Origin of the sequence: Vibrio sp. D54 (assembly GCF_021728075.1) — a bacterium.
Lineage (GTDB): Bacteria > Pseudomonadota > Gammaproteobacteria > Enterobacterales > Vibrionaceae > Vibrio > Vibrio alginolyticus.
The window spans coordinates 1-57,671 of sequence record NZ_JAKKCS010000007.1 but is presented as its reverse complement, the minus strand read 5'-3'; the positions used below and the strand labels follow the sequence as shown (position 1 = coordinate 57,671).

The 57,671-nt window shown below is 44.2% G+C and carries 52 protein-coding genes (1 of these 52 running past the window's edge); 15 read left to right on the top strand and 37 right to left on the bottom strand.

Annotation, left to right across the window (positions count from 1 at the left end; genetic code table 11):
* On the top strand, positions 1–377 hold the 3' end of the coding sequence (locus L3V37_RS11490) for a sodium-dependent transporter (protein WP_237306344.1). The gene continues 1,090 nt to the left of window position 1, outside the view; only the last 377 of its 1,467 coding nucleotides appear in the window; its start codon lies off the left edge, out of view; its stop codon occupies positions 375–377.
* Positions 374–469: a MetS family NSS transporter small subunit gene (locus tag L3V37_RS11485; protein WP_005372963.1), complete on the top strand. Its 96-nt coding sequence runs from the start codon at positions 374–376 to the stop codon at positions 467–469. Before L3V37_RS11490 ends, L3V37_RS11485 begins: the two co-directional genes overlap by 4 nt.
* 68 nt (positions 470–537) lie before the next feature.
* On the opposite strand, the gene L3V37_RS11480 is transcribed toward L3V37_RS11485, so the two are convergent.
* The 15 genes from L3V37_RS11480 to yceD all read right to left on the bottom strand — a co-directional run bounded on the left by L3V37_RS11480 (position 538) and on the right by yceD (position 13,686).
* Complete coding sequence (locus L3V37_RS11480) at positions 538–939, bottom strand: hypothetical protein (protein ID WP_005372960.1); 402 nt, start codon at positions 937–939, stop codon at positions 538–540.
* A gap of 212 nt (positions 940–1,151) precedes the next feature.
* Positions 1,152–2,582, bottom strand: coding sequence for a PTS glucose transporter subunit IIBC (ptsG, locus tag L3V37_RS11475; protein WP_005372959.1), 1,431 nt, complete (start codon positions 2,580–2,582; stop codon positions 1,152–1,154).
* Positions 2,583–3,029: 447 nt separating this feature from the next.
* A complete protein-coding gene (locus L3V37_RS11470) occupies positions 3,030–3,794 on the bottom strand; it encodes a TatD family hydrolase (RefSeq protein WP_054577648.1) in 765 nt (254 codons plus the stop codon).
* A complete protein-coding gene (locus L3V37_RS11465) occupies positions 3,785–4,747 on the bottom strand; it encodes a DNA polymerase III subunit delta' (RefSeq protein WP_054729226.1) in 963 nt (320 codons plus the stop codon). The genes L3V37_RS11470 and L3V37_RS11465 overlap by 10 nt, the downstream gene beginning before the upstream one ends.
* A 24-nt stretch (positions 4,748–4,771) precedes the next feature.
* A complete protein-coding gene (gene tmk / locus L3V37_RS11460; protein ID WP_005387350.1) occupies positions 4,772–5,404 on the bottom strand; it encodes a dTMP kinase in 633 nt (210 codons plus the stop codon).
* Positions 5,401–6,417: an endolytic transglycosylase MltG gene (mltG, locus tag L3V37_RS11455; RefSeq protein WP_005372950.1), complete on the bottom strand. Its 1,017-nt coding sequence runs from the start codon at positions 6,415–6,417 to the stop codon at positions 5,401–5,403. Before mltG ends, tmk begins: the two co-directional genes overlap by 4 nt.
* The gene (gene pabC, locus L3V37_RS11450) at positions 6,414–7,229 is read right to left on the bottom strand and encodes an aminodeoxychorismate lyase (RefSeq protein WP_237306343.1); all 816 of its coding nucleotides are present in this window, start codon (positions 7,227–7,229) and stop codon (positions 6,414–6,416) included. The genes mltG and pabC overlap by 4 nt, the downstream gene beginning before the upstream one ends.
* Before the next feature lie 107 nt (positions 7,230–7,336).
* Positions 7,337–8,587 (bottom strand): beta-ketoacyl-ACP synthase II, encoded by a 1,251-nt coding sequence (gene fabF / locus L3V37_RS11445; protein WP_005372948.1) that lies wholly within the window; start codon positions 8,585–8,587, stop codon positions 7,337–7,339.
* Between the two features lie 93 nt (positions 8,588–8,680).
* Positions 8,681–8,914, bottom strand: a complete 234-nt coding sequence (gene acpP, locus L3V37_RS11440; RefSeq protein WP_004406112.1) for an acyl carrier protein — start codon at positions 8,912–8,914, stop codon at positions 8,681–8,683.
* A 246-nt stretch (positions 8,915–9,160) separates the two neighbouring features.
* Positions 9,161–9,895, bottom strand: coding sequence for a 3-oxoacyl-ACP reductase FabG (gene fabG, locus L3V37_RS11435; RefSeq protein ID WP_031781117.1), 735 nt, complete (start codon positions 9,893–9,895; stop codon positions 9,161–9,163).
* Positions 9,896–9,940: 45 nt separating this feature from the next.
* Complete coding sequence (fabD, locus tag L3V37_RS11430; RefSeq protein WP_237306342.1) at positions 9,941–10,864, bottom strand: ACP S-malonyltransferase; 924 nt, start codon at positions 10,862–10,864, stop codon at positions 9,941–9,943.
* Positions 10,865–10,939: 75 nt separating this feature from the next.
* Positions 10,940–11,890: a beta-ketoacyl-ACP synthase III gene (locus L3V37_RS11425; protein ID WP_017821385.1), complete on the bottom strand. Its 951-nt coding sequence runs from the start codon at positions 11,888–11,890 to the stop codon at positions 10,940–10,942.
* A 5-nt stretch (positions 11,891–11,895) separates the two neighbouring features.
* Positions 11,896–12,921 carry a phosphate acyltransferase PlsX gene (plsX, locus tag L3V37_RS11420; protein ID WP_237306341.1) on the bottom strand — a complete coding sequence of 342 codons (1,026 nt, stop codon included), beginning with the start codon at positions 12,919–12,921 and terminating at the stop codon, positions 11,896–11,898.
* Between the two features lie 10 nt (positions 12,922–12,931).
* Positions 12,932–13,102, bottom strand: a complete 171-nt coding sequence (gene rpmF, locus L3V37_RS11415; RefSeq protein ID WP_005396978.1) for a 50S ribosomal protein L32 — start codon at positions 13,100–13,102, stop codon at positions 12,932–12,934.
* Positions 13,103–13,161: 59 nt separating this feature from the next.
* The gene (gene yceD, locus L3V37_RS11410) at positions 13,162–13,686 is read right to left on the bottom strand and encodes a 23S rRNA accumulation protein YceD (protein ID WP_005387307.1); all 525 of its coding nucleotides are present in this window, start codon (positions 13,684–13,686) and stop codon (positions 13,162–13,164) included.
* A gap of 149 nt (positions 13,687–13,835) precedes the next feature.
* Here yceD and L3V37_RS11405 point away from each other — a divergent pair, with 149 nt between their 5' ends.
* Positions 13,836–14,417 carry a nucleoside triphosphate pyrophosphatase gene (locus L3V37_RS11405; RefSeq protein ID WP_053349621.1) on the top strand — a complete coding sequence of 194 codons (582 nt, stop codon included), beginning with the start codon at positions 13,836–13,838 and terminating at the stop codon, positions 14,415–14,417.
* A 58-nt stretch (positions 14,418–14,475) separates the two neighbouring features.
* On the opposite strand, the gene rluC is transcribed toward L3V37_RS11405, so the two are convergent.
* Positions 14,476–15,420: a 23S rRNA pseudouridine(955/2504/2580) synthase RluC gene (rluC, locus tag L3V37_RS11400; RefSeq protein WP_021033985.1), complete on the bottom strand. Its 945-nt coding sequence runs from the start codon at positions 15,418–15,420 to the stop codon at positions 14,476–14,478.
* Positions 15,421–16,059: 639 nt separating this feature from the next.
* Between rluC and rne the strand changes: the two genes are divergently transcribed.
* Positions 16,060–19,134 (top strand): ribonuclease E, encoded by a 3,075-nt coding sequence (gene rne / locus L3V37_RS11395; protein WP_237306340.1) that lies wholly within the window; start codon positions 16,060–16,062, stop codon positions 19,132–19,134.
* A gap of 332 nt (positions 19,135–19,466) precedes the next feature.
* Positions 19,467–21,026 (top strand): SulP family inorganic anion transporter, encoded by a 1,560-nt coding sequence (locus L3V37_RS11390; protein ID WP_237306339.1) that lies wholly within the window; start codon positions 19,467–19,469, stop codon positions 21,024–21,026.
* A gap of 60 nt (positions 21,027–21,086) precedes the next feature.
* Here the strand turns inward: L3V37_RS11390 and L3V37_RS11385 are convergent, their stop codons facing one another.
* The gene (locus tag L3V37_RS11385; protein ID WP_031781115.1) at positions 21,087–21,536 is read right to left on the bottom strand and encodes a low molecular weight protein-tyrosine-phosphatase; all 450 of its coding nucleotides are present in this window, start codon (positions 21,534–21,536) and stop codon (positions 21,087–21,089) included.
* Positions 21,537–21,653: 117 nt separating this feature from the next.
* Between L3V37_RS11385 and cobO the strand changes: the two genes are divergently transcribed.
* Positions 21,654–22,259, top strand: a complete 606-nt coding sequence (cobO, locus tag L3V37_RS11380) for a cob(I)yrinic acid a,c-diamide adenosyltransferase (protein ID WP_005380837.1) — start codon at positions 21,654–21,656, stop codon at positions 22,257–22,259.
* Positions 22,260–22,321: 62 nt separating this feature from the next.
* On the opposite strand, the gene L3V37_RS11375 is transcribed toward cobO, so the two are convergent.
* The 3 genes from L3V37_RS11375 to apbC all read right to left on the bottom strand — a co-directional run bounded on the left by L3V37_RS11375 (position 22,322) and on the right by apbC (position 26,496).
* Positions 22,322–24,409: an AsmA family protein gene (locus L3V37_RS11375; protein ID WP_130545875.1), complete on the bottom strand. Its 2,088-nt coding sequence runs from the start codon at positions 24,407–24,409 to the stop codon at positions 22,322–22,324.
* Between the two features lie 188 nt (positions 24,410–24,597).
* Positions 24,598–25,239 carry a uridine kinase gene (gene udk, locus L3V37_RS11370; RefSeq protein WP_005380833.1) on the bottom strand — a complete coding sequence of 214 codons (642 nt, stop codon included), beginning with the start codon at positions 25,237–25,239 and terminating at the stop codon, positions 24,598–24,600.
* Positions 25,240–25,419: 180 nt separating this feature from the next.
* Positions 25,420–26,496 (bottom strand): iron-sulfur cluster carrier protein ApbC, encoded by a 1,077-nt coding sequence (apbC, locus tag L3V37_RS11365; RefSeq protein WP_130545876.1) that lies wholly within the window; start codon positions 26,494–26,496, stop codon positions 25,420–25,422.
* Between the two features lie 162 nt (positions 26,497–26,658).
* Here apbC and metG point away from each other — a divergent pair, with 162 nt between their 5' ends.
* Positions 26,659–28,734, top strand: coding sequence for a methionine--tRNA ligase (gene metG, locus L3V37_RS11360; protein WP_005387290.1), 2,076 nt, complete (start codon positions 26,659–26,661; stop codon positions 28,732–28,734).
* 78 nt (positions 28,735–28,812) lie between these two features.
* Here metG and L3V37_RS11355 read toward each other — a convergent pair whose 3' ends face one another.
* Entirely contained in the window at positions 28,813–29,058 is a 246-nt protein-coding gene (locus L3V37_RS11355) for a hypothetical protein (RefSeq protein ID WP_226975267.1), read from the bottom strand.
* 109 nt (positions 29,059–29,167) lie between these two features.
* On the bottom strand, positions 29,168–30,241 hold the full coding sequence (locus tag L3V37_RS11350; protein WP_237306338.1) for a hypothetical protein: 1,074 nt from the start codon (positions 30,239–30,241) through the stop codon (positions 29,168–29,170).
* A gap of 310 nt (positions 30,242–30,551) precedes the next feature.
* On the opposite strand from L3V37_RS11350, the gene L3V37_RS11345 reads away from it, so the two are divergent.
* Positions 30,552–31,361: a hypothetical protein gene (locus L3V37_RS11345; protein ID WP_130545878.1), complete on the top strand. Its 810-nt coding sequence runs from the start codon at positions 30,552–30,554 to the stop codon at positions 31,359–31,361.
* A gap of 110 nt (positions 31,362–31,471) precedes the next feature.
* Here the strand turns inward: L3V37_RS11345 and fadR are convergent, their stop codons facing one another.
* The gene (fadR, locus tag L3V37_RS11340) at positions 31,472–32,311 is read right to left on the bottom strand and encodes a fatty acid metabolism transcriptional regulator FadR (RefSeq protein ID WP_005380824.1); all 840 of its coding nucleotides are present in this window, start codon (positions 32,309–32,311) and stop codon (positions 31,472–31,474) included.
* Positions 32,312–32,950: 639 nt separating this feature from the next.
* Between fadR and nhaB the strand changes: the two genes are divergently transcribed.
* Positions 32,951–34,537 carry a Na(+)/H(+) antiporter NhaB gene (gene nhaB / locus L3V37_RS11335; protein ID WP_005380822.1) on the top strand — a complete coding sequence of 529 codons (1,587 nt, stop codon included), beginning with the start codon at positions 32,951–32,953 and terminating at the stop codon, positions 34,535–34,537.
* Between the two features lie 83 nt (positions 34,538–34,620).
* Complete coding sequence (gene dsbB, locus L3V37_RS11330; RefSeq protein ID WP_130545879.1) at positions 34,621–35,157, top strand: disulfide bond formation protein DsbB; 537 nt, start codon at positions 34,621–34,623, stop codon at positions 35,155–35,157.
* A 79-nt stretch (positions 35,158–35,236) separates the two neighbouring features.
* Here the strand turns inward: dsbB and L3V37_RS11325 are convergent, their stop codons facing one another.
* Positions 35,237–35,854: a YecA family protein gene (locus L3V37_RS11325; protein ID WP_005380818.1), complete on the bottom strand. Its 618-nt coding sequence runs from the start codon at positions 35,852–35,854 to the stop codon at positions 35,237–35,239.
* Between the two features lie 169 nt (positions 35,855–36,023).
* On the opposite strand from L3V37_RS11325, the gene dusC reads away from it, so the two are divergent.
* On the top strand, positions 36,024–36,983 hold the full coding sequence (gene dusC, locus L3V37_RS11320; protein WP_017633856.1) for a tRNA dihydrouridine(16) synthase DusC: 960 nt from the start codon (positions 36,024–36,026) through the stop codon (positions 36,981–36,983).
* A 51-nt stretch (positions 36,984–37,034) separates the two neighbouring features.
* On the opposite strand, the gene L3V37_RS11315 is transcribed toward dusC, so the two are convergent.
* From L3V37_RS11315 to yfbV, 6 genes are all read right to left on the bottom strand, one after another.
* Positions 37,035–38,495 carry a sensor domain-containing diguanylate cyclase gene (locus L3V37_RS11315; RefSeq protein WP_005380815.1) on the bottom strand — a complete coding sequence of 487 codons (1,461 nt, stop codon included), beginning with the start codon at positions 38,493–38,495 and terminating at the stop codon, positions 37,035–37,037.
* Between the two features lie 174 nt (positions 38,496–38,669).
* A complete protein-coding gene (gene malZ / locus L3V37_RS11310) occupies positions 38,670–40,496 on the bottom strand; it encodes a maltodextrin glucosidase (protein WP_237306337.1) in 1,827 nt (608 codons plus the stop codon).
* Positions 40,497–40,637: 141 nt separating this feature from the next.
* Positions 40,638–41,432, bottom strand: a complete 795-nt coding sequence (locus L3V37_RS11305; RefSeq protein ID WP_005387275.1) for an ABC transporter ATP-binding protein — start codon at positions 41,430–41,432, stop codon at positions 40,638–40,640.
* The gene (locus L3V37_RS11300) at positions 41,429–42,364 is read right to left on the bottom strand and encodes an ABC transporter permease (RefSeq protein WP_237306336.1); all 936 of its coding nucleotides are present in this window, start codon (positions 42,362–42,364) and stop codon (positions 41,429–41,431) included. Before L3V37_RS11300 ends, L3V37_RS11305 begins: the two co-directional genes overlap by 4 nt.
* 174 nt (positions 42,365–42,538) lie before the next feature.
* Positions 42,539–43,504 (bottom strand): ABC transporter substrate-binding protein, encoded by a 966-nt coding sequence (locus tag L3V37_RS11295; protein WP_237306335.1) that lies wholly within the window; start codon positions 43,502–43,504, stop codon positions 42,539–42,541.
* A gap of 330 nt (positions 43,505–43,834) precedes the next feature.
* Positions 43,835–44,287 carry a terminus macrodomain insulation protein YfbV gene (yfbV, locus tag L3V37_RS11290; protein ID WP_237306334.1) on the bottom strand — a complete coding sequence of 151 codons (453 nt, stop codon included), beginning with the start codon at positions 44,285–44,287 and terminating at the stop codon, positions 43,835–43,837.
* A 346-nt stretch (positions 44,288–44,633) separates the two neighbouring features.
* Here yfbV and L3V37_RS11285 point away from each other — a divergent pair, with 346 nt between their 5' ends.
* The 4 genes from L3V37_RS11285 to L3V37_RS11270 all read left to right on the top strand — a co-directional run bounded on the left by L3V37_RS11285 (position 44,634) and on the right by L3V37_RS11270 (position 50,138).
* Positions 44,634–45,830 carry an acetate kinase gene (locus L3V37_RS11285; RefSeq protein ID WP_005380807.1) on the top strand — a complete coding sequence of 399 codons (1,197 nt, stop codon included), beginning with the start codon at positions 44,634–44,636 and terminating at the stop codon, positions 45,828–45,830.
* 136 nt (positions 45,831–45,966) lie between these two features.
* On the top strand, positions 45,967–48,111 hold the full coding sequence (gene pta, locus L3V37_RS11280) for a phosphate acetyltransferase (RefSeq protein ID WP_005380805.1): 2,145 nt from the start codon (positions 45,967–45,969) through the stop codon (positions 48,109–48,111).
* Positions 48,112–48,367: 256 nt separating this feature from the next.
* Positions 48,368–49,545, top strand: a protein-coding gene (locus tag L3V37_RS11275; protein WP_237306333.1) for an IS3 family transposase whose coding sequence is annotated in 2 segments (ribosomal slippage) — positions 48,368–48,626 and positions 48,626–49,545 — 1,179 coding nt in all. Because the reading frame shifts where the segments join, the coding sequence is not laid out codon by codon here.
* Between the two features lie 170 nt (positions 49,546–49,715).
* A complete protein-coding gene (locus L3V37_RS11270) occupies positions 49,716–50,138 on the top strand; it encodes a hypothetical protein (RefSeq protein WP_130545882.1) in 423 nt (140 codons plus the stop codon).
* 114 nt (positions 50,139–50,252) lie between these two features.
* Here L3V37_RS11270 and L3V37_RS11265 read toward each other — a convergent pair whose 3' ends face one another.
* The 7 genes from L3V37_RS11265 to L3V37_RS11235 all read right to left on the bottom strand — a co-directional run.
* Complete coding sequence (locus L3V37_RS11265; RefSeq protein ID WP_042523110.1) at positions 50,253–51,200, bottom strand: glutathione S-transferase family protein; 948 nt, start codon at positions 51,198–51,200, stop codon at positions 50,253–50,255.
* A 167-nt stretch (positions 51,201–51,367) separates the two neighbouring features.
* Positions 51,368–52,381, bottom strand: coding sequence for a murein tripeptide/oligopeptide ABC transporter ATP binding protein OppF (oppF, locus tag L3V37_RS11260; protein ID WP_005387265.1), 1,014 nt, complete (start codon positions 52,379–52,381; stop codon positions 51,368–51,370).
* Positions 52,360–53,331, bottom strand: a complete 972-nt coding sequence (locus L3V37_RS11255) for an ABC transporter ATP-binding protein (RefSeq protein ID WP_005380792.1) — start codon at positions 53,329–53,331, stop codon at positions 52,360–52,362. Before L3V37_RS11255 ends, oppF begins: the two co-directional genes overlap by 22 nt.
* A 27-nt stretch (positions 53,332–53,358) precedes the next feature.
* Positions 53,359–54,261 (bottom strand): oligopeptide ABC transporter permease OppC, encoded by a 903-nt coding sequence (oppC, locus tag L3V37_RS11250; RefSeq protein WP_017633861.1) that lies wholly within the window; start codon positions 54,259–54,261, stop codon positions 53,359–53,361.
* A gap of 15 nt (positions 54,262–54,276) precedes the next feature.
* On the bottom strand, positions 54,277–55,197 hold the full coding sequence (oppB, locus tag L3V37_RS11245) for an oligopeptide ABC transporter permease OppB (RefSeq protein ID WP_005380786.1): 921 nt from the start codon (positions 55,195–55,197) through the stop codon (positions 54,277–54,279).
* Positions 55,198–55,325: 128 nt separating this feature from the next.
* Positions 55,326–57,002, bottom strand: a complete 1,677-nt coding sequence (locus L3V37_RS11240; protein ID WP_017633862.1) for an ABC transporter substrate-binding protein — start codon at positions 57,000–57,002, stop codon at positions 55,326–55,328.
* Positions 57,003–57,505: 503 nt separating this feature from the next.
* The coding region (locus L3V37_RS11235) for an integrase core domain-containing protein (protein ID WP_237306404.1) at positions 57,506–57,671 on the bottom strand (166 nt) is incomplete at its 5' end.

The window sequence follows — 57,671 nt, the reverse complement described above, 5'->3', positions numbered from 1 at the left end:
TCGTTGTCTCTATGGCGTTTGCTACCAATGGCGGTCTGCTGCTACTCGATCTAGTAGACCACTTTGCAAACAACGTTGGCATCATGGTTGGTGGTCTGATTGAGATTGTCTTGATGGCGTGGCTATTGAAGCGCGTGCCAGAAGTACGTAATTACGTTAACGAGCGCTCTGATTTCTCTGTTGGTCAATGGTTCGAGATCTGCTTACGCTTCGTTACACCAATCATGCTCGCCATTATCTTAGCGACCAAGCTATACGCCCTAATTACTGAAGGCTACGGTGGCTATGATCTAACTTTAGGCTGGGCACTTATCGCCGCACTCTTTATCTTTGGTCTAGTGATCAACGCAGTGAACCGCAAGGAGACAGCAAAATGACAATCAGCGCAATTATTATGATGGTTATTGGTTTAGGTATCACTTGGGGCGGCGCTGCCGTTTGCATCAAGCGAGCCATGGATAAACAATAGAACGTTAAGTTCCACATAAAAAACGCCGGTAGTTACCGGCGTTTTTTTATACATACATTAGTTCAATTCTAGAAACTGTACTTGATGCCAACGGCGCCGCCAAGTTGCAAGTCAGCACCTTTGTAAAGATCTAGCTCTGGGTGTATTTGACCATAAAGGTCCCAGCCGCGTGATAAATCCCAGTTCACACCAAGTGGTACTCTCACACCAAACTCGTCATCCCATTCATACCAGCCACCAACGCCGACATACCAAGTCACAGGCATGTTTTGATCGAATGTTCCACGCTTAGCGATGTAATCAAACGCCATACCATCGTTTCCGATAATGCCACGATATTTGTTATCTAACTCTACAACAACACTTAATTGTTGATCGACAGCCATACCAACTGATAGATCCGTTGGCTCGCTTGCCGCCATTGCCGTACTAGAAACTAGTCCCAAAACTAAAATGAATTTGTTCTTCATACACGTTATCAATTATTCAAAAAAACATTATTCGCTATTCAAACATAATGGCATATCAATATGTCAACGATGGGTAAGCTCGATGTATGAAAAAGCTGACAAAAGTAAAGATGAGTTTAGGATCACACTAAAAAGGAACTGTCAGTTAATAAAATAGGAACTAAAAAAGGAGGCCGAAGCCTCCTTTTATGCATTACTATGAATGACTGCGATTAACCGTGGTTACGAATCCACTCATCCATTTCAGTTTTTAGGTTATCAGACTTAGTACCGAAGATAGCCTGTACACCACCAGCTACAACTACAACACCAGCAGCGCCTAGTTGTTTTAGCTTGTCTTGGTCAACAGCTGCTGTATCTGCAACTGCTACACGTAGACGTGTGATACATGCATCTAGACCAGTAATGTTAGCTTTACCGCCAAACGCTGCAACCAGTTCACCGCCCATATCAGAGCCAGAAGTTACAGCTGCACTTTCCGTTTCATCTTCACGGCCAGGTGTTTTTAGGTCAAGCGCTGTGATTACACCACGGAACACTACGTAGTAAATTACTGCGTAAACTAGACCAACGGCAATCATTAGCACCATCTTCTGAGCGTTACCAGATAGAACTAGGAAGTCGATCAGACCGTGAGAGAAAGAAGTACCGTGTACAAAGCCTAGAGTGTTCGAAACGATGTATGCAGAACCAGCTAGTAGAGCGTGGATACCGTATAGTAGTGGAGCAACGAATAGGAATGAGAATTCGATTGGCTCAGTAATACCAGTTAGGAATGAAGTCAGTGCAGCTGACGCCATGATACCCATTACTTTTGCACGGTTTTCTGGTTTAGCACAATGAGCAATTGCGATTGCTGCAGCTGGTAGACCGAACATCTTGAACATGTAACCACCCGCTAGCTGACCGAAGCCATTACCAGCAGCACGAGATGCTTCATCAGCAACTAGGTAACAAGTTAGTACACCATTTTGAGCTTCACCGGCAGCGTTAACACAAGAACCTGCTTCGAAGAAGAACGGTACGTTCCATACGTGGTGTAGACCGAATGGGATTAGAGAACGCTCAACAACACCGTAGATACCGAATGCTAGCTGTGGGTTTTGGTGTGCAGCCCAATCAGAGAATGCAGAAATTGCACCGCCAATTGGTGGCCAGATAACAGAAAGGATAACACCTAGGATGATCGCAGCAAAACCAGTGATGATTGGCACTGCGCGCTTACCAGCGAAGAAGCCAAGGTACTCTGGAAGTTGGATTTTGAAGAAACGGTTGAATGCCCAAGCAGCCACACCACCGACAAGGATACCACCTAGTACACCTGTATCGATTTTCTCAACACCCATAACGCCCGCCATTACACCTAGCGTTGCCGTCATGATGCCGTAACCAACGATAGCTGCAAGACCTGCAACACCGTCGTTGTTAGTGAAGCCTAGAGCTACACCTACTGCAAATAGAAGTGCCATTTGGCCGAATACTGAACCACCAGCTTGTTCCATAAGATTAGAAACGATCTCTGGAATAAAGCTTAGATGGGCAGCACCCACACCTAATAAAATACCTGCAACTGGTAAAACTGATACTGGAAGCATCAGAGCCTTACCAACTTTTTGCAGGTTAGCAAAAAGGTTCTTAAACATGTTTATGCTCCTGATAAATTTATAAGTATTATTTGGGCACTAACGGCACACCCCCGTAGCCTAAAGGTTAGCACCCAATGAAAATGTAACCACAACTGCATTATATTTTCCGGCTCTAAATATATATTGATGACCCTCAAACTTTCCACACAGTTACGAAATTTAGTTTCAAAACAAGTCTTGGATCACACCCAAAAACAGCCGATGAAAAGGTTTGCATTGCACTTATATTACTGTTTTATAAAGAATTAATTATTTATATAATTAATTTTAAGGCGTAAATAAAATACGCCTCAATGTTATTTTTAGTAACAAAATTACATTTGTGATTTTTGAATGTTATTAAATCAACATTTTTAGTAAACATTAAACTCGTGAGCGTATCTGTTGTTTTTATCAACAAAAAAGGAGCCTAAGCTCCTTTTTTATGCTCTTATTATTTTTTCATCACAAAAAAAGATTTCGGAAGTTTTCGGTGGTTTTTTGTGCCACCTCAGAAAGAGAGCACGATTTGAGTTGCGCAATATAAGAAGCGACTTCGACAACATAAGCGGGTTGATTCTCTTTGCCACGATGAGGGACAGGAGCCAAGTAAGGAGAATCTGTCTCAATAAGAAGCTTCTCTAAAGGTAGAGTCTTCACCACTTCTTTTAACTCTGTAGCTTGACGGAAAGTAACAATCCCCGAGATAGAAATATAAAACCCTAGCTCCAGTGCAGCTTCAGCAAATGGAAGATCTTCTGTAAAACAGTGGATAACACCACCACATTTCTCTGCCCCACCCTTACGCAAAATATCAAGAGTATCCGCACGTGCGTTTCTGGTATGGATAATTAAAGGTTTGTTGAGCTCCACTGCAAGATCAACGTGTTGCTCAAAGCGCTCTTTCTGTAACGCGGCCGTTTCGGGCTTGTAATGATAATCTAAACCCGTTTCGCCAATAGCGACGACTTTTGCATTCGACGCATGGTGGCGCAATACGTCCATCGAAAAGTCGCTTTCAACATCAAGTGGATGCACACCGCACGAAGCATAAACATTGTCATAAGGCTCGATCATTTCCATCATTTTCGGGAAAGAATCCAGCGTTACTCCAACAGAAAGTAGCTCAGTTACGTTTGCTTGTTTAGCTTTGTTAATAACGTCTTCCACATTGATGTGGAGATCGTCGTAATTCAATTTGTCTAAATGACAATGAGAATCTACGAACATAATGCCTCTCGTGATTCAATTAACCAATTCATTGATAGTAGCTCAAGGTTCAGGCCAGGAAAGGCTTGCACCTGAGCTTTCAGGTTCATCAGCGCCTTCGCTGATGAGTACAAACCGTTATAGTTGTCCGGTTGAAACTTTGTCGCGCCCGGAAGCATTTGAGCTTCTGATACACCAAACTGCGCTTTCTGAGCATCTGTCAGTAAATACCATGCCCAGTCTAGTGATTGCTCTGAGTGTTTAGCGATTAAAGAAGCACACTCAGAAACGTCTGAAACAGGCGAAGACATTGCCTTAATAAAACTGCGTTCAAAAGCCAAGTAAGCTTCGAGCTCACCATTATTTAACGCATCCAATGTTTTTATTGGAGAGCCCATATTCAGTTTTAAGGCATAAGCAGGAACTTGCTTCGCCCCTTGTTCGTGCATCCATTGCATCGCTTGTTCCGCTGACGGAGGCGCAACAACCCAGTGTTGGCAACGGCTACGAATCGTTGGGAGCAGACGCTCCTGATTGTGGGTAACGAGCAAAAACAAGCACTTTGCCCCAGGCTCTTCTAGCGTCTTTAACAGCGCATTCGATGCCGACTCGTTCATAGAGTCCGCCGGTTCTATTACAAATAGGCGGTAACCATTAAGCTGAGATGATTCCTGAGCAAGACGGTTACAAGCGCGAATTTGGTCCACCGTTATCGCCTTTCCTTCTTTCTCTGGCTTGATCCAGTGTAAATCAGGGTGGTTTTGAGATTGATTTAGCTGGCAGCTATGACAAAAACCGCATGCTTCACTCGCGTAATTTTGGCAAAGAAGTGCTTGGCTAAAAAACTCGATAAGTTTTTCGATGCCCAAGCCCTGCTCGCTTTGTAATAAAAGCGCACCTGGTATTCTGTCCGACTCTAACCCTACTTTGAGGTTATCCCATATTGGCTGTAGCCATGGATAATCATTTAACATGAGTCACCTAAATTTACGTTTCACTTATTGACGAGCTAGCCACTCGTTTAGAGCGTCCCGAATATCACGCGACACGCCTTCAATCGTCTGTTCTGCGTTAATGATAACGATGGAAGGATCGGCATGAGCAATCTCCAAATAACGCTCACGTGTACGCTCGAAGAAACTAATATCCATCTTCTCTATACGATCTAACTCACCACGCCCACGTGCACGCTCAAGCCCAACACGAGGGTCAATATCCATATAGAGAGTGAGAGCAGGTTTAAAATCACCAAGCGTTGTATCTCGGAGATTTTTCATTAACGATGCGTCAATCTGACGGCCACCACCTTGATAAGCTTGCGACGACATATCGTGTCGGTCACCAACCACCCACTGACCGTTTTCCAAAGCTGGTTTGATCACGTTCTCAACCAACTGAACACGTGCAGCGTACAGAAGAAGCAACTCCGTCATGTCCTTAAGTTCTTCGCCTTCGTGCTCTTCTTTCACCAGAGCGCGCATTTTTTCTGCTAGCGGTGTGCCTCCTGGCTCACGGGTATTTACGATATCCTCAATACCGGCCGCTTTTAGCGTATCTAAAACGGTTTTAATCGCAGTGCTTTTACCCGCGCCTTCTAGGCCTTCAACGACAATAAAGTTTGCTTTCATCATTTGTTCTTTCTTAGTTCTCTTAAATAGGCACGAACAGCACGGTTGTGCTCAGCAAGGGATTTCGAGAATACATGTCCGCCCTTTCCACTTGCTACAAAATATAAATAGTTGCTGCTTTCTGGATTCAAAGCCGCTTCAATGGAAGCTTCACCAGCCATCGCAATCGGTGTTGGTGGCAAACCATTGATGGTATAGGTGTTATATGGTGTCGGCGTACGCAAATCTTTCTTACGAATGTTGCCATCGTAGGCGTCACCCATACCATAAATAACTGTCGGATCAGTTTGTAACCGCATACGTTTGTTCAATCGGTTGATAAACACAGAAGCGACGCGCTCACGCTCAGAATCAATAGCCGTCTCTTTCTCGATGATAGACGCGAGAATCAAGGCTTCATACTTATCCTGTAATGGCAGCTTTTCTTGACGAGCTTCCCAGCTAGCGTCCAGTATTTTATTGAGTTTTCGATGCGCTCGTTTTAATAACTGGCTTTCACTCGCACCCGCTGTGTAATGGTAGGTTTCTGCTAAAAACAACCCTTCTAGCTTTTCTCTCTCAATTCCGAGCTTCGCAGCCATTTCTTTTTCTGAAAGATCGGTTAAATCATGCTTTAAATAAGGAGCACTTTTTAGTTGATCTACCCATTCAGAAAAGCGGCTGCCTTCAACAAAAGTGATCGCAAACTGGTATTCTTTTCCAGTATTCAGATGCTCCAATGTTTGCGAAAGTGACATACCAGGCTCAAGTTGGTAAGTACCCGCTCGCACTTGCAACAATTCTGGATATAAGTGAGGAATTAAACGGATGTACTCCGATGTTTCAATCACCTCATCTTCAACTAAGGCGCGCATGACATGATGAAAGCTTGTACCACTTTCTACAGTAAACAGCTGAGGTTGTTCCAATAGAATAGGCTTTTCAACGTATTGTTTAGCCTGTGAAATTATATAAAAAACAGCTGCTGCGCCTATCACTGCGATCAGCACAACAAAAGCCAACAGTTTTTTAATCACGTAGTTAAATTCCCTTGCAGTCGTTGAGTCAATTTTCCTATCGGAAATATAGTCTTAGAGTTCGATGTCACTATGCTGCTAATAGGTGCGACACCTAATATTGAGTTACACATGAAAGCCTCGTCAGCACTCAGCAAATCTGGAAGTATAAAACGCCCCTCGATGACTTCAATATGACTTACTTTAAGTAACTCAAGCACCTTACGACGCATTACGCCCGTAACGCCTGATAAGGTCAGCTCCGGCGTAAATACTTTATTACCTTTAACCCAAAAAAGGTTGGCCATTGTAGTTTCAATGACATGGTTTTGCACATTTAACGTTATTGCATCTGCAAACTCTGTATTGTCGATTTCAGCCTTGGCGAGAATCTGCTCTAAACGGTTGTTGTGCTTATGTCCCGCAAGTAAAGGTTGAATCCCTAGACGAGTATTACAAACGCCCAAGTCCACACCTTGTTCTTGCCAAGATGAATAATGAGAAGGAAACACAAAATTGGAAATCGTCACGATAGGGCTTTCAATCCCATTAGGGCTATACCCTCGCCCGCCAATACCGCGGCTAACGTGAATCTTCACCCCCGCTCGTGCGTCAGATAAAACCGCTTTGCTTGCCCAATCATGCACAACTTTCCAGTCAGGTGAAGAGATCTTCAAAGCGTCAAGGCAAGCACTCATGCGCTCAGTATGTTCCTGCCAGTAAACCAACTCTCCATTTTGGGTCAGGATGGTGGTAAAGCCTCCATCACCGTATTGGAATGAGCGATCACCTAGCTCTACATGCGTTTGCGGAACTCCATTTACCCAAAACATTCACGTACCTTCAAATTAGCAGACAACAAATAAAACAAAACGGCTCAATGCTAAGCATCGAGCCGTTAGAATACAAGTTTCGCTTATCTAAATTAGGTTAGATAGTGTTACTCAGCGAACTTCTTGAAGATCAAAGAACCGTTTGTACCACCAAAGCCAAACGAGTTACAGATAGCGTACTCCATACCTTCAACTTTGCGCGCTGTATGCGGCACAAGGTCGATGTCTAGACCTTCTTCTGGATCATCAAGGTTAATGGTTGGCGGAACAATTTGGTCAACCAAAGACATAACCGTGATAATTGCTTCAACAGAGCCAGCAGCACCTAATAGGTGACCCGTCATCGACTTAGTTGAAGATACAAGAACTTGCTTCGCACCTTCTTCACCAAGAGCACGTTTCACGCCTTTGATTTCTGCAACATCACCAGCTGGAGTAGAAGTACCGTGAGCATTCACATAACCTACTTGAGTACCTGTGATGTTAGCGTCACGCATCGCCGCTTCCATCGCAAGTGCACCACCAGAGCCGTCTTCGCTTGGAGATGTCATGTGGTAAGCATCACCAGACATACCAAAACCAACCAGTTCTGCGTAAATCTTCGCGCCACGTGCTTTTGCGTGTTCGTACTCTTCAAGCACCATCATGCCAGCACCATCACCTAGAACAAAACCATCACGGCCTTTATCCCATGGGCGAGACGCTTTTTGAGGCTCTTCATTACGAGTAGATAGTGCTTTAGCTGCACCGAAGCCAGCCATGCCAAGAGGCGTAGAAGCTTTTTCTGCACCACCAGCAACCATCGCATCTGCATCGCCGTAGGCAATCATACGTGCTGCATGGCCGATATTATGCAGGCCAGTAGTACATGCGGTAGAAATCGCGATATTTGGACCACGAAGACCACGCATGATAGATAGGTTACCTGCAACCATGTTTACAATGGTCGAAGGAACAAAAAATGGGCTAACTTTGCGAGGGCCTTTGTCTACTAATGCAGTATGGCCAGTTTCGATAAGGTCAAGACCGCCAATGCCTGAGCCGATAGCAACACCAACTCGAGCCGCATTTTCTTCGGTAATTTGTAAGCCAGAGTTATCAAGAGCTTGAATACCCGCTGCAATGCCGTACTGGATGAAAAGGTCCATCTTACGAGCATCTTTTTTAGACATGTACTCTGTGCAATCGAAATCTTTAACAAGACCTGCAAAACGAGTTGAGAAGTTCGTAGTATCAAAGTGCTCGATATTTACGATACCACTTTGACCTTCTAGCAGGGCTTTCCAAGATGATTCTACTGTGTTGCCTACCGGTGACAACATACCCATGCCAGTGACAACTACACGACGCTTGGACACGATATAATTCTCCGGGAATTGAATATTTCTATGAGAGGATAGAAGAAGTTAGAAAGAACACAGGCGGTCTAGGAGACCGCCTGGGAGAGCTAATTACTGAGCGCTGTTTACGTAGTCGATTGCAGCTTGAACAGTAGTGATCTTCTCAGCTTCTTCGTCAGGAATCTCAGTGTCGAATTCCTCTTCTAGAGCCATAACTAGTTCTACAGTGTCTAGAGAATCAGCACCTAGATCGTCAACGAAAGAAGCTTCGTTTTTAACTTCTGCTTCGTCTACACCTAGCTGTTCAACAATGATTTTCTTTACGCGTTCTTCGATGTTGCTCATTTTTCTTTTCCTTTACAGATTTCGCCTAATGCGATGATTCCGTAGTTTATTCGAACTATTGAAAGTTGCAAGGGGGTCCTTGCTGGTCAAACCACAAAATTAGCGAATTTAACCGAATTTCAATACATTTTTGACTTAAATCATGCACAAATCTTGCGCATAAGCATGACAAGTTCATGACAGTTAACTGCAACTATAGGCTATTTTTCACAATGTAAAATAGCTTATTTTGCATAAACTGTCGCATTAAACCATGTACATGCCACCATTTACATGCAAAGTTTCACCAGTAATGTACGCTGCTTCAGGAGAAGCAAGGAAAACTACTGCTGATGCAATTTCACGTGGGTCACCTAAACGACCTGCTGGCACGTTCGACAAAGTTGCCGCACGTTGGTCATCATTTAGTGCCTTAGTCATGTCAGTTTCGATGAAACCAGGAGCAACAGTGTTCACTGTTACACCACGAGACGCAACTTCACGAGCCATTGATTTAGTAAAACCAATCACGCCCGCTTTCGCTGCTGCGTAGTTAGTTTGACCTGCGTTACCCATGGTACCAACAACAGAGCCTACGTTGATGATACGACCCGCACGTTTTTTCATCATGCCGCGTAAAACCGCTTTAGACATGCGGTAGATTGGCGTTAGGTTGGTATCGATGATGTCGTTCCACTCATCATCTTTCATGCGCATCAATAGGTTGTCACGAGTAATACCAGCGTTATTCACCAGAATATCGATCACACCAAATTCTTCGTTGATCGTTTTTAATGTCGCTTCGATAGACTCGACATCAGTCACGTTAAGCGCTAAGCCTTTACCGTTATCACCAAGATACTCGCTGATAGCAGCCGCACCACTTTCAGAAGTAGCAGTACCGATAACCGTAGCACCTCGCTCGACAAGAAGTTCCGCGATCGCGCGGCCAATACCACGGCTTGCGCCGGTAACTAGCGCGATCTTACCTTCTAGATTCATCATGTTGTGTTTCCTTTTCTTATCGCAAATTTATCGCTTGATGGATTACTTCGCAGCGTCTAGCGATGCGATATCATTCACTGCTGCTGCAGTTAACGTTTTCACGATACGTTTTGTTAGACCTGTTAAAACTTTACCAGGACCAAGCTCAAGAAGATTTTCTACGCCTTGATCGTGCATCAGTTCAACTGTTTCAGTCCAACGAACTGGGCTATGTAGCTGACGAACAAGCGCATCTTTGATTTTTGCAGGATCTGTCTCAGCAACCACATCAACGTTGTTGATAACTGGCAGCTGTGGTGAGTTAAATTCGATAGACTCAAGAGCTACGGCAAGTTTTTCCGCTGCTGGCTTCATAAGTGCACAGTGTGAAGGTACTGAAACAGGAAGAGGAAGCGCACGCTTCGCACCAGCTTCTTTACATAGCGCACCAGCTCGCTCTACTGCGTCTTTGCTACCAGCGATAACGACTTGACCAGGCGAGTTAAAGTTTACTGGAGAGACCACTTCGCCTTGCGCTGCGTCTTCACACGCTTTTGCAATCGCATCATCAGCCAAACCGATAATCGCGTACATTGCGCCAGTACCAGCTGGTACTGCTTCTTGCATAAGTTGACCACGTAATTCAACCAGCTTGATGGCTTCTTTAAAGTCAATAACACCCGCACATACAAGTGCTGAGTACTCACCTAGGCTGTGACCGGCTAGGTTTGCTGGTTGCTCTAAGCCAAGTTCCTGCCATACACGCCAGATTGCAACAGATGAAGCTAGCAAAGCTGGTTGAGTACGGAAAGTCTCGTTTAAATCTTCTGCAGGTCCATTTTGAACAAGCGCCCATAGATCGTAACCTAGTGCGTCAGATGCTTCTGCAAATGTTTGTTTTACTACGTCATATTGTTCGCCTAGTTCTGCAAGCATACCTACAGCTTGAGAACCTTGACCTGGAAATACGATAGCAAACTTGCTCATGTTGTTTTCCTTTAAGCAAAGTAAAAAGAAATAAGATGCACCAAGTGCACCTTAAATTTTGAATTCTTGTGAAACTTAGAACTTCACAAGGGCCGAGCCCCAAGTGAATCCGCCGCCAAACGCTTCAAGAAGCAGAGTTTGACCGCGTTTAATACGACCATCACGTACCGCTTCATCTAGTGCTGTTGGCACCGTAGCAGCTGATGTGTTGCCGTGTTTATCAAGTGTAATCACGACTTGGTCTAGTGACATCGAAAGTTTCTTCGCTGTCGCTGAAATAATGCGGTAGTTCGCTTGGTGCGGCACTAGCCAGTCTAGTTCAGACTTATGCATGTTGTTGGCTTCAAGCGTATCTTTTACTAGTTTCGATAGCTGAGTGACAGCGACTTTGAATACTTCGTTTCCAGCCATATGAAGCCATTTATCCGCATCTTGCCCCCGCACAGGTACAGGTAGGCTTAGAAGCTCTCCGAATTGACCATCCGAGTATATGTGGGTAGAGATAATGCCTGGCTCTTGGCTAGCGCCTACGACAACGGCTCCGGCACCATCACCAAATAGGATAATGGTTGAACGGTCTGTCGGATCACATGTTTTAGACAAAGCATCTGAACCAATCACAAGTACGTTTTTGCACATACCAGATTTGATATGTTGGTCTGCAACAGATAATGCGTACACAAAACCAGAACAAGCAGCGGCTAAGTCAAAAGCTGGACAACCTTTAATGCCAAGCTTTGCCTGCACCTGACACGCAGATGAAGGGAAAGTATGGCTACTGCTCGTTGTGGCTACGATAATCAGGTCGATATCGTTTTTATCAATACCCGCCATATCGATAGCGTTTTCAGCTGCGTAGAATGCCATGTCTGCTACAGTCTCGTTTTCTGCAGCAATTCGACGCTCTTTAATACCCGTGCGAGCAACGATCCACTCATCACTTGTATCTACCATTTTCTCTAGATCTGCGTTTGTACGCACCTGAGATGGCAGGTAGCTGCCAGTACCTAAAATTTTGCTATACATGAAGACTAATAATGCCTCTCGAGTAAAACCGCTTCCAAACGATCGCTAATACGGCTTGGTACTTGTCGTTTGACCTCGTGTACTGCCTCGCCAAGTGCATTGACAATCGCAGATACATCCGCACTTCCATGGCTTTTTATGACAATGCCGCGCAATCCTAGCAAACTTGCGCCGTTATACTGGTCGGGGTTCAGTGTTTTTAGTTCATTAAACAGCCTAGAAAACAACTTTCTAGCTATCCAACCCTTTATCGTTGATGCCATTATGCTGGTTTTAATTTTTTCGATAAAAAGTTGAGCTGTTCCCTCACTGGCTTTTAAGCATACGTTGCCGACAAATCCATCACAAACAATGACGTCCGCAACATCATGCAAAATTTGATTACCTTCAATATAACCGACAAAGTTAATCGCATCGGTCTGAGAAAGCATTTCTGCGCAACGTTTGACTAAATCGTTACCTTTAATCTCTTCTGCGCCAATATTGAGTACAGCAACGCGAGGAGGACGACCCAAGTGTTCTTCAGCTAATGCACTGCCCATTACAGAAAATTGGAACAAGCTATCAGCATCGCACGATACATTCGCCCCCAGATCTAGCATCCAAGTACGCTTTCCGGTAATCGTCGGTAAAGCGGAAACTAAAGCAGGACGTTCAATGCCAGGAAGTAACTTAAGAATGAAACGCGATAGTGCCATTAATGCACCGGTGTTGCCACCACTAACACAAGCATCCGCTTTTTGCTCAGAAACTAAATCGATAGCCATACGCATAGAACTATTTTGGCTATTGCGTAACGCCAATGAAGGTTTTTCTGAGTTCGAGATAACTTTCTCGCTGTGAAGAATAGTCAAGCGGGAACTGGTCGAGGTACCGAGTTGAGATAATTGAGACGTGATCAGAGATTGATCACCAATAAGAATCACTTTTAGCTCTGGGAAATGAGACAGTGCCTGCACGGCGGCAGGCACTGTTACGCGTGGACCGAAATCCCCGCCCATTGCATCAAGTGCAACGGTAATACTTTGCAAAGGTTCAACCTTACTTGTTGATAACCTTTTGACCACGGTAGTAACCTTCAGCAGTTACGTTGTGGCGTAGGTGAGTTTCACCAGAAGTCGCGTCTACAGATAGAGCAGCTGTAGTTAGCGCATCGTGTGAACGACGCATACCGCGCTTAGAACGAGTTTTACGGTTTTTCTGTACGGCCATTGACCCTACTCCTATACTATTGGGTTAAAAACCTGAAGAAGAATCGGCTACCACACCTATTACTTTTTCAGACTTTTCAAAACGTCGAATGGATTCGGTTTTTCTTCCTCAATTTCTTCAGGAATCTCACCAAAAACCATGTTATTTGAATCAACGCTACAATCCGCTTCATCGTGCATCGCAATTTGAGGTAATGCTAAGATGAACTCGTCTTCAACAAGTTGTATGAGGTCTAATTCACCATATTCATTTAGATCTACCAAATCATAAATTTCTGGTGCTTCCTGTTCTGTTTTCTCACCGTAGTAAGGAGTAGAAAGGAATTCAACTTCGCACTCATGTGCGAATACCTCATTACAACGCTGACACTCTAAATCGACTTCGATGTTAGCTTTACCAGAGATAACAACGAGTCGCTGTTCATCCATCCCAAATGACAATGAGACTTCTGCGTCGCGTTTTACGCCTTCAGTTGTTTCCACTAAGCGCTTGAAAAGACTAGCTTGGATGATGCCATCGTAATCCAATCGTTTCTGTGCAGCTTTAGCTGGGTCAACCGTTCGCGGTATTTTTACCTTTTGCATAGGGCGCGAATATTATCTTCCAAATCAAAATTAGTCAAAGAAAAAGGCAAAAAAGTTGTACTTTTTTGCGCTTAACATACAGAGCATTAGCCAGAATCATTTTTGATCGATTATCCTATTGGAAATGCTCCCACGAATTGTAATTCAAAATGAAAAATTACCAACTGGTTTTAGCCTCAACTTCCCCTTTTCGTAAACAACTGCTTGAAAAGCTCTCACTACCATTCGTTTGTTTATCACCTGATTGCGATGAAACACCTTTTGACCAAGAAACGCCAACTGAACTTGTGCAGAGACTGGCCCAAGAGAAAGCAATATCTTGCCAGACGGATAAAGCAAGTTTAGTTATCGGCAGTGACCAAGTTTGTGTCATTAATGGTGAAATCGTTGGCAAGCCTTTAAATAGAGATAACGCGATAAATCAACTTTTGGCTCAAAGTGGAAAAGTCATCACTTTCTATACTGGTCTTGCGGTACATAACACCGTCACAAACCATACAGAAGTCGGCTTTGATTCTTTCGAGGTGCACTTTAGAGATTTAACGCTTGAACAAATCGAACGCTACGTCGACAGGGAAGAACCTTTTTACTGCGCAGGCAGCTTTAAAAGCGAAGGCATGGGAATTTGCTTGTTTACGAAATTAGTTGGTAAAGACCCGAACACACTTGTCGGACTACCATTGATTGATTTGATTGATATGTTGAATGTTCAAGGACTCGATGTCCTTTAACCCAAATACGATAAAAGGGAGCCTGTGGCTCCCTTTTGCATCCGCGAGGAAAACATGGTTACGCGTTTCTTAAACCCGCCAACACTTTTTCTAGTTTCGGTTCCATCGGTGCGTTGATTTCCATCCACTCATCATTTGATGGGTGCTGGAACTTGATGTTTGCCGCGTGTAGGAACAAACGATCTAAACCAACTTGACCTGTGTAAGCGTCAAAGCGACGATCACCGTAGCGATCATCCCAAGCGATTGGGTGACCAGTGTATTGCGTATGAACTCGTATTTGGTGAGTTCGACCAGTAATCGGACTCGCCTGAATCAATGTAGCTTGTTCGAACTTTTCCAAAATCTTAAAACGCGTTTCTGACGGCTTACCATTAGGGTTAACACGAACAATACTGTTCACTTCGTTTTTGAGCAGTGGCGCGTTCACAACCTTACAACTGCTTTTCCATTGCCCCATGACAAGAGCTAAGTAAAACTTCTTTACTGTCTTTTCACGAAACTGGGCTTGCAAGTGACGAAGTGCAGAACGCTTTTTAGCAACCAGCAAAATCCCTGAAGTATCACGGTCAATACGATGCACAAGTTCAAGAAAGCGAGCTTGAGGACGCAGAGCCCTAAGCGCTTCAATCGCACCAAACTTTAAACCACTGCCACCATGCACAGCGGTGCCAGATGGTTTGTTTAGAATCAACATATGGTCATCTTCGAAGATAATCATATTTTCCAACTCAGCGACTTTGTTAAGTTTCGTACTTGGTGCGACATCGTCATCTTTTTTCTCGACGGTCACCGGTGGAATACGAACGAGATCGCCTGCTTTTAACTTGTACTCTGCTTTTATACGCTTTTTATTTACGCGCACTTCGCCCTTACGCACAATTCGGTAAATCATGCTTTTAGGAATGTCTTTTAATTGGTTGCGCAAAAAATTATCAATGCGCTGACCCGCCATATCTTCGTCGATGTCGACGAACTGGACTTTTGTTCTTATTTCGTTCATGGGCGGTATTGTAAACTCAATTTCGTGCGACTTCACATTATTCTTGTCGTAAAAGAAACACTCGGTGGCACATACTGGTCTAAATTTCGCCAAGCTTTTGTTTAAATTATTAAAACTCTCAATCAAGTTCTCAATTTGTTTTCTGTCTTGAACAGTTTGCACATCTCAATTGCTTATGAAACAGCCAGTTATAAAATAGAAATTTTGAGTTTAGCGGCAAATTTTCTATCGTTTGCGTGAAAGCAGATTGCTGATAGCCACGCGCACTGCTATAGTTCACAGCTGCTAAGGAAGGTTTGGTTACATTTTATTCATTACCAATCATTTATCCTCAAGCAATGTGAGTAGATCGTTGAAGGTCGAGTGCAGCATTGGCGTGAGACACATCGAATTCAACACTCTTGCCACCCTACTCCTCGCATATTCACGTTGAGTACCTACCGCCCAAATAGCGGGTCACAAGTCTACGTTTCCAACAGAAACCACAAGAGGCTTGTGATGACTGAAGTGCCCGAGAGCATCCCCTTCCAGCCGGGAGGCTGCAAAATACAAGCCATGGGATCAGGCACCGTGAAAGAGCGAAAAAACAGTGGCAAGTCGACAAGAAAGATATAAAAGAAAAGACAACGAGAATTTTCAATGAAAAGAATGTTAATTAACGCAACTCAAAAAGAAGAGTTGCGTGTCGCTCTGGTTGATGGCCAGCGACTTTTCGATCTTGATATCGAGAGTCCAGGTCATGAATCTAAAAAAGCGAATATCTACAAAGGACGTATCACACGTATCGAACCAAGCTTAGAAGCCGCATTTGTTGATTACGGCGCCGAGCGTCACGGTTTCCTCCCTCTCAAAGAAATTGCCCGCGAATATTTCCCTGAAGGTTACACCTACCAAGGTCGTCCAAGCATCAAAGAAGTGCTAACGGAAGGCCAAGAAGTTATCGTTCAAGTGGAAAAAGAAGAACGTGGAAGCAAGGGCGCAGCTCTTACTACTTTCATTTCTCTTGCTGGTAGTTACCTTGTTCTGATGCCTAACAACCCTCGTGCTGGCGGTATTTCTCGTCGAATCGAAGGTGACGAGCGTACTCAACTAAAAGCCGCATTAAGTACTTTGGAACTGCCTCAGGGCATGGGCCTAATCGTACGTACTGCTGGCGTTGGCAAGAGTGCTGAAGAGCTTGAGTGGGATTTGAATGTACTACTTAACCACTGGGGTGCAATCAAAGGTGCAGCGGACTCTAACCCTGCTCCATTCTTAATCCACCAAGAAAGTAACGTTATCGTTCGTGCAATCCGTGACTATTTGCGTCGTGATATTGGCGAAATCTTAATTGATAGCAACACCATCTACGAACGTGCAAAAGAGCACATTCAATTGGTGCGCCCTGATTTCCTTAACCGCGTTAAGAAATATGAAGGCGAAGTTCCACTATTCAGCCACTACCAAATCGAAAGCCAAATTGAATCGGCTTTCCAACGTGAAGTGCGTCTGCCATCTGGTGGTTCTATTGTTATTGACCCGACTGAAGCACTAACGTCTATCGATATCAACTCTGCTCGTGCAACCAAGGGCGGCGATATTGAAGAAACAGCTCTAAACACGAACCTAGAAGCAGCCGACGAAATTGCTCGCCAATTGCGTCTACGTGACTTAGGTGGCTTAGTGGTTATCGACTTTATCGATATGACCCCAGTTCGTCACCAACGAGAAGTAGAAAACCGTCTACGTGAAGCCGTTCGCCTTGACCGCGCTCGTGTACAAATCGGTCGTATTTCTCGCTTTGGTTTGTTGGAGATGTCACGCCAGCGCTTGAGCCCTTCTCTTGCAGAAGCAAGCCATCACATCTGTCCTCGCTGTAGCGGAACTGGTGTCGTTCGCGACAACGAATCTCTAGCACTTTCTGTACTTCGTTTAATTGAAGAGGAAGCGCTAAAAGACAACACAGCACAAGTACTTGCAGTCGTACCTGTGCCAATCGCCTCTTACTTATTGAACGAAAAACGTCGTTCAGTAAACCATATCGAACGCATTCAAGAAGTGAAAATTACGGTTGTTCCTAACTCTGATATGGAAACACCGCACTTTGAAGTTATCCGTGTTCGTGAAGGCGAAGAGTTCGATCTGATTTCTTACTTACTTCCTAAGAAACTGGAAGCAATGAAAGAAGCAGAAGGTAAAGAGCCAGCGGAAGTTGACGTAAAACCAAAACGAATTGAAGAGCCAGTTCTTAAAGGCTTTGCGGCTCCGTCTCAAACCGCACCTGCACCAGCAGCTAAACCAGCTCCTGAGGCGAAGAAGAAAGAACAAAATGTTGAACAAGAAGAGAAACCTGGATTGTTCAGCCGTCTGTTTAAAGCACTTGGTAGCTTCCTATTCGGTGGTTCTGAAGAAACAAAAGAAGAACAGAAACCTCAGGAAGAGAAAAAACCAAATCGCGATAATCGACGTAACAAACGTGATCGCAACGATCGTCGTCGCAATAACAACCAGCGCGATAATCGTGATAACCGCGACAATCGCGATAACCGACGTCGTCGTAAGCCTCGTGATGAGCAGGCTAATGAGCAAAACGAAGCTCAACAACAAACAAATAAACCGCAAAACCGTAACCAAAAGCGTAAACCTAAAGCTCAACAGGCAGATAAAGCCCAAGAGCAGAAAGCAAACGCAAAAGTAGCGGAAAAAGGTCTGCAGCTAGCAGCGGAAGCTCGTACTGAAACAAAACCAGAAGAGAGCAAACCGAAGCAGCAAAATGCGAAAGCAGAAAAAGTGAAAGAGCGCCGCCAACGTCGCAAATTGAACAAGTCTGTACGCGTTAAGGACCAAGAAGCGATTGAGAAGAAAGCCGAAGAAACAGCGGTTAAGACTCAAGAAACGGTTGAAGCTAAAGTTGAAAAGCCAACAGAAGCAGCGGTAGAGGCACAGCAAGACAACAAGCAAGCAGAGTCTAAGCAACGTCGTAATCGTCGTTCGCCACGTCACCTGCGTGCAAGCGGCCAGCGTCGTCGCCGTGGCCGTGATCGCCGCCCTAACCCGTTCCGCCTACGTAAGGGAGGTGTCGCTTCTCCTGAAATGGCTATGGGTAAAGTAATGCCACGTTACATTCCGAAACCAGCACCTAAGAAGGAAGAGCGAGTTAAGGAAGAAGCTGTAGCAGCAGTACCTACAATCCAAGGTGGCTTTGCGTGTCCAGAAATGGCAATGGGTAAAGTGATTATTCGTCGCGAGCAACCTGTCGTAACAGATGCGCCAGTTGTTGAACACAAAGTTCAAGAAACCGTTGAAGCGAAAGTGGAAGCTCCAGTAGTAGAAGCACCTGTTGTTGAAACAGTAATCGCAGAAAAAGCTGAATCGGCAGTAGTAGAAACAGCATCGGTAGAGCCTATCGCTGAAACTCCTGTAACTGAACATGCTGAACCGGTTGATGCCATTGTAGAAACGGCACCTACTGAAGAGCCTATCGTTGAAGCAGCAAAAGAGATTGTAGCCGAAGCGCCAGTAGATAAACCAGAGCCTAAAGTCGAAGCCATTAAAGTTGCTGCTAAGCTAAACGCTAGCGCACCGATGACGAAAGCACCTGGCCCTCAAGAGCTACGCGAAATCACGGTTGCAGCAGCACCGTTCAAAACCGAACGTTACCAAGCTAAAGGTGCTGGTAGCCAAGTGGCTAAAAACCGTGCATCGGCAGAGATGACAAAGCCTAACTTTAACTAGGCTAAATCATTACGTTCAACTGCTTAACGGCATAATTAAATTAAAGGCTACCATCTGGTAGCCTTTTTTATCTTCATATTTGCCCAATAAATTGTTCATATAAATACCAATTCGTGATCACATTTGTACGCCATTATTCGTATCATTCTTGAACTTAATCACACTTTTCGGTAGCATGCGCCGACTCAAGTTTTCGACACCATTCTGATGCTGCTCTTTTAATACTACGGTTTACACTGCAATGTTTGATTAGAAATCAACCACTCAGTGGCTTGTGCAAATACGAATATGTGTCGGGTTTAACTCATTGCAAAGAGAACTTAAAAACAAACATGTTCGAATTTCCCCAATTTTCTAAGCACTCCGTAAAAAATGATGTGCTATCAGGCTTAACCGTTGCGCTAGCATTGGTTCCTGAAGCTGTCGCATTTGCGTTCGTCGCAGGCGTAGATCCGATGGTCGGTCTTTACGCTGCATTCATCGTTGGTCTTATTACTTCCATTTTCGGTGGTCGTCCCGGCATGATCTCTGGTGCAACAGGTGCCATGGCAGTCGTAATGGTTTCGCTTGTCGCGACTCACGGTGTCCAGTACCTATTCGCAGCCATCATGCTCGCTGGTATTCTTCAAATTGCCGCTGGTATGTTTAAATTGGGTAAGTTCATCCGTATCGTACCTCACCCTGTGATGATTGGTTTTGTGAACGGTCTGGCTATTGTTATCTTCCTAGCTCAGTTGGGTCAGTTTAAAGCGCCAGATATCAACGGCATGCTTACTTGGCTACCACAAGACCAAATGCTACTAATGCTTGGTTTGGTTGCGCTAACTATGGCAATCATTCACTTTCTACCAAAAATCACAACGGCTGTACCCTCTTCACTTGTTGCAATCGTAACGGTGACTGCTTTAGTGGTTGGTTTGGATCTGGAAACTCGCACTGTTGTTGACTTCCTGCGTACAATGTCTGGTGATGAAGCGGCAACACTCGCAGGTTCACTGCCGACCTTCTCTATTCCGGCGGTGCCATTTACGCTAGAAACTCTACAAATCATTCTTCCATACGCGATCATTCTAGCGGCCATTGGTCTAATTGAATCTCTGCTAACGCTGACAGTTTTAGATGAGATGACGAACACTCGTGGTCAATCTAACCGCGAATGTATCGGTCAAGGTATGGCAAACATGACGTGTTCTGTGTTTGGCGCAATGGGTGGTTGTGCGATGATTGGTCAGTCGATGATCAACGTAAACTCAGGTGGTCGCGGCCGTCTATCTGGTATCGTTGCGGCTATCGCTCTATTGATGTTTATCTTATTCGCTTCTTCGCTAATTGAAATGATCCCACTCGCTGCTCTGGTTGGTGTGATGTTCATGGTTGTCATTGGTACATTCGAATGGGCAACATTTAAGCTAGCACGCCGCGTACCGAAGCAAGACTTCTTCGTTATTGTTCTTGTGACCGTTGTTACTGTTCTTACTGACCTTGCTGTTGCCGTAGCGGTTGGTGTTATCGTTTCTGCATTAATGTTTGCATGGCAACACGCTAAGCACATCTATGCCGACACGTGCTTAAACGAGGAAGGTTCAAAAGAGTACAAGATTCACGGCCCTATTTTCTTTGGCTCTGCGGCTAGCTTCCTGGAGTTGTTTAACGCGCCTGAAGATCCAAAAGATGTGATTGTCGATTTTGCAGACTCTCGCGTGACTGATCACTCTGCAATTGAAGCCATTGAAACACTGGCTGAGCGTTACAATGCTCAAGGTAAAACGCTGCACCTTCGTCACCTAAGCCCAGATTGTCGTAAACTTTTGGACAAAGCTGGCAGCTTGGTTGAAATTAACGTGAAGGAAGACCCAAGCTACAAAGTCGCAACCGACATACTAGCGGGTTAACACGAATAAAAAGGGATGAGCTGAGCTCATCCCTTTTTCTATTGTCTTCAAGCACGGTGATTATAGCTTCTTCAAAATTGCGTCTGATGCCTCTTCGATTAAATCAAGCACCAGTTCAAAGCCATCTTCCCCACCATAATATGGGTCCGGGACTTCGTCGTAAACTGACTCAGAATGACTTAAAAATAACGATACTTTGTGTCGATACTTCAACGGACAAATATCCAATAAATCGGCCAAATTTGCTTTATCTGCGGCTAATATAAGGTCAAACTTTTCAAAGTCATCAATGGTGACTTGGCGCGCTTGCATTCCTTTAAAAGAATAGCCTCGCTGCTTTCCTGCTGCCATCGCTCTTGAATCCGGTCGGTTTCCTGCGTGGTAGCCAATTGTACCTGCCGACTCAACCTCTACTTCAACGCCTAGCTTTTGAGCTTTCGCTCTTAACACTGCCTCTCCAGTTGGTGACCGACAAATGTTTCCCATACAAACAACAAGTATTTTCTTCATTTTATTCCCTGAATTATCGGTGGTTTTTCTTCACGATATGTTGGTCTATCATAGCGAGATAAATCAATGAACCCAAATTAGCTTGGGCACAGCACGAAAAGGAATTGAGGAAGTATTATGTCTATCGAAGAAAATAAAGAAGCACGCCATAAAGCTCGCCAACAAAAAGTCAAAGAACAGGTAGACGCAAAAATCGCTGCTGCTCAAGAGGAAAAAGGTCTGCTACTGATCATTACCGGAAATGGTAAAGGTAAATCGACATCAGGATTCGGTACGATCGCACGCGCAGTGGGTCATGGTTTGAATTGTGCTGTCGCGCAGTTTATTAAAGGTACTTGGGACAACGGTGAGCGCAACCTACTTGAGAAACTCGGCGTTGAATTCCAAGTAATGGCGACCGGCTTTACATGGGAAACTCAAAACAAAGCCGCTGATACCGAAGCAGCGCAAGGCGTATGGCAAGAATGTAAACGCATGCTGCAAGACGACTCTATCGATGTCATCTTGTTTGACGAGCTAACTTATATGGTGAGCTACGGCTACATCGACTTAGACGAAGTGGTCGAAGCACTAAGCAACCGACCTAAAATGCAGTCGGTTATTATTACTGGGCGTGGCGCACATCGAACCCTGATTGAAATGGCCGATACCGTTTCTGAAGTGAAAAATGTAAAGCACGCATTTGAATCTGGTGTAAAAGCCCTCAAAGGCGTCGATTGGTAACACTCGCAGAGTAATTTAAAAAGGGTTGGCAAAATGCCAACCCTTTTGGTTTTCACGCACGGTTAGTTGAAAAGATTCTTCAATAAACCATCGACCGCATCTTTGGTTTTCTCGTCTTTGATTTTGTCCGTTAGCTTCTCCACGCCACGATCGATTTCTTTTTGAGCTTTCTGCTTCAGAACATCATCGAATACGAGCTTGAATTTAGGATCTGCCCACTTACCAGACACATTGATTGGAATCGTGATGTCTTTCAGCTCATCTATATCTTTACCGCCCTGGCCTTCTAGGCTGCCTACAACTGACGTGCTGATAGTAAAGTCGACTGTTTCATTGATGTAGTTTGCGGTACCTTTACCACGAACACGTAACAATGGAGACTGAGCTTGCATATTATCCGTTGATACAACACCTTTGTTGAGTTTCAATGTCGCCGTCATCGCACTGAAGTCTGTTTTCTTAGCTACATTGGTGCCTTCAACTTTTTGCCCTTTAAATTTCGCATAGTTTTCACGAATCAACTGAGCAACGTTGATGCCATTCACCGCACCGTCAGCAAAATTGATAACAACCGTACCAGATAGATTCTTCTTGATACCGGTAGGCGTGAGACTCTTACCTGTAACATTCACATCAATGTTACCTGTCCCTTCAAGTTTGTCGTTTTCAGCAACGTCTATAAGTAGCGGTTGAACTTTCACGCCTTTGATTGACTTTTTAACACTGTAAGTCGCTGGTGATTGGCGTGCATCTAACTTCGCTGTCGCTGAGATTGAGCCTTGGTACAACTTCGAACTAAATGATGTAAGCTCAAACACGCCACGATTCACAGTGAAGCTCGTTTTTACCGCTTCCATCTTCGCATTTGCCGCTTTGAATTTGTCGATGGTAATGTCACCCTTTACATCTAACGTTTTCAACGCAGACAAATCAGGCTCAACCTCAGGTCCGGCAGGAGCACTCTCGCCACCAGAAGCAGGCTTATTAACTTCGGCAGCTTGCTTATCTAACCCTAAGAACTCATCAAGATCGATATTGGGGCTATGGAGAGCAAAGCGTACTTTAGGAATATCACCGAGTGTCACATCTGCCTTACCATCTAGGGCGATAGCATTCGCTGTTAACTTCTCTAGAACAAAACTCAGATGGTTTTTCGTTAGGTCGAAAGACAGATCAGACACCATGTCGACTTTCATCGGGGACTGAGGTAAGGCATCACCCTCAATAGTCGATTTAAGAGTTAACTTATCCAACTGTACTTTGCTGATAGCCTTGTCCACGCTAAGTTGACCAGCACCCTGCATATCTAACTTCATACCACCAGCGTCACCCTTAATGGCATAAGTCAGGTTATTTACTTTATCGAATTCAAACGTGTCTAAACCGATCGTTGCCGATTCAATTTTATTGGCAGGGTCAGAGTATGTCGCATCAAAGTTGATGTTCTTTAGCGCGTAGTTTGCCAAACCTTTTTCTAGCTTAAAGTCTGCCTGACCTTTCGCGGTGAACTTTTGGTCGTTCATTTCGCCCTTCACGCCAAAATCAGCCGTTGTCCAGTTGTCAAAAGCGAATTCGGAAAGGTTTAATGAAATATCATAAAGTTTGGTGTAACTACCGGCTTGCTTATCCTGCATTTCTAATGAACCGTTAGAAACCGTAACGCCAGCAAGATTAATACTCCAATCAGAACCAGAAGTTTGCGTTTCACCATTTTGCGTAGGCGCAGCATTGCTCTCTTGTTCTGCTTGTTGTGTTTGGGCTTTCGTCAATGCATCAATATTCTTGCTGCCATCTTTCTTGGTTTCAATGTAGAACTCAGCACCATCAAGCGTGACGTTTCCAATTTCAAGCTGTTGACTAAAAAGTGGCATAACAGAGATGTCTACACCAACGGTATCAACTTTGAATAAATTGGGTTTACTAAAGCCTTGTGGGTTTCGCAATTCTGTATGTCCCAACTCAAAGCCAATTGATGGGAAAAATTGCCAACTGATATCCCCTTCAATCACCAACTCTAATCCCGTTTGCTTTTGCGCTTGCTCAACAATAAGGGGTTTAAACTGATTCGGATTGACGAAGATGGTTAACGCTAAAATTGCGACCAAAATGACCACAATCGGTATTGCTAGAATTAAGAGCAGTTTCTTCATTTGTTTTTCCTTGCTCGAGTGTTTTTACAATTATAAGCGCAGACTCCATTTGCCGCTGACAGTTCCACAAAAGCGTGAAAAGTGTCTGGTTTTAACCTGCAACTGACTAATTTAAAAACAAAAAAAGAAGTGGCACTTAAGGTGCCACTTCTTCTCCTAAAAATAAAGCGATATAGCCGTCTATAGGCTTAAGCTTTCAAAAGTCTTGCAATGTGAGCTTTTAATACATCAATTGCGATACGGTTTTTACCACCGCGAGGAACAATAATGTCCGCATATTGCTTAGAAGGTTCGATAAACTGCATGAACATCGGACGTACTGTTTGTTGGTATTGCTTAAGAACAGACTCCATAGTTCGGCCTCGTTCTTCCACATCACGCTTAACACGGCGAAGCAAGCAAATATCTAACGGTGTGTCCATAAATACTGTCGCATGCATCAAATCACGAAGACGAGGGTCTGTAAGAAGAAGGATACCTTCTAGAATGATCACCTTTTTAGGTGTCATTGTGGTGGTGTTAATTGTTCTTGTGTGCTCAGTGTAGCTGTACTCAGGCACTTCTACTGCTTCACCACGTACCAATTTTTCTAGGTGCTCACACAGTAGGTCGTGGTCCAACGCACTCGGGTGATCGTAGTTCGTCTTTACTCGCTCTTCCATGCTTAGGTGGCTTTGGTCGTTGTAGTAGCAATCTTCCGTGATGACACCGATTTGATGATCGCCTACTTTCGCGCGAAGCTCATTATAAATAGTGCTCGCGATCAGACTTTTTCCAGAAGCAGAAGCGCCAGCAATACCTACGATGACGCATTGATTATTATCAGACATTAGTTTGCACCCGATGATGATTTCTAGTCACATAAAAAGATAAACTGCCTGATTATAGGGAGTTCACCCCATAGTTACTAGTTGGAATTAGGGTTTAGTCATAAGTTTCTGCCTGCTCAGAGGATTAACCTCCGAGCAAACGTTAAAATGTGCAATTATCAACCAGCAGGCATAGTAAACTTAGTTCACCATTGTAAAGCTAATCGCATCTGGTTTTGCTTTGCCTTGCCAAAACATCGTGCTACATACGCGATCGGCAAGTTGCTTATAATACCCTGCATGCTCACTTTCTGGGCGTCTTGCTACCGTTGGCACGCCAGCGTCAATATCTTCTCTCATAGAGATATGAAGCGGAATTTGTCCTAACAATGCTAAGCCAAATTCTTGCGACATTTTTTCAGCTCCGCCCATACCAAAAATATGCTCTTTCGCGCCACATTGACTACAAATGTGATAACTCATGTTTTCCACAACACCAATAACCGGGACATGGACTTTGTTAAACATTGCCGCTCCCTTCCTTGCATCGGCAAGGGCTAAATCTTGCGGTGTTGTGACTAACACGCTACCTGTTACCGGAATTTGTTGTGACAGCGTCAATTGAATATCCCCCGTACCTGGCGGCATATCAATCACCAAATAATCCAAATCTGGCCAATCTGTTTCAGTTAATAACTGCGACAACGCTTTTGAAGCCATTGGACCGCGCCATATCGCCGCTTCTGATTTATCCACCAAATAACCGATAGAATGAGTATAGATGCCGTGAGCAAAAATGGGTTCCATCCACTTGCCATCACGAACTTCTGGTTTAGCATCTTCTTGCCCCAACATCATAGGTACAGACGGACCATAGATATCTGCATCCAACAATCCCACTTTCGCCCCAGATTGAGCAATTGCCAACGCTAAGTTAACTGCGGTAGTAGATTTACCAACGCCACCTTTCGCAGAACTGACGGCAATGATGTTCTTAACACCCTTAACCGAGTTAGCCACTTGAGTTTCTAAAGCTTTAACTTCAAGGCGAATATTAAATGGGAATTCAGCTACTTTACCCGAGGCTTGCTGCTGTTTGATCCAGTCATGCAGTACGGTTTGAAGCTCATTACTTGCGAATGGCAACGTTATATCAATAGAACCCTGTGTCGTAATCGAAATTGCGCCATGAATATCTGCCCAGTTTTCCACCAACTGTGGATGTTGGAATTGGTTAAACCAGTGACAAAAATCTTGTTTTGAAGTGAACTGATGCATAAGCCCTCCTTTTAGATGTCATGCTACCACCGTCCAGGCTCAACCAGAACCCCAAAAAAACTAAGGCATTCCGCAGTTTGACACCTTGGAGTTAGTCAGTTCATGGGGTAGTATTATCCATCAAAATTTATTTATACCTATCAAGAAAAGCGAATATTAAGTATGGCAAACGATCCAAAAAACTTTCCGTCAAGGAAAATGCTGGTAACTTGTGCCCTTCCGTACGCTAACGGTTCGATCCACCTTGGTCATATGCTTGAGCATATCCAAGCGGACATTTGGGTTCGTTACCAACGCCTACGCGGCAACACTGTAAACTTCATCTGTGCTGACGATGCTCACGGCACGCCAATCATGCTTAAAGCGCAACAGATGGGTATTACTCCTGAAGAAATGATTGCCGCAGTTAGCGAAGAGCACCAAAAAGACTTCGCTGGATTTGATATCAGCTTTGATAACTACCACAGCACACACTCAGATGAGAACCGTGAGCTAGCGTCACACATTTATCTTGAGTTGAAGAAAAATGGCTTTATCTCTAGCCGCACTATCTCTCAGCTGTTCGATCCAGAAAAAGAGATGTTCTTACCGGACCGTTTCGTAAAAGGTACCTGTCCAAAATGTAAGTCTGAAGACCAGTACGGTGACAACTGTGACAACTGTGGTGAGACTTACAGCCCAACAGAACTGATCAATCCTAAATCTGCGGTTTCTGGTGCGACGCCAGTAATGAAAGATTCAGAGCACTTCTTCTTCGACCTACCTCAGTTTGAAAGCATGCTAAAAGAGTGGACTCGCTCTGGCTCGCTACAAGCTGAAACAGCGAACAAAATGCAAGAATGGTTCGAATCTGGTTTGCAGCAATGGGATATCTCACGTGATGCACCATACTTTGGCTTCGAGATCCCTGGTGAGAAGAACAAATTCTTCTACGTATGGCTAGACGCGCCTATCGGCTACATGGGCTCTTTCAAAAATCTATGTGACAAGCGCGACGACCTAGATTTCGACGAGTATTGGAAAAAAGACAGCTCAGCAGAGCTGTACCACTTCATCGGTAAAGACATCGTTTACTTCCACAGCCTATTTTGGCCAGCAATGCTAGAAGGTTCTGGCTTCCGCAAGCCTAACAACGTATTCGTACACGGTTACGTAACCGTAAACGGCGCGAAAATGTCGAAGTCTAAAGGTACGTTCGTAAAAGCAAGCACTTACCTAGAGCACCTAGACCCTGAGTGTCTACGTTACTACTACGCTGCGAAGCTAAACAGCCGTATCGATGATCTAGATCTTAACCTTGAAGACTTCACTCAGCGCGTAAACGCTGACGTTGTTAACAAGATCGTTAACCTGGCATCTCGTAACGCAGGTTTCATCGCGAAACGTTTTGAAGGCAAACTGTCTGACAACTTTGCAGAGCCTGAACTTTACAACGAATTTGTTGCTGCTGCTGACCGTATCGCTGAGCTTTACGAAACGCGTGAGTTTGGTCGTGCAATCCGTGAAATCACGGCATTGGCAGACAAAGCTAACCAATACGTTGATGAAAAAGCACCGTGGGTTGTAGCAAAAGAAGAAGGCAAAGATCAGGAACTACAAGACATCTGTTCTGTCGGTATCAACCTGTTCCGCGTACTGATGACTTACCTGAAACCAGTAATGCCATCGCTAGCTGCGCGTACTGAAGCGTTCCTAAACCAAGAGCTAACTTGGGAAAACATCGCTGCTCCACTAACAGGCCACGAGATCACTAAGTTCAAAGCACTGTTCAACCGTATCGATCCGAAGAATGTTGAAGCGATGATCGAAGCGTCTAAAGAAGATGCGGCGGCAGAAATGGCGGCGAAAGAGAAAGCTGAAGCGGAAAAGAACAAGGCTAGCCAAACCGAGCTAGACAAAGAACCAATCGCTGAAGAGATTGAGTTCGATGCTTTTGCTGCAGTAGATATGCGTATCGCTCGTATCATCTCTTGTGAAGAAGTACCAAAAGCCAACAAACTGCTTAAGTTCCAATTGGACATCGGTGGTGAAACTCGTCAGGTATTCTCTGGCATCAAGTCAGCTTACAAACCTGAAGAGCTAGAAGGCAAGCTAACGGTAATGGTAGCAAACCTAAAACCTCGTAAGATGAAGTTTGGTATGTCTGAAGGTATGATCCTTGCGGCAGGCCCTGGTGGTAGCGACCTGTGGATCCTTGAGCCACACGAAGGCGCTCAACCTGGCATGCGCGTAATGTAAGTATCTTTATTGAAAAGGCTTAACTAAATCAGTTAAGCCTTTTCTCGCAGTTAAGCTTATCGATTAAGCTTGATTGTACTACAAAGAGAATTCTTCTGGACCCCAAGTAATAATCGCGCCACATGCAAGGAAAAGTACAAAGCTGATCGTGACTACAAAAGCGAGAACTCGATCAAATGTCGTTGCGTATTTTAGTATTAACTGATCATCTACAAGTGATACTTTCGCAGGCTTGCCTCGCATTAAAACTGTAGTATACATTGGGAACCTAACCCCCCAGGTATCTCTATCCCAACCGACAGGGCCATGACCATCCTTCGACATCTTTTTCTCGATCCGCTTTACCGAAACACGAATGAAAAGCAAAGTACTAACTAACCAAGTACATCCGATAATCATATTTGTCATATCAAAATAAGACACGTTGATCCCTTTAATTCCAATGAATGTTAGAACTAACTTCATAGGCACCTTTGGCTAAATTTTGCCCTGCACTATCAGCCATCTTAGCTGCTGCATAGCCGACACCTAAGCCTACACCAATTAATACTACGACTCCAAATGGGCCAGCAGCCAAAGCGATTCCCATTCCGGATGCAATCACTTTGGATGTGGTCCAAACGCCAGCAGCGTTGCTCGCACCAAACCCTGCAACTTCCATTGCTGCTCTTTTTTGCCAATTTTCTCCGTTATTCTTGGCATTTCGAACATTGTTAAAGCGAACACCAGCATCAATCATGATGATCTTTTTACCCACAATACTAGAGCTTTGTTCAAGAAATCGAATTGAGCGGATGTTAGCTATAGATGTTAAATGTAACTTAGTTATATCCCTGCCACTTCTCGCGATATTGGCAGCTCTATTCGGGTTGCTCCAAATGTTTCCACGGCTACTTTTAACTCGTTCTGCATAATGGGTAAGCTCTTTTGTAAATTTTGCATTCAAAGAATTGTGAGCTTCTTTAACTCTATATCCAAGCTTCACAAGCTCCTTTTTCTGCGCACCATTTCGTGAGGCTGTACGTACATCTAGTAAGGCATTTTGATATTTGAGCAAAGCTTTCCCGAAATTACTCAATCTGACTTGCTTTTCATTAACAGCAGTAGCGGCAGCACCTACTGCAGTATACTCATCGATTTTCCCCCCCATAGTATGATTAGTAGCATCTAAAAAAGGCTTAATCTCTTTTTCATAGAGGAGGGCTACCGCTTGTAAGTTTTCATCGCCAAACTCACTTGTTAGATTGGCTACATTTCTTTTGGTTTCTTGTGACCAACTTTTTACAGTATCAAGAGCACAAGCTATATCAGGTCTCTCGCTACGCAACTTAGCTATGTTGATCACAGAGCCTTCGTTCAGTATGAAAGGAGTACCTGCGGGAATAAAACTACCAAATATATGTGGGTTGTCCTTACGAAACTGAAGGTACCTATCCTCATCATTTGTATCGATAGGGAGCGTTATCTTTGAGTGAGTACTGAAGCATAGGTCGAATTTATTAGACAAATTAATTACCTCGAACAATCAACAAAATAGACAACTTATATCATATGAAGTGTTCGAATATTTTAATTTCTAAACATTGTGACTTGAATCAGACTAAAAAGTAATCAATATGTAACTCACAAAGAATAACGCGTACACCAAGCATCGACACCGAATAATCAAACATATTCACAAATTTGGTGAATCCATGCACCAACAACGACCATTCAAAAAGAACATTCAATATAACCAATTGTTTAAATTGAGTTTTTGTTTGGCATCAAAACTGCAATCTTCCTTGTTAGGTCCAAACACTAACAAGGAGTTGGTTATGTTTGTTTTGATTTCCACACTATTGTCCATCGCTATTTTAGCCGGAATATATCACTTATCTTCTAAACGAGAGCAGCAACATGCGCGCAAATATCAGCTGTTAACATTGTTGCGAGATGTTGTTCACCTTCTGAGATACCACCGAGCTGCTACTCACTACTCGCTTCAATTCCAACAAAACGATCAACAAAAATTGGACGCTCTTAATGATGCTCTGACTAACAAGCTTCATCTTTTAGTCGAAACCTCACGGTTTGAAAACAAACCCATGTATCGCGTATTACAGATTAAAGTAGGGAAACTACTTGAACAATGGGATGACCATAGTGTTGCAAGAAACCAGATGGAGCATGGTAAGTTGATTCGTCATTGCTTGTTTTTGATGGATGAAGTAACCATCGCATGGCTAGCGGTTGAGCAAAGAGATGACTTGCATAATGAGTATCACATGAACTGGCAAAACATTATGGATAGCTTGGAGACCCTGACTCAGTTACGAATCAGCATTCAAGATTTAGGAGAACAAGGCGGAAATGAGCGTTTCAAAAACTATGCATCGGTCATGATGCGTAAGCTAAACCAACTAGCGGTTATCGCTCCACTTAGCATTACCTCTCCTGCTTCCACGCGCTCAATACAGACGCTAAATGAATACGTGACAGGGAGTCATGTCGACTTAACAGAAGCAGAGCTTTATGGCGTCACATCGGACTTGTCATTGACCATCTTCAATACTTACGACCATGTCCTTTCAGATGTCGTAGAGTCATTATATCTACCGTTACCCAGACTCTCGCTAGCAGGATAAACGTTCCATGCCTTATTATTGGTGCTAGGTCCGTCGCCGACTTATAAATAAAAACAAAAAAACCGCAGGCCTAAGGCACTGCGGTTTTCGTTTATTCAACTTGTCAGCGCTTAGCTGTCGTCTTCCGTGAAGTTCGTTGGTAATTGCTTTTTCATTTCGTTCCAGATCAACGCACTTTCCATACCATAATGACGAATCACTACTGGTAGTTGCTCACGCTGGCCACTTTCACAAGTTTCGAGCAATTGATGGTAAAACTTCAGAGCTAGCTCACGAGAAGCTGGATTTGAGAAGTAGTAGCTACCGACACGATCGTAGAGCTTCTTCAAACCATTAAAGATCAAACCGTAAATTTGATTTCCTGAATGGAATGCTAGGCGCTGGAAAAGCATATAATCGTAAAAGTTGAACGTTTTAGCAATCAAGATTTCTTGACGCTTCGCTTCATCTTTCTCGTTATCTTCTTTCACATTCTGCAGAACTTTTTCAGCATACGGCGAAGAAGCGATGAATTCGTCCCAGGAAGCCGCATTCATTAAAGCTTCACAAGATTCGATTACGTTCTTAATTGTACGCTCAGAGCTCTCTTTGTTCGCTTTAAATGCATAGCGCATAAAGATAGGACTGATGTTAGTACGTGCCGCAAGCAGATCTTCTACAATGTTTGTCGCATTATCAACGTCTAGCGTCATTAAAGTATCCAAAATATGCAGACCAGAGGTCTCCATAAATTGGTTAACTTTCGTAGGTTTGCCGTGCTGGATAGTCAGCCATCCATCACGGGCTAGTCGTTGAAGAACCTCTCTTAAAGTCGTTCGAGTAACACCAATCAGTTCGGACAGCTCGCGCTCAGCAGGTAAAATTGAGCCTGGAGGAAAACGGCCGTTCCAAATGCTCTCGATAATATATTTTTCTGCGAATCCCGCAGGGCTTTTCGCCTTTATGACCATTCTACTTTTTATCCAATATTGATTTCTGAGGGTCGATACTACTCATCATACCACTACTTAGCGGTTTGAGAAAATTTACGATCAATAGTGGAAACGACTCCATAACATAGAGTTAATACTCTATATGTTGTGTCAATTTAAGAGGCTCTAACATGCGAGCGAAAGCAGTAAAATATGAATTTTCATTTAATTAAACAGCTCACAAATCTCGGAGAAATAAAGACAACCGTGTCACATTTTTATATTCAAAATATGAAAAATTACTTTGTATATCACAGTTAATATTCTTTCTTAATTTGCCTTTTCTCGTCACTGACCGTCATTTAAAATCCAAGAGGATTTTTTTAAGACTTTCATGGTATAGTAACGCCGTTTTGATCGCGTTATTACATTTAAAAAGTCATTTTAGTCGGTAGCATCACGTTTTGTTATTGACTAATAAATGCCTGAGTGTAGAGTTTGCGGTCGAAAGTGAGCGGTGCTTGAGTTCAGGGGAAGTAACTTGGCAAGACTACAATAAACAAAGGATTGTTGTTTTACTAAGTTATTGTTTTTAAAGACTAGTTAATAAGTCTAACAAACAGATACTTAAGCACTATTGTAGTGTCTATTCATAATTTTGTTATAAAGAGAATTATCATGCCGATATCGCTCGGAAACGCTTTTATCAAGAACTTCCTTGGTAAAGCGCCTGATTGGTACAAAGTTGCCATTATAGCCTTCTTAATAATTAACCCGATTGTATTCTTCCTAATAAACCCATTTGTAGCTGGATGGTTGTTGGTCGCTGAATTTATTTTCACGCTAGCAATGGCATTAAAATGCTACCCATTACAACCTGGCGGTTTACTTGCTATTGAAGCCATTGCTATCGGCATGACTAGCCCTGCGCAAGTTAAGCACGAATTAGTAGCAAATATCGAAGTACTGCTACTTCTGGTATTTATGGTTGCGGGCATCTACTTCATGAAGCAGCTATTGCTGTTCATTTTTACCAAAATTTTACTTGGCATTCGCTCTAAAACCCTACTATCACTCGCGTTCTGCTTTGCTGCGGCATTTTTGTCTGCATTTTTGGATGCCTTGACGGTTATCGCCGTTGTTATCAGCGTGGCGATCGGCTTTTACTCTATCTATCACAAAGTAGCGTCTGGTAACCCTATCGGTGACCATGACCATACACAAGATGACACGATCACTGAACTAACGCGTGATGACTTAGAAAACTATCGTGCCTTTTTGCGCTCTTTGTTGATGCATGCTGGTGTAGGTACTGCCTTAGGTGGCGTAACCACGATGGTTGGTGAACCTCAAAACTTAATTATTGCAGACCAAGCGGGTTGGTTATTTGGTGAATTCCTAATCCGTATGTCTCCAGTGACACTACCTGTATTTTTCTGTGGTCTCATCACTTGTGCTTTAGTTGAAAAGCTTAAAGTGTTTGGCTACGGCGCAAAGCTTCCTAACAACGTTCGTCAGATCCTCGTCGATTTTGACCGTGAAGAGCGTAAAACGCGAACAAATCAAGATGTCGCAAAACTCTGGGTTCAAGGTCTTATTGCGGTTTGGTTGATCGTTGCACTCGCTTTGCACTTAGCGGCTGTCGGCTTAATTGGCCTTTCTGTGATCATTTTAGCGACCGCATTTACTGGTGTCATTGAAGAGCACTCCATGGGGAAAGCGTTTGAAGAGGCCCTGCCCTTCACTGCACTGCTTGCAGTATTTTTCTCGATCGTTGCTGTAATCATTGACCAAGAGCTGTTTAAACCAGTCATCGATGCGGTGCTTGCCGTTGAAGATAAAGGTACTCAGCTAGCTCTGTTCTATGTGGCGAATGGCTTATTATCTATGGTGTCGGATAACGTGTTCGTTGGTACGGTTTACATCAATGAAGTAAAAACTGCACTCATTGAGGGTCTCATTACTCGTGATCAGTTCGACTTACTGGCGGTGGCAATCAATACTGGTACTAACCTGCCTTCTGTTGCAACGCCAAACGGTCAAGCGGCATTCCTATTCTTACTCACATCGGCTCTCGCTCCATTAATTCGTCTGTCTTACGGTCGAATGGTTATCATGGCGCTGCCTTACACCGTCGTTCTTGCGATTGTCGGTCTGATGGGAATCATGTTCTTCCTAGAGCCTGCAACCGCTTCTTTCTACGAAGCTGGTTGGATTTTACCTCATAGTGGTGATCTGACTCCCGTAGTATCCGGTGGTCACTAAAATTTGAGTTGATTAGGAAACTTATCCACGATAAAAAGCTCTGAGTATTCAGAGCTTTTTCTATTTCAGACAGGAACAAAAACGTGACTATTTTAAATTCACTTAACCAGTTTTCAAAGGGACGTTTATCGTGGCTACTGCTTCTGCTATTCGTCGTTTTCTTTGAAGCATGTGCCCTCTATTTTCAGCACGTCATGATGCTTGCACCATGTGTCATGTGTATTTATGAAAGAGTCGCGATGATGGGCGTGGGCGTCGCTGCAATGGTTGGTATATTGGCACCCAAGAACCCAATTTCCCGCTGGCTAGGTTTGATAGGCTGGGGATTAAGTGCTTACAAGGGTTTGTTACTTGCAATGCAGCACGTTGACTACCAGTTTAATCCATCACCATTCGCGACTTGCGATTTATTCGTCACATTCCCTAGCTGGGCTCCGCTCAATCAGTGGGTTCCTTGGATGTTTGAAGCATATGGTGATTGCTCTAAGGTTGTGTGGCAGTTCCTTGATTTATCAATGCCACAATGGTTAGTCGTAATTTTTGCAGGCAATTTAATCGCTTTGGCATTAATTGTAATTGCACAATTCTTCCCTGCAAAACTCGTTAATCCAATTCGTTAATCCTACTGACGCGTAAAAATTAACAGAAAGCCGACCATCTGGTCGGCTTTTTGTTAAGTGGATAGCGCGGCGATTCGATTTAGCCGCGTGATTGACCACAGCACTGCTTGAATTTTTTTCCGCTCTCACAAGGACAGGGATCATTGCGCCCGATACCTTTGAATGGGTTTAGGCTTTGAGCTTTATTGCCTACCATCAACTCATCCGCGCCCAGCGCGACTTCACCAACCATTAAATCAAGCTGGTCGACTAAATCTGTCAGGGCCGGTGGCGTTTCAATACCTGCGTCGCGCATCTGTTGCTGCGTTGCTGGCTCATCGATAGCCAGCATCAAAGTGGTCAGTAATGCTTGCAGCATACGCTGTAATCCATCATTGAGCTCAACGTCTTGCCACTGTTCTTCAATCATTGGCCAAACAGACATAAAGCCTTCGGCAAAATCAGCAAGTTGTTCAGGTTCTTTGCCTGTTAGCTCTAGCACGGAATATTCGTTTCGTTGAATTCGGTTATGCTGCTTGTGAATTTGCTCTTCCACAGCTGGTTGAATCGCTTTGAATCCCTCACCTAATAGCGGCTCTAACCACTTTTCAGGAGCGAGTGGTTTTGTCGTCAGATTCGCAGCTAACACTGCGCCTTCGATAAATAGGCAAGATTCATCGACGTGAACTTCACCTTTTTCAATCAATGTGTATTGCATGACATCTGGTTTCCCATAAATTTGGCGGCATTATACCTCAGAGCTCAAAAGCAAGTAACCTAACGTTGTGTGTTTGACTGCATTGGCGCTTCGACTCTTTTAATGACAAACTTAACTTACATCGCTACAATCGCCCTCCTTTTTACCACCAAACTGTATTAGGCAAGCTATGCGAGTTGTACTAGGCCCAATGGAAGGCGTTTTAGATCATTTGATGCGCCAAATCCTGACCGAGATAAACGACTATGACCTGTGTGTTACGGAGTTTGTTCGCGTAATCGACCAGCTATTACCCGATCATGTATTTCACCGTTTATGCCCGGAGCTGTTGCAAGGTTCTCAGACTGCATCTGGTGTGCCAGTACATGTGCAATTGTTGGGACAAGAACCAAACTGGATGGCTGAGAACGCAATTAAAGCGGCAAATCTTGGCGCCAGAGGTATTGATATAAACTTTGGTTGCCCAGCCAAAATGGTCAACAAAAGTAAAGGTGGAGCAGCGCTACTCCAACATCCAGAGCTCATTCACCGTGTTGTTAAAGCTTGTCGAGAAGCCGTTCCAGAAGCCATTCCCGTAACTGCGAAAATTCGTCTTGGCTGGGAGAACCCTGAAGATTGCTTTGAAATTGTCGATGCCATTCAGTCTGCTGGCGCAAATGAACTGACCGTACACGCACGTACTAAACAAGGTGGTTATAAAGCTTCTGAGATAAAATGGGATTACATCAACCAAATTCGCGAACGTTTTGATATCCCACTGATTGCGAATGGCGAAATTTGGAATTATGAAGACGGTCAACGTTGCATTGAAACGACTGGCGTTAACTCTTTGATGGTGTGCCGAGGCGCTTTCAATATCCCTAACTTAGGCAATATGGTAAAACATAACCACCAGCCAATGTCATGGCCCGAGGTGGTTGAGTTGCTCATCTATTACTCCAAGTTTGAGATGAAAGGCGATAAAGGCTTGTATTACCCAAACCGCGTAAAACAATGGTTCTCTTACTTACGTCAGGCTTATCCTGAAGCAAAAGACCTATTTAGAGAAATCAGAACGTTCAACAAAGCCGCACCAATTGTTGAGCATATTCAACGCTACCGCGATGACTTAAACTCTCAGGTTGCATAACTCCCGAACACAAAAAAGGACGAATATCTCGTCCTTTTTTGTACCTAAATCCTAGTAACAGATCTTATTTTTGCCGGTACTTTTGGCTTGATATAACTTTTCATCCGCCGCTTTAAACAATTCATCAAAGTTTTCTACTCGGCTCTCTTTACTAAACACCACACCGCCAGAGATCGTAAAGCCTTCTTTCGTTACGCGTGTCGAGCGCTCATCTATGGCTTTTTTTACTCTGTCTAAAATGAGTTTAATGCCTTCTGAATCTTCGTCATAAATCGCTAAAACGAATTCTTCGCCACCAAACCTTGAGGCAACATCGGTATGGCGAATATTTTCACGTATACATTTTGCAACAAGCTGAATTGCAGAATCACCGACATCATGACCATAGGTGTCGTTGATCTTCTTGAAGTTATCAATATCGAACACTGCCAAAGCAACCTGTTTTTTTGTCATCTTATTACGCCACACGGTTTGCATACCTCGACGATTCAATAAGCTGGTCATTGGGTCTCTTGCTGCCAGTTCTTTAAAGTAACGTCGCTCGCTATGCATATTCACATAGAACAAGACGACGGTACTCAGCACGTAAATAAATAGTGCGACAATAAGGCTGTATTTTTCAAAAACCGCTAGGTTCTTAGCTTCATCCCAAAGGTTGTACTCGTAGTACATGCTGTGATTCGCACTCAATCGCTCTAATTCGACTGGTTTGATTCGTGTACTGTTTGAAGGAATGGATTGTAAATTGGAAACCAAATGAAACTGACCAACAAGACCTAGCGACGAAGCCATGAGCGTATTGATGTCAAAATCAATAGACAAAACACCTTGATGTTCTCCTTTCTCATAGACGGGTACCGTCATACTAATGACTTGACCTTCCATCGAGTCCAACACAGGCCCTGGTCCAGCCAAGGTAATGTTCACTTTATCTTGCGCGGTTTTTTGCCAAAAAGGTCGGGCTTTTAGCGTTGACAAAAGCTCTCTTGTGAAATTTTTTGCGTAGGTATCGGGTGAGGAGATAACGTAACCGCGCTTGTCAATGTAATGGATTCCAACAATGTGCGATTCAATATCGTGCAGAAATGACAATGACGGCGCAAAACCCGCCTTTTGTTCAGCTAACTGGTTAATCGTTGAACCTTGCTGACATAAGCTTTCGTCCCCTACGATCATATAATCAAGGTCAACCGCAGGTAACCCTTCACTATAAACACTTTCGAGTAATAACACATCTATAGGCCAAAGATAACAAAGCCCTTCTTTGACTAAAGAATTATGTTCTTCAAACAGTGGGTTAGCGTAATTGGTATAGTTGGTGAAGCTGTAATCTAAAGCCGTGAGTACTTTAATACCGCGAGACATTGCACGCTCGATACGCGAATACTCAGAATCGATATAGCGGTTAACCGCATCATAGTAATTTTTCGTTGTCACGAGTAAAACCACTACAAATAACGCCAGAGGAAAAAAGATGACAAATGAGAGGCTAAATCGCCTTTGGTTTACCATTGAGTACCATGCATATGAAAGGTCAATAGTCTCTTATGACTGCTATTAAATTGATACTCGTTATCTGGTGACGCATGCAATGCAGCACCAGATAACAAGAGACCAAACAAATGTGTGCGCGCTGCTTGAGACCGTTTATATATTAAAGGAGTTTAATCAATATAGAGTGTGGTGTCACTTTAGTCGCCATAATTTGCAGCTCTGTGCCGACATATTGACAGAGATATGACCTTTATAATCAACCTGTTCTGTGTCATCTAACAACGATATAACTTGGCTAACCTCCAAGCCCAGTTGCCACATAGGTAAATCGATTGAACATTCATTACCACTGAGATTAATCATAACAACGACTGCTTCGCGACCCAGTACACGTGCGTACGCCAACTGGTTGTTAGTGCAATGAAGCCATTGAATACAGCCCGACTGTAAAGGCTTACATTGTTTACGTATCTTGATCCATTGTTGGTAAAGCGATAGCCATTGTGAACTTTCGATTTCATTCCAAGGAAAACAGCGACGATTATCCGGGTCTAGACCTCCTTCTAGACCGACTTCACTCCCGTAGTAAATACAAGGCGTGCCAACGTAAGTCATAAGCATTGCTAGCGCGATTTTCATTTTACGCTTATCACCATCAACCAATGTGATAAACCGAGCAGTATCGTGACTATCGAGTTGATTTAGCTGCGATAGCTGATTAGAAAATGGGATTTTTGCTCTGGCTTCGTCCAACCATGCTTTAAACTCCAAACCATCAATGTTGATTGGATCGTACATAATGTCTTGTCGTGCGATAAAAGCTCGGACTGGATGAGCAAAACCGTAGTAGTTCATCGCCCCATCCTCTTGATCACCTTGCAACCACTGCGTTGCTTCAAAAAAGTGCTCACCTAACACATAAGCATTCGGTTTTACTGACTTAGTCGCATTACGAAACGCTGCCACATAATGAGCATTGTTTTTCGCGCCGTCCCCTTCGCCAAGCATATGAATTACATCAAACCGCCAGCCATCAACCAAGTACGGTGGCTTCAGCCAGTACTTGATGACAGACTCTTCACTTTGGTAGATGTAGTCGCGCACCTGTTCATTTTCGAAGTTCAGAACCGGTAAGTTACCAATGCCTTTCCAACCAATGTAGTGATTGGTTTCGCCTTCGAAAAAGTAGTAATCACGGAACTTTGACTGCGGATTGCCATATGCTCCTTCTCCTTTTTGTTGGATATCAAACCAAGGATGATGCACTGACGTGTGGTTAAACACCGCGTCTAAGACAATCTTCATATTCTTACCACGGATTTTCTCACACAGTTCAGCAAACTGATCGTTGGTGCCGAACATAGGGTCAACAGTGAAGTAATCGGTGGTGTCGTATTTATGATTACTTGGTGAAGAAAAGATCGGATTAAAATAAAGCGCAGTAACGCCGAGCTGTTCAAGATAGTCCAACTTTTGCTCCACACCTTTGAGGTCGCCGCCAAAGAATTCACGCGCCCCGGTATTTTGGTGAGAGCCTACCGCGTCTCCCCACGGCTTGACGATCGATGCAGAATCATACTGAGCATAAGCGTGGCGAATATCGGACTCATTTTTACTAGCAGAAAAACGGTCAGGAAAGATTTGATAGAAAACTTGCTCTTGCACCCAGCTTGGTGGTTGATGGTTTACATTCAACTTAAAGTGGAACTCTTTGGGTGGAATACGCTTTTGTACGCCTCGTCCATCGAGCCAGTATTGTTGTCCGTCTTTGAGGAGCTTAAACACATAATGTGTGACATCTCGATCTTGATTTGGTCGAAACGATGCCTCCCATAGTAATAATTCACCAGCCGTTCCTACTTGAGCCATGCCGACCAGATATTCTTCATTGTCCGGCTCAATACGCACATAGACGGAATCAAAATCCAATGTCTCGGTTTTCAGTCTGACTGTAACTTGCTCGTCATTAAAAGCTAAACCATCAATAGTTTGACTATGAAAAATAAATGGCAGGTTCATTATGGGCACTCCTCGTCATCGGGTATGCCACTATGTTATTGAAGAATTAGAGACAAGAAATCCTCCTTGCGAGTTGACATATCAGCCAATTTTCTTAAGGAGGATCACACTTAGTAGGCGTAGTGACTTGTCGGATACCGCTTAGTTCAACAAAAGACTGTCATCTGCCAGCTCCTCACCACGCACTTTAGAGAACATATCCAGCAAGTCTGGTACTTGCATGTTAGCGCGCTGCTCTCCAGCCACATCAAGCACAATTTCACCTTGGTGAAGCATTACGGTCCTATCGCCACATGCTAATGCGTCTTTCATCGAATGCGTCACCATCATCACGGTTAAGTCGAACTCATCGACAATACGTTTAGTTAAGTCGATAACAAACGCCGCCATACGAGGATCAAGCGCAGCAGTGTGTTCATCAAGCAATAACAACTTACTCTCCGATAACGTCGCCATCACAAGGCTAACGGCTTGTCGTTGCCCACCAGACAGCAACCCAATGCTATCGCCCAAGCGGTCTTCTAAACCAAGACCGAGGATGCTAATTCTCTCTTGGAACAGCTTGCGACGTTTAGTAGAGAGCGCCAACCCCCAGCTGCGTTTTTTACCACGCATGTGCGCTAGAGCCATGTTCTCTTCTATCGTCAGTTCACCACAAGTCCCGGCCAATGGATCTTGAAACACTCGGGCACATTGCGTCGCACGTTGGGCTACCGTCTGCTTGGTGACGTCTTTGCCATCAATGATCACCTGACCACCTATCATCGGCGTCTCACCTGTCACCGCACCAAGCAACGTCGATTTTCCTGCGCCATTAGAACCAATCACGGTAAGAAATTGATGCTCTGGAACCTCTAAAGAGACGCCTTTCAATGCACGATTTTCCAAAATCGTCCCAGGGTTGAACGTGACCTGAATATTATTTAGTTCGATCATAATGCCTCCCCAGAACCATTTTTTGATGCCGCTTGTTTAGCATCAGTAACGCGTTGTTTCGCTCTCATGCTCTGTTTTAGCTTTGGAGCAATAAGCGCCACAGCCACCAATACTGCGGTAACAAGGTTGAGGTCTGAAGCTTGTAAACCAAACATGCCAGAACTCAAAGCGAAAGCCACTGCAAGGCGATAAAGTACCGAACCGATGATGACCGCAAACACCGCAACCCAAATCTTGCGCCCGGGAATAAGGGTCTGCCCCAAAATCACAGCTGCCAAACCAACGACAATCGTGCCCACGCCAGAGGTCACATCCGCAAAGCTGTTCGTTTGCGCAAACAACGCGCCTGCGAATCCCACAAACCCGTTGGATAAAGCCAAGCCAAAGTAGGTATAAAAGCCAGTGCTCGCCCCTTGCGCAGAAACCATACGCGCATTCACACCCGTGGCTCGTAAACCAAGACCAAAGTCGCTGTTCAGCAGGCGAATGACCAAGAAAGCGGACAGAAGAACTAAGACCCCAACAACCAGAGGGCGAATAAACATCGCATCGCCCAATGCTTCAAACGGAGTGAGAATAGTATCCTCTCCAAGCAACGCCATATTAGGTTTGCCCATAATACGAATATTAATTGAAAATGCAGCGATCATGGTAAGAATTGAAGCTAACAGGTGTAAAATACCACACCGAACAGCCAGAAAAGCGGTTACCCACCCCGTCATACTACCAGCTATCATCGCCATTATTGTCGCAAGCCAAGGATTAATACCTGCGACAATCGCCGTTGCAGCCACCGCCGCTCCCATTGGAAAGCTGCCATCCACACTCAAATCGGGGAAATCGAGAACACGGAACGTAAGATACACACCCAGAGCGACTAGGCCATAAATCAAGCCAATTTCGAGTGCACCAAAAAAAGCAAATGCAGACATAACTGCTCCTTTCTGCATGCTCAGGCTGGCTAATACCAACCTGAACTTAAGACTTCTAACGTATACTCCCCTTCTTCTCTAGCAGAATGCTCTACACGAGAAATCTGGAGAGTATCAGTTTTGGGGCAAGCCTCTATCAACCAACGTGACAGGCTTAACCCCAAAAAGCGTTACTTATTGCATGCTTGCCGCACGTTCAATCACAGAACTTGGCAGCTTGATACCGAGCTTAGATGCTGCGCTTTCATTAATTACAAGGTCAGAGCCCGTCGCGACTTTTACATCCAGCTTGCCTGGTTCTTGACCATCAAGAATCGCCGCCACGTAATCCGCGGTTTGTACACCAACCTGGTAGTAGTCAAAACCTAAGCCTGCAATTGCACCCTTTTCCACATACGACGTCGCGCCACCAAATACAGGTTTCTTCGCTTGATTCGCTGCCACAATCATCCCTTCAATCGCACTTGCAACTGTATTGTCTGTTGGGGCGTAAAGAATGTCTGATTTCGCTGCAATCGCTTGAGTCGCAGACTGAACATCAGCACTTTTTAGTGCGGTCGCTTCAACCACTTGTATGCCTTTTGCTTTTGCGCTTTCTTTTAGTAATTCAACTAAAGTCACGGCATTAGCTTCACCGGGATTAAATACAACCCCGATGCTTTTCACCTGAGGAAGAATTTCTTGGATGAGATCGACATGCTGAGCAACGGGTGAAAGATCAGACAGGCCAGTTACGTTTTTGCCTGGTTGTTCCATCGACTTAACCAATTTCGCACCAACCGGATCTGTTACCGCAGTAAAGACAACAGGAATAGAGCGAGTAGCCGACACCAAAGCTTGTGCCGAAGGTGTCGCGATGCCAACTAACACATCAGGATTTTCGCCGACGTACTGACGGGCAATTTGCACCGCAATCGCTGGATTACCCTGTGCGGTCTTATAATCAAATTCTAGATTTTTGCCTTCTTCGTAGCCTTTCGCTTTCAAACCATCAAGTAATCCTTGGCGCGTCGCGTCTAACGCCGGGTGTTCGACAATCTGTGAAACTGCGACAGTTGCAGTGGCGGCCAGTACATTGGTAGAAGAGAAAATAGCAGTAGCAGATAGAACGGCGGTGGCTAATAAACGTTTCGTTTTCATCATAACTCCTTGATGTGACTTCGTCCTTGTTTCACGAGCTTTCAATATGTGTATCGACTCGTGAATTCAAATGTTTGAAGGCGGTATTGTTGTGTTCGTATAACTGTGCACTTCTTGCGCATCTTGTTTTTATTATTACTACTAAGTCTTAGTAAAGAAAAGAAAGATTTAACACTAAAGCAACATTTGTGATCGGGGGGACTTCTTCATCCGGAAAGAATCTTTGGTAAACAAAGCTTCGCTCGCTTCATCAACGACCGTCAAAGTAGGTAATAGAGGCAGGATCAAAAATGGAGCGGCCAGTGCACACTCCATTTTAAACAATTTAAATTAGAACCAACGCTCTAATGACGATTTATCGAGCTGGCGAAACGCTCGGTTCAGTATTATCGCAAGCTCTTTGTAACGAGGGCAAGCTTTGACAGGCTCTAATGCAAAACCTGTTTCCAAAATTTTTTGATGCAACTCCCGATACCAAGAGGCCAAAGAAGGCGGCAATTTCGTGTTGGATCGAGCACCAAGCCACCAAATGCCTTGAAGTGGCAAGCTAATCGCAAACAAGGCGACAACAATGGATTGAGGTAACGCGTGGTAATTGTTGAATGCCATTTGAGTGAGTACGCTGATCGCAGCAACGGCCGGCATGACTTTAATGCCAAAGCGAGTCGCCTTAATGATACGCTGTTCCGGAAATATGGCGCTTAGCTCTTTACGAACCGGCCAGATCTCCATGTAATTCTGGCCATCTTTCAGGCTATGGATCAATCCGACTTTATTACTCATACCGCTCTCTCACTAAAAAATAGTTGAACATTTCAACTGAAGGTACAAAAAATTGATGAAAGTTAATATTCTTTCAAATTTTTTTTGTTATCATTGCTTATTATCGCTATCCTTTGCAGACCCTCAATCTCATTGTTGCTGTTATTTACAATTTAAGCAACTCCGAGATATCTATCTGCACGGATCGCATCATAGTGATGGAAGGGTTCATCACTATTTCTTTATATGGAATTAGAACAATTTTTGACCAGGATTAGTACGCAGCCTTCTGGGTATCGGCTATTCTTGTGATTAATTTTTCATTCTTTAACTGATTTTTTATCAGACGAATAACAGGTAGTCATACATGTCTAAGCTAGTTTTAGTTTTAAACTGCGGTAGTTCTTCTCTTAAATTTGCCGTTGTTGATGCCGAGAACGGCGACGAGCACTTGTCAGGTCTTGCTGAGTGTCTTCACCTTCCTGAAGCTCGCATCAAGTGGAAACTTGATGGCAAGCACGAAGCTCAACTAGGCAATGGTGCAGCTCACGAAGAAGCACTAGCGTTTATGGTAGAAACTATTCTTGCTTCTAAGCCAGAGCTTAAAGCTAACCTAGGCGCAATCGGTCACCGTATCGTTCACGGCGGCGAGCAGTTCACTCAATCTGCACTAATTACTGATGAAGTTCTAAAAGGTATTCAAGACGCTGCAACATTTGCACCTCTTCATAACCCTGCTCACATCATCGGTATCGAAGCGGCTAAGAAAAACTTCCCAGAGCTGAAAAACGTTGCTGTATTTGACACTGCGTTCCACCAAACTATGCCTGAAGAGTCTTACCTATACGCTCTTCCATACAACCTATACAAAGAACACGGTATCCGTCGTTACGGCATGCACGGTACTTCTCACTTGTTCATCACTCGTGAAGTTGCAGGCCTACTAAACAAACCAGTTGAAGAAGTAAACATCATCAACTGTCACCTAGGTAACGGCGCATCTGTATGTGCGATCAAGAACGGTCAATCTGTAGACACTTCTATGGGTCTTACTCCACTTGAAGGTCTGGTAATGGGTACTCGCTGTGGCGACATCGACCCTGCTATCGTCTTCCACCTACACGACGCTCTAGGTTACTCTGTTGATCAAATCAACACGATGCTAACTAAAGAGTCTGGTCTTCAAGGTCTAACTGAAGTGACTTCTGACTGTCGTTTCGTTGAAGACAACTACGGTCAAAAAGAAGAAGCAACACGCGCAATGGACGTGTTCTGCCACCGTCTAGCTAAATACGTTGCTGGCTACACGGCTTCAATGGAAGGCCGTCTAGACGCAATCACTTTCACTGGCGGTATCGGCGAGAACTCTGGCCCTATCCGTGAAATGGTTCTAAACCGTCTTGGCATCTTCGGTATCGAAGTAGATAGCGAAGCTAACCTTAAAGCTCGCTTCGGCGGCGAAGGCGTTATCACGACTGAAAACAGCCGTATCCCTGCAATGGTTATCTCTACTAACGAAGAGCTAGTCATCGCTGAAGACACTGCTCGCCTGACAGGTCTTTAATTGAATTCCTGGCTAGCCACTCGGCTAGCCAGATTTTCATTCAAACGAATTTCTTAGGGGCTCAACTCCTATTCTTCGAGCTTCATGGAATAAGAGTTGAGCTTTTATCCCCCAAATAGCTAAAGGTACTCTACGAATGTCTCGTACTATTATGCTTATCCCTACTAGCGCAGGCGTTGGCCTAACAAGCGTTAGCATGGGTGTTCTTCGCGCTATGGAGCGTAAAGGCGTTAAAGTTTCTTTCTACAAGCCAATCTGTCAGCCACGTTCAGGTGGTGATCAGCCAGATCTGACTTCAACTATCGTTGGTCGTAACAGCGATATGAAGATCGGTGAACCAATGGCGATGTCTGTTGCTGAAAGCCTAATCGGTAACGACAACATGGACGAGCTGCTAGAAACCGTTGTTGAACGTTACAACCAAATCAACAAAGACGCAGACGTTACGCTAATCGAAGGTCTTGTACCTACTCGTAAGCACCCATTTGCAAACCAAGTAAACGCGGAAATCGCGGCAACACTTGGTGCAGAAATCGTGCTAGTTGCGACTCCAGGTACTGATAACCCTGCGCAACTGAAAGAGCGTATCGAAGTAGCATGTTCTAACTTCGGCGGCACTAAAAACAAAAACATCTCTGGTGTTATCATCAACAAGCTAAACGCTCCTGTTGACGAAGCTGGCCGTACTCGCCCTGACCTATCTGAAATCTTTGACGATGCAGACAGCGCAAAACAAAACGAATTGAAAGTGATGGAAATTTTCAACACTTCTCCAATTCGTGTACTAGGTTGTGTGCCATGGAGCATTGATCTGATTGCGACTCGCGCAATCGACATGGCTAAGCACCTGAAAGCAGATATCATCAACGAAGGTGACATCAACACTCGTCGCATCAAGAGCATCACTTTCTGTGCACGTTCTCTGCCAAACATGATTGAGCACTTCAAACCGGGTTCTCTACTTGTTACTTCTGCAGACCGTCCTGATGTTATCGTTGCTGCTTCTCTTGCTGCAATGAACGGTGTGGATATTGGTGCAGTACTGCTAACTGGCGGTTACGATATCCCTAGCGAAATCGAAGGCCTATGTAAACCAGCATTCGACACTGGTCTACCTATCTTCAAAGCACAAGGTAACACTTGGCAAACGTCTCTAAACCTACAGAGCTTCAGCATCGAAGTACCTGCAGACGATAAAGAGCGTATCGAGTTCATCAACGAACACGTTGCTGGCCACATCGACGGTAACTGGATCGAGTCTATGACTGAAGGCACTCAGAAGTCTCGTCGTCTAAGCCCACCAGCGTTCCGTTACCAGCTAACTGAACTTGCTCGTAAAGCAGGTAAGCGTATCGTTCTTCCAGAAGGTGACGAACCACGCACAGTTAAAGCAGCGGCAATCTGTGCTGAACGCGGCATTGCAGACTGTGTACTTCTAGGTAACCCAGATGAAATCCGTCGCGTAGCGGCTCAACAAGGCGTTGAGCTAGGTACTGGTGTAACCATCATTGATGCAGATGCTGTTCGTGAAAACTACGTTGCTCGCCTAGTTGAGTTGCGCGGTGCGAAAGGCATGACTGAAGTTGTGGCTCGTGAGAAGCTACAAGATTCAGTATTCCTAGGCACAATGATGCTTGAGAACGACGAAGTTGACGGCCTAGTTTCTGGTGCTGTTCACACTACGGCGAACACTATCGTTCCTCCGTTCCAAATCATCAAGACGGCACCAAATGCGTCTATCGTATCTTCAGTATTCTTCATGCTTCTGCCTGATCAAGTACTGGTTTACGGTGACTGTGCAATCAACCCAGATCCAACTGCTGAACAGCTTGCTGAAATCGCTATCCAATCTGCTGACTCTGCAGCAGCATTCGGTATCGAACCACGCGTTGCAATGATCTCTTACTCTACAGGTGAATCTGGTAAGGGTGCAGACGTTGATAAAGTACGTGAAGCAACAAAACTGGCTCAAGAGAAACGTCCTGATCTTATCATTGACGGTCCTCTACAGTACGACGCTGCTATTATGGAAAACGTTGCTGCTTCTAAAGCACCAAACTCTCCAGTTGCAGGTAAAGCGACAGTATTTGTATTCCCAGACCTAAACACGGGTAACACAACTTACAAAGCGGTACAACGTTCAGCTGACCTAGTATCTATCGGTCCAATGCTGCAAGGTATGCGTAAGCCTGTAAACGACTTGTCTCGTGGCGCGCTAGTAGACGACATCGTGTACACCATCGCTCTAACAGCTATCCAAGCAGACCAAGAAGCTAAATAATCGCTTCTGACATCTAGTTGGATATAGATACAAAGCCCTCGATTCGTCGAGGGCTTTTTCTATTGCTGGCCAGAACACTTATTTGTTTTTTATACCAATTACTGCACAACCTATAATTACTGGTGCACAAAGCTTTTCTCCCTATCGCCCCCCCATACCTAATCGACATTGCTCGTGCTTGTTATGTAGTGGCATAGTGAATTTGGTCACTTAGTTAGAGGTGATATCATCACCTCATAAGTTAACAGGTGACACTATGAAAAAACGTACAAGACGACTATTTAGCGCAGAATTTAAGTTAGAAGCGGCGCAGTTAGTCCTAGACCAAAACTATTCAGTGACTGAAGCAGCCCAAGCAATGAATGTGGGCAAGTCCACAATGGATAAATGGGTTCGCCAGCTTAGAGAAGAACGCCAAGGGAAAACACCGAAAGCTTCACCTATGACCCCTGAGCAAATAGAAATTCGGGAATTAAAAAAGAAACTGGCTCGCCTTGAAGAACATAATGAAATACTAAAAAAAGCCACGGCTCTGTTGATGTCGGACTCACTGAACAATTCTTGATAATCAAGAAACTCAATCAGAGCTACAGCGTAAAAACATTATGCGAAGTCTTCAATGTTCATCGAAGTAGTTATAACTATTGGCTTAAACGCCCAACGGCAATCAATGCTGAAGCAGTAAAACTTCGTAGCTTGGTTAGCGAGGCTCACACCGCAAGCAATGGCTCAGCAGGAGCGAGAACCATAGCAGATATAGTCGCAAATCAGGGCGTAAAGCTGAGCCGATACCGAGCAACAAAGCTTATGAAAACTCTTGGTTTAGTGAGTTGCCAAGAACCAAAGCATCGTTACAGAAAGGCTTCACAAGAACATATTGAAATTCCGAATTACTTAGGTCGTCAGTTTGCTGTTACCGCTCCAAATGAAGTCTGGGCTAGCGATGTTACGTATATTTGGACAGGTAATCGGTGGATGTACTTAGCGGTTGTTATCGATCTTTTTGCCCGCAAAGTGATTGGTTGGTCGATGTCTTTATCACCTGACTCTAGGCTAACAGGCAAAGCTCTTTCGATGGCCTATGAGTCTCGTGGTAAGCCTAAAGGTGTTATGTTTCATAGCGATCAAGGCAGTCATTATACTAGCCGTAAATACCGTCAATTGCTGTGGCGTTTTCAAATAAAACAGAGTTTATCTCGCAGAGGAAATTGCTGGGATAATGCACCAATGGAGCGCTTCTTTAGAAGTCTGAAGACGGAATGGGTGCCAACGGTGGGTTATCGTAGCTTTGCTGAGGCTCAACAAGAGATTACTCGCTACATCATTGGATATTACTGCCAACTCAGGCCACATCAGTATAACGGTGGTCTAACTCCCAATGAGTCAGAGCGATTATATTGGGAAAACTCTAAAACCGTGGCCAATTTTAGTTGACCACTACATTATTACACCGATTGACCCACTCCCAAAAATGCATTGGCTCCAAAGCAGCACGGTCCCTGTTCAATTTATCGACATTATTTACGTTTTAGCTAAACTTTTTTGCTAGGAAATACGTAAAAACTACTGCAATGCACAAACTCATTGACTGCTAAGGAATATATATGAAGGATTTCATCAATACATCACTGATAAAGTTTGGTTTAGCTGCGTTTCTGATTAGTTTTTCTTCATTCAGCTTTTCCGCCCCGAGTATTAAAGGCGTCGATCAAGATATGTCCGGAGGAACGGTGACCGCTGAAATGGCTCATGCTGATGACAATGGGTGGATGGTTGTCCACCGAACAGACGAATCAATGAAGCCTGGTCCTGTTATCGGCTACGCTCCGTTAAAAATGGGAAAGAATGAAAACGTAAATGCAATTTTGATGGAACCAGTAGAATCAGGCGATATGCTGATGTTAATGGTCCACGGAGAGCAAGGTGGCATGAAGACTGGTGTGTTTGAGTATACGCTCGGCGCTAAAGAGGACGGTCCTGTAAAAGTGGACGGAAAGCTAGTGATGGACATCGTACGCGCTAAGTAAGGTGGCGATGAATGAAAAAGTAAACTTCCTACTCCAGGTATTTAGATGACACAAAAGTACTTAACGGCATTGCTAACCGTTAAGTACTTTTTCATTTGCGATGGAAGCAGCAAACTAGCCAATCCTTTCTCTTCCATGAGGAGTATTTAGGTCTAAATCAGGCCCTTTTGGTACAACTTGCGTCGGATTAATCCCAGTGTGGCTGAAGTAGTAGTGGCGTTTAATGTGATAGAAATCCGTCGTATCTTCGACGCCTTCAACTTGATACAACTCTTTTAAGTAGCCTTGTATATTTTCGTAGTCTGCGATGCGCTGCTTGTTACACTTGAAATGCCCCACATACACCGCATCAAAACGAATAAGAGTCGTAAACAAACGCCAATCCGCCTCAGTAATTGTGTTCCCTGCTAAGTAACGATGCGTCGCTAGGTGAGCATCAATTTTATCTAACGCATTAAACAAAGAATCAAACGCTTCTTCATACGCCTCTTGCGTAGTCGCGAAGCCACAACGATACACTCCGTTGTTGACATTCGGATAAACAAAATCGTTCCACTCATCAATAACGTGTTTTAGATGTTCTGGATAGTAGTCGTCGTGATTCCCTGTTAACGCATTGAACTCCGAGTTAAACATACGAATGATCTCTGACGACTCGTTCGACACAATAGTATTGGTCTTTTTATCCCAAAGTACAGGCACGGTTACGCGGCCCGTGTAATCGGGTTTGGCCTGCGTGTAAATTTGATACATGCGCGTGTGACCAAACAATGGCTCAGGAAGCCCCATTTGCCAACCTTGGCTGAGCATATCAGGGCAAACGACCGTGACATCAATATGTGGTTCTAAACCTTTCAGCTTGCGGAAAATGAGGGTTCGATGTGCCCAAGGACAAGCAAGAGAGACATACAAATGGTATCGACCGGACTCTGGTGTAAACTCCGCATCAGGATCGTTTTTAACCCAGTTACGGAATCCGGCATCTTCGCGCACAAATTTGCCACCATTTGATTTTGTGTCATACCAGACATCTTGCCAAACACCTTCAACCAACTTACCCATGATTGCTCTCCTCTCGTTCTGTTTGTGTCTATATTAGCGTTTCCTATCAAACAGAGAATCATCGAACTTAGGACATCATGTTCAAGAAATTCGAATGTATAAATCAGACACATAAAAAAAGCGCGACCCGATGAAGGTGTCGCGCTTAAGCCCGTCACAGGCTGAATTTATACACTAACGTGTAAACAAGATACCGCGTGAACGTCATTACCTAAAATGGTTGGCTTCGTCTTCGCACACTCTTCGGTTGCTTGTGGGCAACGAGTGCGGAATACACAACCCGACGGTGGGTTGATAGGTGAGGGAAGATCACCCTCTAGCATTTGGATTTTCTTATTGCGCTCAATATCCGGGTCCGGGATCGGAACCGCAGACATCAGCGCACGCGTATATGGGTGCTTAGGATCAGCAAACAGAGCCTCGGCCTCGCCAAGCTCAACGGCATTACCTAAATACATAACTAAAACGCGATCTGAAATGTGTTTAACGACAGACAAGTCATGCGCAATGAATACCAGAGAAAGCCCTAACTCTTTTTGAATCTCTTTAAGCAGGTTAACCACCTGAGCTTGAATAGATACATCAAGCGCCGATACAGGCTCATCACAAATGATCATCTTAGGCTTAAGGATAAGCGCACGCGCAATCCCGATACGCTGACACTGACCACCCGAGAACTCGTGTGGGTAACGGTTAATCACGTTAGGTAATAGGCCAACTTTCGCCATCATCTCTTTAACGCGATCTTTCACTTCCTGCTTAGACAGTTCTGGATAGAATGTCTCAAGAGGTTCAGCAATGATATCACCAACAGTCATACGCGGATTCAGCGATGCCAATGGGTCTTGGAAAATCATCTGAATTTCTTTACGCGTCTCACGGCGCTGAACGCTTTTCATTTTAGTAAGGTCTTGACCCAACCAAACTACTTGGCCGTCAGTAGCTTCAACCAGACCAATGATGGCACGAGCAAACGTCGATTTACCACAACCTGATTCACCTACTACACCAAGCGTTTCCCCTTCGTATAGTCGAACATTCACGCCATCTACCGCTTTCAGGCTCGAAGGCTTTGACCACGGCCATGCCGACTTTGAGGCAATGCTGAAGTGAACTTTCAGCTCAGAAATGTCCAGAATTAGTTTTTTGTCTACTGCGTTCATTTGTTCCAAGCCTCCCATTCAGAAAAACATGCACGCTGACGACCATCACCAAATGGTGTCAGAATTGGCGCCTCGCGCTTACAACGATCCATCACACGGTGACAGCGCTCTTGATAAGGGCAGCCCGGCGGTAGACGAAGCAAGTTTGGTGGATTACCAGGAATGGTCGGCAGAATTTCCCCCTCAGTATCGAGGCGAGGAATCGCCTTCAGCAGACCCTCCGCATAAGGATGGCTTGGATTATAGAAAATTTCGTTTACGTTACCGTACTCCATAGTACGGCCTGCATACATCACCAGCACCTTGTCACACGAACCTGCAACCACACCAAGGTCGTGAGTGATCATGATGATCGCTGTGTTGAACTCAGATTTCAGCTCATTCAACAAGTCCATGATCTGTGCTTGTACCGTCACATCAAGTGCTGTTGTTGGCTCATCGGCTATAAGCAGTTTAGGACGACATAACAACGCCATCGCGATCATTACACGCTGACGCATACCGCCTGAAAACTCATGCGGGTACATCGTGATACGCTTACGCGCTTCAGGGATTTTTACCGCTTCCAGCATGCGTACTGATTCTTCAAATGCTTCCGCTTTGCCCATGCCTTTGTGCAGCATAAGCACTTCCATCAACTGATCACTCACTTTCATGTAAGGGTTCAGTGATGTCATTGGGTCTTGGAAGATCATTGCGATCTGTTCCGCACGCACTTTGTTCAGTTCTTTTTCTGGTAAGTTTAGGATTTCTTTGCCTTCAAACTTTGCGCTACCAGAAATAATACCATTCTTAGCCAAAAGGCCCATGATTGCGAATACGGTTTGAGATTTACCTGATCCCGACTCTCCAACGATACCTAAGGTTTCGCCTTGGTTGAGAGAGAAGTTCAAATCGTTTACTGCGGTTACGATACCATCTTGCGTGGTGAATTCGACGCGCAGATCTTTGACATCTAATAAGCTCATCATTGCTTCCTTAATCTTATCTTTTAATTATCTGTCTTTTGGATCCAGCGCATCGCGCAGGCCGTCACCAACGTAGTTGAAGCAGAATAGCGTCACAACCATGAACACTGCTGGGAATGCCAGCTGCCAGATTGCTACTTCCATTGTCTGTGCACCTTCTTGTAGAAGAGCGCCCCAACTTGTCATTGGTTCCTGAACACCAAGACCAAGGAATGATAGGAATGATTCCGTTAGAATCATACTTGGGATAAGCAGCGTAGAGTATACCGCTACAATACCCAGTACGTTCGGTACGATATGACGAGTAATGATTTTCCAGTTGCTTACACCACACACATGTGCCGCTTCGATAAACTCCTTGCTACGTAGACTAAGAGTCTGACCACGTACGATACGCGCCATATCTAGCCATGCGATAGCACCAATCGCAACGAAGATCAGCATGATGTTACGACCGAAGAATGTTACCAGTACAATCACCAGGAACATAAACGGTACCGCGTATAAAATTTCTAGAATACGCATCATTACGCGGTCAACTTTACCGCCGATGAAACCAGATGCTGCGCCGTAGAGCGTACCAATCAGTACCGCTACAAATGCACCCATAACACCTACCATCAACGAAATACGACCTCCAATTAGCGTACGCACGTATAAATCACGGCCTAAGCTGTCAGTACCAAACCAATGGTCAGCATTCGGTGCAACGTGCATCGCGTACCAGTCAGTATCATCAAATGTGTACGGTGCGATCATTGGCAGGATAATAACCGCCAACGTCATTAGAACAAGAAGGAATAAGCTCACCATCGCCGCTTTGTTGCGCATGAAACGGATACGAGCATCTTGCCAAAGACTGCGACCTTCAATCTCCAAGTTTTCGGAGAATTTCTCAATCGCTTCTAGGTTTTCTTTTTTCGTTAACATAACCAAACGTCCCTGTTAGTAGCGAATTTTCGGGTCAATCATTGCAAGTAAAATATCTACAATCGCGTTGAATAGAATGAATAGGAAACCAATCAGAATGGTTACCCCCATTACTAGCGAGTAGTCACGGTTAAACGCAGCGTTAACGAATAGTTTACCAATACCAGGCAGACCAAAAATGGTTTCGATAACAACGGAACCGGTGATGATACCTACGAAAGCTGGACCCATGTAAGAAACAACAGGGAGAAGTGCCGGCTTAAGAGCGTGTTTGATAATGATATAACGGTAACTTAGACCTTTAGCACGTGCCGTACGAATAAAGTTACTGTTTAGGGTTTCGATCATCGAACCACGCGTGATACGAGCAAAGGTAGCAACATACAGTAACGACATACCAATAACAGGAAGCACTAAATACTGCCAGCTACCATCTTGCCAACCGCCCGCAGGGAAGATATTCCAGTGAAGCGAGAATATGTAGATAAGCGCAGGCGCTAATACAAAGGATGGCATTACGACACCAAGCATCGCAGTTGACATAATGGTGTAATCAATCCAAGTATTTTGCTTGAGCGCAGCAATGGTACCGACGGTAACCCCCATTATCAAAGTAAAGATAAAGGCGATGAAGCCCACTTTAGCCGAAACAGGTAAGGCAACCGCGATCAGCTCGTTTACTGAGTAATCAAGGTATTTAAATGACGGTCCGAAATCACCTTGGATAACATTGGTCAAATACGTGGTGTATTGTTCAAATACAGGTTTATCCAAGCCATATTTAGCTTCGATATTTGCCATTACTTCGGGTGGCAATGGACGCTCTGTCGAGAAAGGGTTTCCCGGTGCAAAGCGCATAAGAAAGAAAGATACGGTGATCAAAACCAACATTGTTGGGATCGCCTCAAATATCCTTTTTGCGATGAATTTAAGCATAAACTCACTCTTTCAGTCTGTGACAGTTAAATTAAAGAAGTCGTCCAATTCTTTTGGACTAAAGATAGGCGCTACATGCAATTTCTCACATGTAGGGCCTCATTTTTATAGTTCTATCGAGTTACGAATTACTCTGTGATGTAGAGATCTTTAGAGTAAATCTTGTCTTCCGCGTTATTTACTGGGAAGCCACCAACTTTCGGTGATAGTAGACGTGATTTCACGTACTGGTAGATAGGTGCGATTGGCATATCTTTTGCCATCAACTTCTCTGCTTCTAGGTAAAGTGCTTGGCGCTCTTCGTCAGAAGTTGAAGCAAATGCTTTGTTCATGATCGCATCGTACTCTTTGCTGTCGTAGTGAATACCACCAGTAGTGTTATTACTCATCATCAGCGTTAGGAAAGATGAAGCTTCGTTGTAGTCGCCACACCAACCTGCACGAGCAACCTCAAAGTTGCCAGAATCTTTGGTAGATAGGTAAGTTTTCCACTCTTGGTTTTCTAGCGTAACGTCTAGACCAAGCGTCTTCTTCCACATTGAACCCAGTGCAACCGCAAGTTTCTTGTGGTTCTCTGATGTATTGTATAGAAGGTTAAATTCAAGAGGGTTGTCTGCGCCGTAACCCGCTTCTTCCAATAGACGCGCAGCTTCTGCGTTACGCTCTTCTTGCGTCATTTTGCCGTATGCAGGGATTTCTGGGTTGAAACCTGCCGTAATTTCAGGTGTTAGGAAGTAAGCTGGCTTTTGACCTTGACCTAAAATCGCATCAGTCACAATGTTACGGTCAATCGCATAAGAAATCGCTTTACGCACGCGAACATCATCAAACGGCTTTTTCTTCGTATTGAAGATGTAGTAGTAAGTACATAAGTTACCGGTTACAGACACTTCTTGTGGGTGCTCTTTCTTCAGACGCTTGAAGTGCTCTGTAGGCAGCTCGTTCGTGAAGTCGATTTCACCCGCTAGGAAGCGGTTCATTTCCGCTACTTGGTTCTCGATTGGTAGGAAAGTAACTTGGTCAAGCGTCGTGTTTTCGTTGTCCCAGTACTGTTCGTTACGTTTTAGAACCAAACGCTCGTTTACAACCCAGTTGTCAACAACATAAGCACCGTTACCTACAAAGTTCTCTGGCTTCGTCCATTGATCGCCGAACTTTTCAACAGTTGCTTGATGAACAGGTTTCACTGTCGTGTGGCCCATCATCATTACAAAATATGGTACTGCAGTATCTAACTCAACCACTAACGTGTGATCGTCAACCGCTTTAACACCTAACTCGCTCTTATCTTTTTTACCCGCAACAATGTCTTTTGCGTTCTTCATCTTGGTGTATTCCATGTACCAAGCATATGGAGAGGCGGTTGCTGGATCGACTGCACGTTGGAAGCTGTAAACGAAATCACCTGCAGTGACAGGATCACCGTTTGACCATTTTGCGTCTTCACGTAAGTGGAAAGTGTATGTTTTGTTGTCTTCAGTTTCCCAAGATTCTGCAACACCAGGGATAGTGTTACCGTCCGCATCTTGGTTTACAAGGCCTTCAAGAAGATCGCGAATCACGTGGGATTCTGGAACACCTTGAGATTTATGAGGGTCTATTGTCGCAACTTCTGTACCGTTACCACGCACCAATTCTTGAACAGCAGCAAGTTTTGGCTCTTTAGAATCAGATTTAGCTTCAGGGGCTGGAGCCGGAGCAGGCTCAGCAGCTTGTTTCTCCGCAGGCTTTTCACCACAACCAGCTAGAGCGAGAGAAAGACCAGCACCAATAAATAAAGCGCGCGTGATTTTATTCTTATACATGCGTAAAACTCCAAATTTTTTCGTTAGCATCCATGACTTCTTTGTAAGGGCCTGGAACGGTCAGAGTTTTAGATTTTTTTAGTGCACTTTCTGAGCACAAAAGTCTAAAACCTTACAAAGACTGCGGCACACATTAGCAATCATTGAAGTAATTTGCCATAAAAATGTAGCAAAAAAACCAATAATGCTGACTAAACCACACATATCTAGCAGTAAACTCTAACCCCAAAGTATTCACCAGCCAAATAAAGACCAGAAACGACATTTAACAGGCGAAACTTTCGATTAATCTGAGTTTAAACCATTTACTAGCATCTTATGCTAGATATTTACACATCATTTAACATTTATGACAAATCAAGTCTAACAAATAATTGTTTATATATTGGGCAAAAAACTTTTATTGTGAAGAATATCACCAGACAAAAGATAGGAAATATTGAAACAAAGTGAGCAATACAATGAAGATATGACCCGTCCTGATATGGGTTGACACTTTTTAACTAAAACGCTCGATGTACTTCATCGGGCGTTTTGTATTTTAAAGCCGTATGAGGCCTCATTTGATTATAGATATCTACGGACTCTGCTACCATCGTCCTTGCTTCTTTCAGATCTTTCGGTTTCTTCAGCAAGAGCTCCATTTTGAGTATCCCATTTACACGCTCA

Excerpts from the sequence above, each read along its gene's own strand:
- L3V37_RS11485 (WP_005372963.1), top strand. The coding sequence starts at position 374 with ATGACAATCAGCGCAATTATTATGATGGTTATTGGTTTAGGTATCACT.
- L3V37_RS11480 (WP_005372960.1), bottom strand. The coding sequence starts at position 939 with ATGAAGAACAAATTCATTTTAGTTTTGGGACTAGTTTCTAGTACGGCA.
- ptsG (WP_005372959.1), bottom strand. The coding sequence starts at position 2,582 with ATGTTTAAGAACCTTTTTGCTAACCTGCAAAAAGTTGGTAAGGCTCTG.
- L3V37_RS11470 (WP_054577648.1), bottom strand. The coding sequence starts at position 3,794 with ATGTTCGTAGATTCTCATTGTCATTTAGACAAATTGAATTACGACGAT.
- L3V37_RS11465 (WP_054729226.1), bottom strand. The coding sequence starts at position 4,747 with ATGTTAAATGATTATCCATGGCTACAGCCAATATGGGATAACCTCAAA.
- tmk (WP_005387350.1), bottom strand. The coding sequence starts at position 5,404 with ATGATGAAAGCAAACTTTATTGTCGTTGAAGGCCTAGAAGGCGCGGGT.
- pabC (WP_237306343.1), bottom strand. The coding sequence starts at position 7,229 with ATGTTTTGGGTAAATGGAGTTCCGCAAACGCATGTAGAGCTAGGTGAT.
- acpP (WP_004406112.1), bottom strand. The coding sequence starts at position 8,914 with ATGAGCAACATCGAAGAACGCGTAAAGAAAATCATTGTTGAACAGCTA.
- fabG (WP_031781117.1), bottom strand. The coding sequence starts at position 9,895 with ATGAATCTAGAAGGTAAGATCGCGCTAGTTACCGGCGCAAGCCGTGGT.
- fabD (WP_237306342.1), bottom strand. The coding sequence starts at position 10,864 with ATGAGCAAGTTTGCTATCGTATTTCCAGGTCAAGGTTCTCAAGCTGTA.
- L3V37_RS11425 (WP_017821385.1), bottom strand. The coding sequence starts at position 11,890 with ATGTATAGCAAAATTTTAGGTACTGGCAGCTACCTGCCATCTCAGGTG.
- rpmF (WP_005396978.1), bottom strand. The coding sequence starts at position 13,102 with ATGGCCGTACAGAAAAACCGTAAAACTCGTTCTAAGCGCGGTATGCGT.
- yceD (WP_005387307.1), bottom strand. The coding sequence starts at position 13,686 with ATGCAAAAGGTAAAAATACCGCGAACGGTTGACCCAGCTAAAGCTGCA.
- L3V37_RS11405 (WP_053349621.1), top strand. The coding sequence starts at position 13,836 with ATGAAAAATTACCAACTGGTTTTAGCCTCAACTTCCCCTTTTCGTAAA.
- rluC (WP_021033985.1), bottom strand. The coding sequence starts at position 15,420 with ATGAACGAAATAAGAACAAAAGTCCAGTTCGTCGACATCGACGAAGAT.
- rne (WP_237306340.1), top strand. The coding sequence starts at position 16,060 with ATGAAAAGAATGTTAATTAACGCAACTCAAAAAGAAGAGTTGCGTGTC.
- L3V37_RS11390 (WP_237306339.1), top strand. The coding sequence starts at position 19,467 with ATGTTCGAATTTCCCCAATTTTCTAAGCACTCCGTAAAAAATGATGTG.
- L3V37_RS11385 (WP_031781115.1), bottom strand. The coding sequence starts at position 21,536 with ATGAAGAAAATACTTGTTGTTTGTATGGGAAACATTTGTCGGTCACCA.
- cobO (WP_005380837.1), top strand. The coding sequence starts at position 21,654 with ATGTCTATCGAAGAAAATAAAGAAGCACGCCATAAAGCTCGCCAACAA.
- L3V37_RS11375 (WP_130545875.1), bottom strand. The coding sequence starts at position 24,409 with ATGAAGAAACTGCTCTTAATTCTAGCAATACCGATTGTGGTCATTTTG.
- udk (WP_005380833.1), bottom strand. The coding sequence starts at position 25,239 with ATGTCTGATAATAATCAATGCGTCATCGTAGGTATTGCTGGCGCTTCT.
- apbC (WP_130545876.1), bottom strand. The coding sequence starts at position 26,496 with ATGCATCAGTTCACTTCAAAACAAGATTTTTGTCACTGGTTTAACCAA.
- metG (WP_005387290.1), top strand. The coding sequence starts at position 26,659 with ATGGCAAACGATCCAAAAAACTTTCCGTCAAGGAAAATGCTGGTAACT.
- L3V37_RS11355 (WP_226975267.1), bottom strand. The coding sequence starts at position 29,058 with ATGTCGAAGGATGGTCATGGCCCTGTCGGTTGGGATAGAGATACCTGG.
- L3V37_RS11345 (WP_130545878.1), top strand. The coding sequence starts at position 30,552 with ATGTTTGTTTTGATTTCCACACTATTGTCCATCGCTATTTTAGCCGGA.
- fadR (WP_005380824.1), bottom strand. The coding sequence starts at position 32,311 with ATGGTCATAAAGGCGAAAAGCCCTGCGGGATTCGCAGAAAAATATATT.
- nhaB (WP_005380822.1), top strand. The coding sequence starts at position 32,951 with ATGCCGATATCGCTCGGAAACGCTTTTATCAAGAACTTCCTTGGTAAA.
- L3V37_RS11325 (WP_005380818.1), bottom strand. The coding sequence starts at position 35,854 with ATGCAATACACATTGATTGAAAAAGGTGAAGTTCACGTCGATGAATCT.
- dusC (WP_017633856.1), top strand. The coding sequence starts at position 36,024 with ATGCGAGTTGTACTAGGCCCAATGGAAGGCGTTTTAGATCATTTGATG.
- L3V37_RS11315 (WP_005380815.1), bottom strand. The coding sequence starts at position 38,495 with ATGGTAAACCAAAGGCGATTTAGCCTCTCATTTGTCATCTTTTTTCCT.
- malZ (WP_237306337.1), bottom strand. The coding sequence starts at position 40,496 with ATGAACCTGCCATTTATTTTTCATAGTCAAACTATTGATGGTTTAGCT.
- L3V37_RS11305 (WP_005387275.1), bottom strand. The coding sequence starts at position 41,432 with ATGATCGAACTAAATAATATTCAGGTCACGTTCAACCCTGGGACGATT.
- L3V37_RS11300 (WP_237306336.1), bottom strand. The coding sequence starts at position 42,364 with ATGTCTGCATTTGCTTTTTTTGGTGCACTCGAAATTGGCTTGATTTAT.
- L3V37_RS11295 (WP_237306335.1), bottom strand. The coding sequence starts at position 43,504 with ATGAAAACGAAACGTTTATTAGCCACCGCCGTTCTATCTGCTACTGCT.
- yfbV (WP_237306334.1), bottom strand. The coding sequence starts at position 44,287 with ATGAGTAATAAAGTCGGATTGATCCATAGCCTGAAAGATGGCCAGAAT.
- L3V37_RS11285 (WP_005380807.1), top strand. The coding sequence starts at position 44,634 with ATGTCTAAGCTAGTTTTAGTTTTAAACTGCGGTAGTTCTTCTCTTAAA.
- pta (WP_005380805.1), top strand. The coding sequence starts at position 45,967 with ATGTCTCGTACTATTATGCTTATCCCTACTAGCGCAGGCGTTGGCCTA.
- L3V37_RS11270 (WP_130545882.1), top strand. The coding sequence starts at position 49,716 with ATGAAGGATTTCATCAATACATCACTGATAAAGTTTGGTTTAGCTGCG.
- L3V37_RS11265 (WP_042523110.1), bottom strand. The coding sequence starts at position 51,200 with ATGGGTAAGTTGGTTGAAGGTGTTTGGCAAGATGTCTGGTATGACACA.
- oppF (WP_005387265.1), bottom strand. The coding sequence starts at position 52,381 with ATGGGAGGCTTGGAACAAATGAACGCAGTAGACAAAAAACTAATTCTG.
- L3V37_RS11255 (WP_005380792.1), bottom strand. The coding sequence starts at position 53,331 with ATGAGCTTATTAGATGTCAAAGATCTGCGCGTCGAATTCACCACGCAA.
- oppC (WP_017633861.1), bottom strand. The coding sequence starts at position 54,261 with ATGTTAACGAAAAAAGAAAACCTAGAAGCGATTGAGAAATTCTCCGAA.
- oppB (WP_005380786.1), bottom strand. The coding sequence starts at position 55,197 with ATGCTTAAATTCATCGCAAAAAGGATATTTGAGGCGATCCCAACAATG.
- L3V37_RS11240 (WP_017633862.1), bottom strand. The coding sequence starts at position 57,002 with ATGTATAAGAATAAAATCACGCGCGCTTTATTTATTGGTGCTGGTCTT.